This window comes from Streptomyces sp. NPDC006552 (assembly GCF_040611655.1).
GTDB lineage: Bacteria > Actinomycetota > Actinomycetes > Streptomycetales > Streptomycetaceae > Streptomyces.
Window position 1 is genome coordinate 1 of the sequence record NZ_JBEXOS010000027.1, and the last position, 55,415, is coordinate 55,415.

Annotated in this window: 53 protein-coding genes and 1 pseudogene (1 of these 54 running past the window's edge); 34 read left to right on the forward strand and 20 right to left on the reverse strand. The window is 74.4% G+C overall.

Translation table 11 applies throughout. From position 1 onward, the window contains the following. Nucleotides 1-115 precede the first annotated feature (115 nt). From ABZY33_RS17400 to pcaB, 3 genes are all read left to right on the forward strand, one after another. A complete protein-coding gene (locus ABZY33_RS17400) occupies nt 116-2,335 on the forward strand; it encodes an anthranilate synthase component I (protein WP_356492443.1) in 2,220 nt (739 codons plus the stop codon). A gap of 86 nt (nt 2,336-2,421) precedes the next feature. Then, nucleotides 2,422-4,401, forward strand: a complete 1,980-nt coding sequence (locus tag ABZY33_RS17405) for an FAD/NAD(P)-binding protein (protein ID WP_356492444.1) — start codon at nt 2,422-2,424, stop codon at nt 4,399-4,401. Then, nucleotides 4,398-5,798, forward strand: coding sequence for a 3-carboxy-cis,cis-muconate cycloisomerase (pcaB, locus tag ABZY33_RS17410; protein ID WP_356492445.1), 1,401 nt, complete (start codon nt 4,398-4,400; stop codon nt 5,796-5,798). Before ABZY33_RS17405 ends, pcaB begins: the two co-directional genes overlap by 4 nt. On the opposite strand, the gene ABZY33_RS17415 is transcribed toward pcaB, so the two are convergent. Genes ABZY33_RS17415 through ABZY33_RS17425 form a run of 3 tightly spaced genes read right to left on the reverse strand, consistent with a single transcriptional unit; the run spans nt 5,782 to nt 8,350 of the window. Beyond that, complete coding sequence (locus ABZY33_RS17415; RefSeq protein WP_356492446.1) at nt 5,782-6,570, reverse strand: hypothetical protein; 789 nt, start codon at nt 6,568-6,570, stop codon at nt 5,782-5,784. The genes pcaB and ABZY33_RS17415 overlap by 17 nt on opposite strands. Nucleotides 6,571-6,584: 14 nt before the next feature. Beyond that, nucleotides 6,585-6,809, reverse strand: a complete 225-nt coding sequence (locus ABZY33_RS17420; RefSeq protein ID WP_356492447.1) for an acyl-CoA carboxylase subunit epsilon — start codon at nt 6,807-6,809, stop codon at nt 6,585-6,587. Continuing rightward, the gene (locus tag ABZY33_RS17425) at nt 6,806-8,350 is read right to left on the reverse strand and encodes an acyl-CoA carboxylase subunit beta (protein WP_356492514.1); all 1,545 of its coding nucleotides are present in this window, start codon (nt 8,348-8,350) and stop codon (nt 6,806-6,808) included. Before ABZY33_RS17425 ends, ABZY33_RS17420 begins: the two co-directional genes overlap by 4 nt. Before the next feature lie 447 nt (nt 8,351-8,797). Between ABZY33_RS17425 and ABZY33_RS17430 the strand changes: the two genes are divergently transcribed. The 3 genes from ABZY33_RS17430 (at nt 8,798) to ABZY33_RS17440 (ending at nt 12,245) form a co-directional block, all read left to right on the forward strand. Next, complete coding sequence (locus ABZY33_RS17430; RefSeq protein WP_356492448.1) at nt 8,798-9,460, forward strand: response regulator transcription factor; 663 nt, start codon at nt 8,798-8,800, stop codon at nt 9,458-9,460. A 270-nt stretch (nt 9,461-9,730) separates the two neighbouring features. After that, nucleotides 9,731-10,507: an SDR family oxidoreductase gene (locus ABZY33_RS17435; protein WP_356492449.1), complete on the forward strand. Its 777-nt coding sequence runs from the start codon at nt 9,731-9,733 to the stop codon at nt 10,505-10,507. 46 nt (nt 10,508-10,553) lie between these two features. Next, nucleotides 10,554-12,245: an FAD-binding protein gene (locus ABZY33_RS17440; protein WP_356492450.1), complete on the forward strand. Its 1,692-nt coding sequence runs from the start codon at nt 10,554-10,556 to the stop codon at nt 12,243-12,245. A 69-nt stretch (nt 12,246-12,314) separates the two neighbouring features. On the opposite strand, the gene fabG is transcribed toward ABZY33_RS17440, so the two are convergent. The 3 genes from fabG to ABZY33_RS17455 are packed head-to-tail and all read right to left on the reverse strand — an operon-like array spanning nt 12,315 to nt 15,118. Beyond that, nucleotides 12,315-13,076 carry a 3-oxoacyl-ACP reductase FabG gene (fabG, locus tag ABZY33_RS17445; protein WP_356492451.1) on the reverse strand — a complete coding sequence of 254 codons (762 nt, stop codon included), beginning with the start codon at nt 13,074-13,076 and terminating at the stop codon, nt 12,315-12,317. 31 nt (nt 13,077-13,107) lie between these two features. Next, nucleotides 13,108-13,497: a PPOX class F420-dependent oxidoreductase gene (locus tag ABZY33_RS17450; protein WP_356492452.1), complete on the reverse strand. Its 390-nt coding sequence runs from the start codon at nt 13,495-13,497 to the stop codon at nt 13,108-13,110. Between the two features lie 37 nt (nt 13,498-13,534). Continuing rightward, nucleotides 13,535-15,118, reverse strand: coding sequence for an FAD-dependent monooxygenase (locus ABZY33_RS17455; protein ID WP_356492453.1), 1,584 nt, complete (start codon nt 15,116-15,118; stop codon nt 13,535-13,537). A 277-nt stretch (nt 15,119-15,395) separates the two neighbouring features. Here ABZY33_RS17455 and ABZY33_RS17460 point away from each other — a divergent pair, with 277 nt between their 5' ends. The 20 genes from ABZY33_RS17460 to ABZY33_RS17555 all read left to right on the forward strand — a co-directional run bounded on the left by ABZY33_RS17460 (nt 15,396) and on the right by ABZY33_RS17555 (nt 37,820). Then, nucleotides 15,396-15,578 (forward strand): 4-oxalocrotonate tautomerase family protein, encoded by a 183-nt coding sequence (locus ABZY33_RS17460; RefSeq protein WP_356492454.1) that lies wholly within the window; start codon nt 15,396-15,398, stop codon nt 15,576-15,578. 40 nt (nt 15,579-15,618) lie between these two features. Continuing rightward, nucleotides 15,619-16,656 (forward strand): phosphotransferase family protein, encoded by a 1,038-nt coding sequence (locus ABZY33_RS17465; protein ID WP_356492455.1) that lies wholly within the window; start codon nt 15,619-15,621, stop codon nt 16,654-16,656. Between the two features lie 56 nt (nt 16,657-16,712). Continuing rightward, nucleotides 16,713-17,927 (forward strand): acyl-CoA dehydrogenase family protein, encoded by a 1,215-nt coding sequence (locus ABZY33_RS17470; RefSeq protein ID WP_356492456.1) that lies wholly within the window; start codon nt 16,713-16,715, stop codon nt 17,925-17,927. A gap of 184 nt (nt 17,928-18,111) precedes the next feature. After that, the gene (locus ABZY33_RS17475; RefSeq protein ID WP_356492457.1) at nt 18,112-19,428 is read left to right on the forward strand and encodes a beta-ketoacyl-[acyl-carrier-protein] synthase family protein; all 1,317 of its coding nucleotides are present in this window, start codon (nt 18,112-18,114) and stop codon (nt 19,426-19,428) included. Continuing rightward, the gene (locus ABZY33_RS17480; RefSeq protein ID WP_356492458.1) at nt 19,425-21,257 is read left to right on the forward strand and encodes a CoA-transferase; all 1,833 of its coding nucleotides are present in this window, start codon (nt 19,425-19,427) and stop codon (nt 21,255-21,257) included. Before ABZY33_RS17475 ends, ABZY33_RS17480 begins: the two co-directional genes overlap by 4 nt. A 92-nt stretch (nt 21,258-21,349) precedes the next feature. Then, nucleotides 21,350-22,339 (forward strand): ketoacyl-ACP synthase III, encoded by a 990-nt coding sequence (locus tag ABZY33_RS17485; protein WP_356492459.1) that lies wholly within the window; start codon nt 21,350-21,352, stop codon nt 22,337-22,339. A gap of 62 nt (nt 22,340-22,401) precedes the next feature. Then, the gene (locus ABZY33_RS17490; RefSeq protein ID WP_356492460.1) at nt 22,402-23,070 is read left to right on the forward strand and encodes an HAD family phosphatase; all 669 of its coding nucleotides are present in this window, start codon (nt 22,402-22,404) and stop codon (nt 23,068-23,070) included. 47 nt (nt 23,071-23,117) lie between these two features. Next, entirely contained in the window at nt 23,118-24,143 is a 1,026-nt protein-coding gene (locus ABZY33_RS17495) for an AfsA-related hotdog domain-containing protein (RefSeq protein ID WP_356492461.1), read from the forward strand. Next, a complete protein-coding gene (locus ABZY33_RS17500; protein WP_356492462.1) occupies nt 24,133-25,158 on the forward strand; it encodes a ketoacyl-ACP synthase III family protein in 1,026 nt (341 codons plus the stop codon). Before ABZY33_RS17495 ends, ABZY33_RS17500 begins: the two co-directional genes overlap by 11 nt. A 1-nt stretch (nt 25,159) precedes the next feature. Beyond that, entirely contained in the window at nt 25,160-25,969 is an 810-nt protein-coding gene (locus ABZY33_RS17505) for a glucose 1-dehydrogenase (protein ID WP_356492463.1), read from the forward strand. Nucleotides 25,970-26,116: 147 nt separating this feature from the next. Beyond that, a complete protein-coding gene (locus tag ABZY33_RS17510; protein WP_356492464.1) occupies nt 26,117-27,112 on the forward strand; it encodes a winged helix-turn-helix transcriptional regulator in 996 nt (331 codons plus the stop codon). Next, entirely contained in the window at nt 27,105-27,845 is a 741-nt protein-coding gene (locus ABZY33_RS17515) for a 4'-phosphopantetheinyl transferase superfamily protein (RefSeq protein WP_356492465.1), read from the forward strand. The genes ABZY33_RS17510 and ABZY33_RS17515 overlap by 8 nt, the downstream gene beginning before the upstream one ends. Before the next feature lie 170 nt (nt 27,846-28,015). After that, a complete protein-coding gene (locus ABZY33_RS17520) occupies nt 28,016-29,287 on the forward strand; it encodes a cytochrome P450 (RefSeq protein WP_356492466.1) in 1,272 nt (423 codons plus the stop codon). Then, on the forward strand, nt 29,287-30,324 hold the full coding sequence (locus tag ABZY33_RS17525; RefSeq protein ID WP_356492467.1) for a UbiA family prenyltransferase: 1,038 nt from the start codon (nt 29,287-29,289) through the stop codon (nt 30,322-30,324). The genes ABZY33_RS17520 and ABZY33_RS17525 overlap by 1 nt, the downstream gene beginning before the upstream one ends. An 18-nt stretch (nt 30,325-30,342) precedes the next feature. Beyond that, on the forward strand, nt 30,343-30,594 hold the full coding sequence (locus ABZY33_RS17530; protein WP_356492468.1) for an acyl carrier protein: 252 nt from the start codon (nt 30,343-30,345) through the stop codon (nt 30,592-30,594). Between the two features lie 13 nt (nt 30,595-30,607). Beyond that, nucleotides 30,608-31,804, forward strand: coding sequence for a beta-ketoacyl-[acyl-carrier-protein] synthase family protein (locus ABZY33_RS17535; RefSeq protein ID WP_356492469.1), 1,197 nt, complete (start codon nt 30,608-30,610; stop codon nt 31,802-31,804). A gap of 73 nt (nt 31,805-31,877) precedes the next feature. Next, on the forward strand, nt 31,878-33,035 hold the full coding sequence (locus tag ABZY33_RS17540) for a beta-ketoacyl synthase N-terminal-like domain-containing protein (RefSeq protein ID WP_356492470.1): 1,158 nt from the start codon (nt 31,878-31,880) through the stop codon (nt 33,033-33,035). Beyond that, nucleotides 33,032-34,591, forward strand: a complete 1,560-nt coding sequence (locus ABZY33_RS17545; RefSeq protein ID WP_356492471.1) for a benzoate-CoA ligase family protein — start codon at nt 33,032-33,034, stop codon at nt 34,589-34,591. Before ABZY33_RS17540 ends, ABZY33_RS17545 begins: the two co-directional genes overlap by 4 nt. Next, nucleotides 34,588-35,376: a thioesterase domain-containing protein gene (locus ABZY33_RS17550; protein ID WP_356492472.1), complete on the forward strand. Its 789-nt coding sequence runs from the start codon at nt 34,588-34,590 to the stop codon at nt 35,374-35,376. The genes ABZY33_RS17545 and ABZY33_RS17550 overlap by 4 nt, the downstream gene beginning before the upstream one ends. After that, nucleotides 35,373-37,820, forward strand: coding sequence for a PEP/pyruvate-binding domain-containing protein (locus ABZY33_RS17555; RefSeq protein WP_356492473.1), 2,448 nt, complete (start codon nt 35,373-35,375; stop codon nt 37,818-37,820). The genes ABZY33_RS17550 and ABZY33_RS17555 overlap by 4 nt, the downstream gene beginning before the upstream one ends. Before the next feature lie 67 nt (nt 37,821-37,887). Here ABZY33_RS17555 and ABZY33_RS17560 read toward each other — a convergent pair whose 3' ends face one another. Next, a complete protein-coding gene (locus tag ABZY33_RS17560) occupies nt 37,888-38,766 on the reverse strand; it encodes a tyrosine-protein phosphatase (RefSeq protein ID WP_356492474.1) in 879 nt (292 codons plus the stop codon). A 172-nt stretch (nt 38,767-38,938) separates the two neighbouring features. Here ABZY33_RS17560 and idi point away from each other — a divergent pair, with 172 nt between their 5' ends. Beyond that, nucleotides 38,939-39,529: an isopentenyl-diphosphate Delta-isomerase gene (gene idi, locus ABZY33_RS17565; RefSeq protein ID WP_356492475.1), complete on the forward strand. Its 591-nt coding sequence runs from the start codon at nt 38,939-38,941 to the stop codon at nt 39,527-39,529. 21 nt (nt 39,530-39,550) lie between these two features. Here the strand turns inward: idi and ABZY33_RS17570 are convergent, their stop codons facing one another. The 6 genes from ABZY33_RS17570 to ABZY33_RS17595 all read right to left on the reverse strand — a co-directional run bounded on the left by ABZY33_RS17570 (nt 39,551) and on the right by ABZY33_RS17595 (nt 44,006). After that, nucleotides 39,551-40,222 (reverse strand): response regulator transcription factor, encoded by a 672-nt coding sequence (locus tag ABZY33_RS17570; RefSeq protein WP_356492476.1) that lies wholly within the window; start codon nt 40,220-40,222, stop codon nt 39,551-39,553. After that, on the reverse strand, nt 40,215-40,862 hold the full coding sequence (locus ABZY33_RS17575; RefSeq protein WP_356492477.1) for an ATP-binding protein: 648 nt from the start codon (nt 40,860-40,862) through the stop codon (nt 40,215-40,217). Before ABZY33_RS17575 ends, ABZY33_RS17570 begins: the two co-directional genes overlap by 8 nt. 151 nt (nt 40,863-41,013) lie before the next feature. Then, nucleotides 41,014-41,592 (reverse strand): helix-turn-helix domain-containing protein, encoded by a 579-nt coding sequence (locus ABZY33_RS17580; RefSeq protein WP_356492478.1) that lies wholly within the window; start codon nt 41,590-41,592, stop codon nt 41,014-41,016. A gap of 222 nt (nt 41,593-41,814) precedes the next feature. Beyond that, nucleotides 41,815-42,570, reverse strand: a complete 756-nt coding sequence (locus tag ABZY33_RS17585; RefSeq protein WP_356492479.1) for a glucose 1-dehydrogenase — start codon at nt 42,568-42,570, stop codon at nt 41,815-41,817. Between the two features lies 1 nt (nt 42,571). Continuing rightward, nucleotides 42,572-43,270, reverse strand: a complete 699-nt coding sequence (locus ABZY33_RS17590) for an HAD family phosphatase (RefSeq protein WP_356492480.1) — start codon at nt 43,268-43,270, stop codon at nt 42,572-42,574. Between the two features lie 100 nt (nt 43,271-43,370). Continuing rightward, nucleotides 43,371-44,006 carry a ScbR family autoregulator-binding transcription factor gene (locus ABZY33_RS17595; protein ID WP_356492481.1) on the reverse strand — a complete coding sequence of 212 codons (636 nt, stop codon included), beginning with the start codon at nt 44,004-44,006 and terminating at the stop codon, nt 43,371-43,373. A gap of 271 nt (nt 44,007-44,277) precedes the next feature. Between ABZY33_RS17595 and ABZY33_RS17600 the strand changes: the two genes are divergently transcribed. Together ABZY33_RS17600 and ABZY33_RS17605 are read left to right on the forward strand one after the other, a co-directional pair. Next, nucleotides 44,278-45,222 (forward strand): ScbA/BarX family gamma-butyrolactone biosynthesis protein, encoded by a 945-nt coding sequence (locus ABZY33_RS17600; RefSeq protein WP_356492482.1) that lies wholly within the window; start codon nt 44,278-44,280, stop codon nt 45,220-45,222. Between the two features lie 298 nt (nt 45,223-45,520). Continuing rightward, the gene (locus ABZY33_RS17605) at nt 45,521-46,639 is read left to right on the forward strand and encodes a hypothetical protein (RefSeq protein ID WP_356492483.1); all 1,119 of its coding nucleotides are present in this window, start codon (nt 45,521-45,523) and stop codon (nt 46,637-46,639) included. A gap of 16 nt (nt 46,640-46,655) precedes the next feature. On the opposite strand, the gene ABZY33_RS17610 is transcribed toward ABZY33_RS17605, so the two are convergent. The 4 genes from ABZY33_RS17610 to ABZY33_RS17625 form a co-directional block, all read right to left on the reverse strand. Further along, nucleotides 46,656-47,855 (reverse strand): hypothetical protein, encoded by a 1,200-nt coding sequence (locus ABZY33_RS17610; protein WP_356492484.1) that lies wholly within the window; start codon nt 47,853-47,855, stop codon nt 46,656-46,658. A gap of 256 nt (nt 47,856-48,111) precedes the next feature. Beyond that, nucleotides 48,112-48,801, reverse strand: coding sequence for a DUF4232 domain-containing protein (locus ABZY33_RS17615; RefSeq protein WP_356492485.1), 690 nt, complete (start codon nt 48,799-48,801; stop codon nt 48,112-48,114). A 457-nt stretch (nt 48,802-49,258) separates the two neighbouring features. Continuing rightward, complete coding sequence (locus ABZY33_RS17620) at nt 49,259-49,540, reverse strand: hypothetical protein (protein ID WP_356492486.1); 282 nt, start codon at nt 49,538-49,540, stop codon at nt 49,259-49,261. A 182-nt stretch (nt 49,541-49,722) separates the two neighbouring features. After that, on the reverse strand, nt 49,723-50,313 hold the full coding sequence (locus ABZY33_RS17625; protein WP_356492487.1) for a TetR family transcriptional regulator: 591 nt from the start codon (nt 50,311-50,313) through the stop codon (nt 49,723-49,725). 153 nt (nt 50,314-50,466) lie between these two features. On the opposite strand from ABZY33_RS17625, the gene ABZY33_RS17630 reads away from it, so the two are divergent. Continuing rightward, on the forward strand, nt 50,467-51,378 hold the full coding sequence (locus ABZY33_RS17630; protein ID WP_356492488.1) for an SDR family oxidoreductase: 912 nt from the start codon (nt 50,467-50,469) through the stop codon (nt 51,376-51,378). Between the two features lie 201 nt (nt 51,379-51,579). Here the strand turns inward: ABZY33_RS17630 and ABZY33_RS17635 are convergent, their stop codons facing one another. Then, nucleotides 51,580-51,891, reverse strand: a complete 312-nt coding sequence (locus ABZY33_RS17635) for a replication initiation protein, RepL2 (RefSeq protein WP_324776993.1) — start codon at nt 51,889-51,891, stop codon at nt 51,580-51,582. Next, on the reverse strand, nt 51,888-52,340 hold the full coding sequence (locus ABZY33_RS17640) for a MarR family transcriptional regulator (protein ID WP_356492489.1): 453 nt from the start codon (nt 52,338-52,340) through the stop codon (nt 51,888-51,890). The genes ABZY33_RS17635 and ABZY33_RS17640 overlap by 4 nt, the downstream gene beginning before the upstream one ends. Before the next feature lie 853 nt (nt 52,341-53,193). Here ABZY33_RS17640 and ABZY33_RS17645 point away from each other — a divergent pair. Next, complete coding sequence (locus tag ABZY33_RS17645) at nt 53,194-53,931, forward strand: dienelactone hydrolase family protein (protein ID WP_356492490.1); 738 nt, start codon at nt 53,194-53,196, stop codon at nt 53,929-53,931. 52 nt (nt 53,932-53,983) lie between these two features. Here ABZY33_RS17645 and ABZY33_RS17650 read toward each other — a convergent pair whose 3' ends face one another. Further along, nucleotides 53,984-54,334: a helix-turn-helix domain-containing protein gene (locus ABZY33_RS17650; protein WP_356492491.1), complete on the reverse strand. Its 351-nt coding sequence runs from the start codon at nt 54,332-54,334 to the stop codon at nt 53,984-53,986. A gap of 61 nt (nt 54,335-54,395) precedes the next feature. Between ABZY33_RS17650 and ABZY33_RS17655 the strand changes: the two are divergent. The 3 genes and pseudogenes from ABZY33_RS17655 to ABZY33_RS17665 all read left to right on the forward strand — a co-directional run. Next, nucleotides 54,396-54,707, forward strand: a pseudogene (locus ABZY33_RS17655) (carboxymuconolactone decarboxylase family protein); the annotation flags it as partial. Nucleotides 54,708-54,773: 66 nt separating this feature from the next. Then, a complete protein-coding gene (locus ABZY33_RS17660; RefSeq protein ID WP_356492492.1) occupies nt 54,774-55,067 on the forward strand; it encodes a DUF1330 domain-containing protein in 294 nt (97 codons plus the stop codon). A 196-nt stretch (nt 55,068-55,263) separates the two neighbouring features. Next, nucleotides 55,264-55,415: the start of a CAP domain-containing protein gene (locus tag ABZY33_RS17665; protein WP_356492493.1), read on the forward strand. The gene runs 328 nt beyond the window's last position; the window shows 152 of its 480 coding nt (coding positions 1-152); it begins with the start codon at nt 55,264-55,266; its stop codon lies beyond the right edge, outside the window.

The following is a 55,415-nucleotide window of genomic DNA, read 5'->3' on the forward strand; positions in this document are numbered from 1 at the left end:
GATCTACAAAGCGGTGGCCTCTGCGGAGCGCGCCACCGCCGTGTTCCGTTCCCTGGCAGCGGCCGACCCTCGGGCCGCCGCCCCCACCTCCCCAGCCGTCGGAAAGAGAGTTCGCATGTCCCTCCTGGAGGCCGCGTCGGCCGTCTCCGCCCTCGCACCGGGCGCTCACTGGATCACCCCGTCCGGGGTCGGGGTGCGGCGCGCCGTCGAGCCGGCCGGCTCCGCCGCGGGTGTCCGTGCCGCGCTGGAACGCGCCCTGGACGAGCGGCGCGGCCTGCTGCTGTTCCGCGGCCACGACCGGATCATCGGGTACGTCGATCCGCCGCTGGAGATCGACGTCCGCGGCCGGCGGGTGACGGTGCGCGCGCTCAACGACCGCGGCCGGGTGCTGCTGCCCGCGGTACGGGCCGCCGTGGCCGGCACGATGGAGCTACGGGCGGCGGGCGAGGACCGGGTCAGCGGTGTGGCACCGGCCGCCGAGGGGGAGTTCGCCGAGGAGGAGCGGACCCGGCGGGCCGGGGTGTTCGGTGTGCTGCGGGCCCTGGTCGGCGCGCTGGCCGGACCGGACGGTGACCTCCTCGGCCTGTACGGCGCGTTCGGCTACGACCTGATCTTCCAGCTCGACCCGGTGCGGCTGCGCAGCCGGCGCGACCCGGGCGACCGCGACCTCGTGCTGCATCTGCCGGACGAGATCCTCGACCTGGACCTGCGCCGGGATCTGGCCACGGCGCACCGCTACGAGTTCACCTTCGGCGGGGCCGCCACCGACGGGCTGGCGCGGGCGACGGACCGCACGCCCTACCGGCCGGGCCGGCCCGCCGAGGAACGTGACCACGCGCCCGGCGCGTACGCGGACGTCGTGCGGCGGGCGATGCCGCTGTTCGAGCAGGGCGAGCTGTTCGAGGTGGTGCCCGGGCAGGTCTTCCGCCGGCCCGCGACCCGGCGGCCGTCCGAGCTGTTCCGGCGGCTTCGCGCGCAGAACCCGGCCCCGCACAGCCTCCTCGCCCATCTCGGCGAAGGCGAGTACCTGGTCGGGGCGTCCCCGGAGATGTTCGTCGACGTGGACCGCGAGGAGGGGCCGGCGGGGCAGTGCCTGATGGTGCGCTCCTCACCGATCAGCGGCACCGCGCCGCGCGGCCGCGACGCCTTCGAGGACGCGGCCCGGGTCCGCGAACTGCTCGGCTCCGCCAAGGAGGAGTCCGAGCTGACCATGTGCACGGACGTCGACCGCAACGACAAGGCGAAGGTGTGCGTGCCGGGGTCGGTGCGGGTCACCGACCGGCGGCGTATCGAGCGCTACTCGGCGGTCATCCACACCGTGGACCGGGTGGAGGGGCGGCTGCGGACCGACCGGGACGCGCTCGACGCCCTTCTCGCGCACCTGTGGGCGGTCACCGTGACCGGCGCGCCCAAGCTCGCCGCCGTGCAGTTCGTCGAGGACGTGGAGCGTTCGCCGCGCCGCTGGTACGGCGGCGCGGTGGGCCGGATCGGTCTGGACGGGACGCTGGAGACGGTGCTGACGCTGCGCACGATCCAGGTGCGCGACGGGGTGGCGGTGGTGCGGGCCGGGGCGACGCTGCTGCACGACTCCGAGCCCGCTCTGGAGGAGCGTGAGACCGAGCTGAAGGCCCGCGCGCTGCTGCGGGCGCTGGAGCCGGAGCCGCAGGGCGCGGCGGCCGGGCCGGGCGGGGGCGGCGTCCCGGACGGCGCGGGCGAGGGGGTGGGGGACGGGCTGCGGGTGCTCCTCGTCGACCACCGTGACTCCTTCGCCCACTGCCTGGCCGACTATCTGCGCCAGACCGGCGCCCGCGTGAGCACGTACCGGGCCGGCCGGCATCTGCCGGTCATCGAGCGGGAGCGGCCGGATCTCGTGGTGCTCTCCCCGGGCCCGGGCCGCCCCGCCGACTTCGGTCTCTCGGCGACCCTCGACCTCACCGAGCGGCTCGGCATCCCGGTGTTCGGCGTCTGTCTGGGCCTGCAGGGCCTGGTGGAGCACTGCGGGGGCGCGCTCGGCACGCTGGCCGCCCCCGTGCACGGCAAGCCGTCGCGGATCAGCGCGGTCGGTGACGGCGGGCGGCTGCTCGCGGGGCTTCCCGAGCGGTTCGAGGTGGGCCGCTACCACTCGCTGTACGCGCGTCCCGAGCAGCTGCCGCCGCAGCTGCGGGTCACGGCGGTCACCGAGGACGGGGTGGTCATGGCGGTCGAGCACCGCACCCGGCCGCTGGCCGCCGTGCAGTTCCACCCCGAGTCGATCATGACGGCGGGCGGCTCGGCGGGCCGCCGGATCATCGCCAACGCCGTGGCGTCGCTGGCCCGTTCCGCCGTACGCGGCTGACGCCGTATGCCGCTGACGCCGCCGTACGCGGCGGGGCGGCCCCCCACTCCACCGGTTCACCCTGTCCCCGTTTTCCGGAGGTTGTCATGGCGCTCGACGCCAGCGAAGTACAGATCTGCGTCATCGGCGCCGGCCCGCGCGGCCTGTCCGTCCTCGAACGGCTCTGTGCCAACGAGCGGGCCGCGCCGCGCCACGCGGCCGTGACCGTGCACGTCGTCGACCCGCATCCGGCGGGCGCCGGCCGGGTGTGGCGTACCGGCCAGTCCCGGCACCTGCTGATGAACACGGTGGCCTCCCAGGTGAGCGTGTACACCGACGACAGCGCCGAGATCGCCGGCCCCGTCGAGCCGGGCCCCAGCCTGTACGAGTGGGCCCGGGACCTCGCCGGTCGGGCGCCGAGCCCCGGTGGCGGCCGGGAGGCGGAGCAGGTGCGGGACGAGGCGGCGCGGCTCGGTCCGGACAGCTATCCGACGCGGGCGTTGTACGGGCAGTACCTGAAGGAGGCGTTCGCCCGCGTGGTCGCGGCGGCGCCCGCGCACGTCACGGTGCGGGTGCACGGCTGCCGTGCCGTCGCCCTGGACGACGCCGGGCGGCCCGGCGGCCCGCAGCGCGTGCAGCTGGAGGACGGCACCGTCCTGGACGGCGTGGACGCGGTGGTCAGCGCGCAGGGCCATGTGCCGCTGCGGCCCTCGGAGTCCGAGGTCCGCACGGCCCGCGCGGCGGCCCGGCTCGGGCTGCGGCACGTGCGCCCCGCCAACCCCGCGGACGTGGACCTGTCCGGTGTCGCGCCCGGCTCCGCGGTGCTGCTGCGCGGCCTGGGCCTGAACTTCTTCGACCACATGGCGCTCCTCACCGCCGGTCGCGGCGGACGTTTCGTCCGCGCGGCGGGCGGCACGCTGGTGTACCGCGCGAGCGGCCGTGAGCCGCGCCTGTACGCGGGGTCGCGGCGTGGTGTGCCGTACGCGGCGCGCGGCGAGAACCAGAAGGGCGCGCACGGCCGGCACGTGCCGCGGGTGCTGACCGAGCAGTGTGCCGAGCGGCTGCGCAAGGAGAGCGGCGGCCGCGGCCTCGGCTTCCGGGACCGGCTGTGGCCGCTGATCGCCAAGGAGGTGGAGAGCGTCTACTACGGTGCGCTGCTCGCCGCGCGCGGCCGGGGCGCGGAACGCGACGCCCTGGTGGACGCCTATGTGGCCGCCCGGGGGCCCGCGCAGGAGAGCGCGGTGCTGGACCGGTTCGGCGTCGCCGGGCCCGACCGGTGGGACTGGGAGCGGGTCGCCCGTCCGTACGGCGGCCGTACCTTCGCCGACCGGGCGGCGTTCCGGTCCTGGCTCCTCGCCCACCTGGCCGGGGATCTGCGCGCGGCCCGGCAGGGCAACGTCGAGGGGCCGCTCAAGGCGGCTCTGGACGTCCTGCGCGACCTGCGCAACGAGATCCGGATCGCGGTCGAGCACCGCGGTCTCGACGGCGCGTCGCACCGCGACGAACTGGACGGCTGGTACACCCCGCTCAACGCGTTCTTGTCGATCGGCCCGCCGGCGGCGCGGATCGAGGAGATGGCCGCCCTGATCGAGGCGGGCGTCCTGGAGGTGCTGGGCCCGGAGCTGCGGGTGGAGCTGGACGACAAGGGACCCGAGCCCGCCTTCGTGGCCTGGTCGCAGGTGGTGCCGGGGCCGCGGGTGCGGGCGGCCGTCCTGGTCGAGGCCCGGCTGCCGGAGCCGGATCTGCGCCGGACCGGGGATCCGCTGCTGCACCGGCTGCTCGCGACCGGGCAGGCGCGGCTGCTGCGGGTGCCGTCGGTGGCGGGCGGGTACGAGACGGGCGGGCTCGCGGTGACCGGGCGGCCGTACCGCGTCGTGGACGCGCGCGGCACGGCGCATCCGCGGCGGTTCGCCTACGGCGTTCCGACCGAGGGCGTGCACTGGGTCACCGCCGCCGGGATCCGTCCCGGGGTCGGCTCGGTGACGCTGGGCGACTCCGACGCCATCGCCCGCGCGGCGCTCGCGGCGGGCCGGGCGGTGGATGCGGGTGACGTGTCCGGCGCGACGCCGGTGCGGGTGGCGGCGTGAGCGGCGCGGGCGCGGCGGCCGACCTGGGGTTGTTGTCGCCGGTGCGGGCGGGCAGCCCGGTCGAGGCCGCGGTCGGGGACGTGGCCTGGTTGCAGGCGATGCTGGACGCGGAGGCCGCGCTGGCCCGGGCGCAGGCGTCCTTGGGCACGGTGCCCGAGGCGGCGGCGCGCACCATCACGCGGCTGGCGCGGGCGGAGCTGCTGGATGTGCGGGCGGTCGCGCTCGCCGCGCGGGAGACCGGCAATCCGGTGGTGGCGCTGGTGTCGGCGTTCACCGCGGTGGTGGCCCGGCAGGACGGGGCCGCGGCCGAGTACGTGCACCGCGGCTCGACCAGCCAGGACGTGTTCGACACCGGCGCGATGCTGGTGGCGCGGCGCGCGCTGACGCTCGTCCGCGGTGATCTGGACGCGTGCGTGCGGCGGTTGGCGCGGCTGGCCGCGGGGCACCGGGCCACGCCGATGGCGGGGCGGACGCTCGCGGTGCAGGCGGTGCCGACGACGTTCGGCCTGAAGGCGGCCGGGTGGCGGCGGCTGGTGCTCGACGCCCGCGACCGTCTTGACCGGGTGGCGCGGGGGCTGCCGGTCGCGCTCGGCGGCGCGGCGGGCACCCTGGCCGGATATCTGGAGTACGCGGCCGTGGACGCCGGCGTCACCCGGCCCGGCGTGTACGGCGAGGAGCTGGTGCGGGCGTTCGCGGCGCAGACGGGGCTCGCGGCGCCCGGGTTGCCGTGGCACGCGCTGCGCACCCCGCTCGCCGACCTCGGGGCGGCGCTGGCGTTCACGGCGGGCGCGCTCGGCAAGTTCGCGCTGGACGTGCAACTGCTCAGCCGTACCGAGACCGGTGAGGCGGCGGAGCCGGCGCCGGCCGGGCGCGGGGTCTCCTCGGCGATGCCGCACAAGGCCAACCCGGTGCTGTCCACGCTGATCCGCAGCGCTGCCCTGCAGGTGCCGCATCTGGCCGCGGGGCTCGCGCAGGCGCTGCTGTCGGAGGACGAGCGTTCCGCGGGTGCCTGGCACGCCGAGTGGCAGCCGCTGCGCGAGGCGCTGCGGCTCACCGGCGGCGCCGCGCGGTGCGCCGCCGAACTGGCCGGCGGGGTGCGCCCGGACCCGGCGCGGATGCGCGCCAATCTGGAGCTGACCGGCGGGCAGCTGGTGACCGAGCGGCTCACCGCCCATCTGGCCGGGGCGCTGGGCCGGGCCGCGGCGCGGGCCGTGCTCACCGAGGCGGTGGCGTGCTCCGGCGCGAGCGGGCGGCCGCTGGTGTCGGTGCTCGGGGCCGACGAGCGGGTCCGCGCCGCGGGTCTGGCCACCGAGCGGCTCGCCGAACTGCTCGACCCCGCCGCCTACACCGGCGCGGCGGCCGCGCTGACCGACCGGGCTCTCACGGCGGATCGATGAGGCCGGCCTGGGCGGCGCGTACGCCCGCCTGGAACCGGGAGCCGGCGCTCAGCCGGGACATCAGGTCGGCGACGTGGCGCCGGTAGGTGCGGACGGACAGGCCCAGTTCGCGGGCGGCGCGGGCGTCGGTGTGGCCGCGGCCGAGGGCGAGCAGGACCCGGGCGGCGGTGCCGTCCTCGGCCCAGGTGAGCCGGTGCGGCTCGTAGGCGGAGAGGTCGGCGGCCTGGTTCCACACGGCGGTGTGCAGGGTGCTGAGGGCGTGGGTGAGGCCGGGGTCGCGGACCACCGCGAGCCGGGCGGCGCGGTCCACGGGGACCAGGGCGGTCGTGCGGTCGTAGACCGCCGAGGTGGGCAGGTCGGAGGGGGCGAGGCGGATCTGGGCGCCCTGGTCCGCGAGGGCGCGCAGCCGGTCCATGGCGTCCTCGTCGCCGAGCAGCCGCGAGGGCAGCAGCAGCCGTACGTCGCTGTGGCGCAGCAGCAGTTCGGAGTGGAGGCGGCCCAGCAGTGCGGGCTGGTCGCCGTCGGTGGCGGCGGAGAGGGTGACCTGGGCGAGCACGGTGTGGTGCAGGGCGCGGTGGACGATCTGGGCGGCGACCGGTTCGGCGCCGCCCAGGTGCACGGCCGGGTCGGGGAGGTCGAGTGCGCGGAGCACGCCCGCCAGTTCGGCGAGCTGGTCCGCGTGGCGGCGCAGGAGTTCACGGTTGACTCCGGACGGTGTGGTGTCCGGTCCTCTGCCCCGGTTGCGCGGGGGCTCCAGTCGCGGTGCGCTCATCCCTGTCTCCTCGGTCAGGCACGTGCGCCCGGCGGTGCTGCACGCCAGGTGCGCGCGGGGGGACGTCTGCTGTGGTGGCTCCAGCCGGCTCGGGGCCGCGGGGCCGGGGGGCTGTCCGGTGCGCTGTCGCCGCGGGCGGCCAGTGCGTGCAGGACCGCGACGACGGCGGCGAGTTCGTCGGCGTCGGCGCTGCCGCGGACCACCCGCACGATCTGCGGTGTCGCGTCGGCGGTGCTCATACGGGCTGGTTCCCGTGCTTGCGGTCGGGCAGCCGGGCGTGCTTGGTGCGCAGCATCCGCAGGCCCCGCACGAGTGCCTGCCGGGTGGTGCGGGGGTCGATGACGTCGTCGACCAGTCCGCGTTCGGCGGCGTAGTAGGGGTGCATCAGCTGGTCCTTGTACGCGGCGACCAGCCGGGCCCGGGTGGCGTCGGGGTCGTCGGAGGCGGCGATCTCCTTGCGGAAGACGACGCCCGCGGCGCCTTCGGCGCCCATGACGGCGATCTCGTTGGTGGGCCAGGCGAAGGAGAGGTCGCAGCCGATGGAGCGGGAGTCCATGACGATGTACGCGCCGCCGTAGGCCTTGCGCAGGATGACCTGGATGCGGGGGACGCCGGCGTCGCAGTAGGCGTAGAGCAGTTTGGCGCCGCGCCGGATGATGCCGTCGTGCTCCTGGTCGGTGCCGGGCAGGAAGCCGGGGACGTCGACGAGGGTGAGCAGGGGGATGTTGAAGGAGTCGCAGAACTGGACGAACCGCGCCCCCTTCTCGGAGGCCGCTATGTCGAGTGCGCCGGCGCCGGCCATCGGCTGGTTGGCGACGATGCCGACGGTGTGGCCGTCGAGCCGGGCGAGGCCGACCAGGAGGTTGGGGGCCCAGTGTTCGTGGACCTCGAACCAGTCGCCGTCGTCGACGATCTCCTCGATGACGCGGCGCATGTCGTAGGCCTGGTGCGGGTCGGCGGGCACCAGGTTGACCAGGACGTCGCCGGGCCGGTCCTCGGGGTCGTCGCAGAGCACCTGCGGGGGCAGTTCGCGGTTGTTGGCGGGCAGCAGCGACAGCAGGTGGCGTACGTCGGCCAGGCAGGACTCCTCGTCGTCGTGGACGAAGGCCGAGACGCCCGAGCGCGCGGAGTGGACGTCGGCGCCGCCGAGTTCGTCGTGGCTGACCTCCTCGCCGGTGACGGCCCGCACCACGTCGGGGCCGGTGATGTACATCTGGGCGGTGCCGCGGACCATGAAGACGAAGTCGGTCAGGGCCGGTGAGTAGGCGGCGCCGCCGGCGCACGGGCCCAGGATGACGCTGATCTGCGGGATCACACCGGAGCAGCGGACGTTGCGGGTGAAGATGCCGCCGTAGCCGGCGAGGGCCGTCACGCCCTCCTGGATGCGGGCCCCGGCCCCGTCGCTGAGCGCGACGAGCGGGGCGCCGGCCGCCTCGGCCATGTCCATGATCTTGTGGATCTTCTGGGCGTGGGCCTCGCCGAGCGCGCCGCCGAAGACGCGGAAGTCGTGTCCGTAGACGAATATCTGGCGGCCGTCGACGGTGCCCCAGCCGGTCACGACGCCGTCGCCGTACGGCTTCTTCGCCTCCAGGCCGAACCCGGTGGCACGGTGCCTGCGCAACCCTTCCACCTCGGTGAACGACCCTTTGTCCAGGAGCAGTTCGATGCGCTCACGGACGGTGCGCTTGCCGCGGGCGTGCTGGCGTTCGGTGGCCGCGGGGTCGTCGCCGGCGACGAGCCGGCCCTGGACGGCGGCGAGTTCCTCCAGCCGTTCGTGCATGGAGGCGCTGGTGCGGGCGACGAGGGTCTCCAGTTCCCGTCCCTCGGGGTCTGCCGGGGTGGGTCCGTCGGTCGGCGCGGGCACCGGTGGGCCGGCGTGCGGAACGGTGGTCATCAAGAACTCCTTCGCGTCGTGGACGCAACTCGGTCCGGCCACGCTAAGCGGATCGGCCGGGGGCCCGGCTGTCACGTCGCCGCAGGGAGAACGGCCGCGGCCGTTGGTGACATCCGCGTGTTTCCTGCGGCGCTCCCCCGACGAGGCATCGGGATATCTCCGCCGGTGGCGCCCGGGTCCGAAAGGGGGGTCGAGGCGAACGACCGAGGTGTTTTCCGCCCCGGACGCGCCGGGCGGCCGTTAGTTTCTGGCCACCCCCGCAGGAAGGAGTCGGTGACCCCTTTCCCCTTTCTCGTACGGAGGTGTGAGTGAGCAATGAGAAGAAACAGGGAAATGGCGGATCCTGACCCGAGCCAGGGTCTGGCCCGCTACCGCACCGCCGTGGTGGCCGACCCCTTCCCGGTCTCCCGCCGGGCGGTGGCCTCGCTGATCCGGCACTCCGGCGCCGTGGACGAGGCCGAGCAGGCGAGCGGCCGGCAGGAGGCGTTCGAGCTGGTGCGCCGGCTGCGCGCGGACGTGGTCATCAGCGACGTGGACCTGGAACGCCGCGGCGACGGGCTCGTCCTGTGCCGCCAGGCCAAACGGCTGGCCACGCCGCCCGCCGTGCTGATCTTCACCGGTGCCGACGACCCCGCCGTGGTGGCCGCGTGCCTGGCGAGCGGCGCGGACGGCTTCGTCCACCGCACGGCGAGCCCGGAGCGGCTGCGGCAGGCGGTGGACACCCTCGCCGCGGGCCGGCCCGTGTGGTACCTGCGCGAGCACGCGCACCCCGGCCCGCGGGACGAGGAGCCCGCCCGGATCCCGGGGCTCACGGCCAGGGAGCAACAGGTGCTCGGGCTGCTTCTGGGCCGGTATTCGAACGACGAGATCGCGGGTGAACTGCATCTCGCCCGGCAGACCGTCAAAAACCATGTCAGCAACGTGCTGCAGAAGATCGGGGTGGCCAGCAGAAGGGACCTTCTGGTCTCGCACGTGCCGCTGGCGCGGGCCGGTTGAACGCCGGACTGCGCCCGTTCTCGGCTGCGGGATGTTCCGCGTGGTGTTCCCGAAGAGGCATGGCGCACCACCGAAGAGGAATATCCGGCCGGCGGCGCGCTGCCTAGCATTTTCGAGGAAGGCCGGGCGCGCTCTGCCAGTGGTCGGCTCCGGTCTTCCGGCCCGCAGGGGCCGTCCGTCAGCTCCCCCGCACGGACGGCCCCTGCTCCGTCACGTCCACCGGCGGTCGCGCCGGCCCCACCTGTTCCGATCCATGGAGGTACCAGCACCGTGAGCGCACCAGTTCCCGCCCCGCGCTTCCAGGGCCGCGTCGCCCTCGTCACCGGGGCCAGCCGGGGCATCGGTCTCGCCGTGGCCGAGCGGCTCGTCGCCGAAGGCGCGCGGGTGTGCCTGACGGCACGGTCCGCCGGACCGCTGGCCGAGGCGGTGGCCCTGCTGGGCGGCGCCCGGCACGCCGTGGCCGTCGCCGGCAAAACCGACGACCCCGCGCACCAGGCGGCCGCCGTCGACCACACGGTGGCGACGTTCGGCCGGCTGGACGTCCTCGTCAACAACACCGGGATCAACCCGGTCTTCGGTGAGGTGCTCGACCAGCCGGACAGCGCGCTGCGCAAGCTCTTCGACGTCAACGTGATCGCGGGGCTCGGCTGGCTCCGGCAGGCGCGGCGCGCCTGGATGGGCGAGCACGGCGGCTCCGTGGTGAACATGACGGCGGTGGCCGGGCAGCGGCCGGCGACCGGCATCGGCGCGTACGGCGCGAGCAAGGCCGCCGCGATCCACCTCACTCAGCAGCTCGCCCAGGAGCTGGGCCCGCGGCGGATCAGGGTGAACGCGGTGGCGCCCGCGGTCGTGCGCACCCGCTTCGCCGCCAAGCTGTACGAGGAGCGGGAGGCGGAGATAGCCGCCGACTACGCGCTGGGCCGGCTCGGCGCGCCCGAGGACATCGCGGCGGCCGTCGCCTACCTCGCCTCCGACGACGCGTCGTGGGTGACGGGGCAGACGGTCACCGTGGACGGCGGTCTGGTCGCCACCGGCGGGGGCATCTGATGCCGCGGCGCACCACACGGCACCGACTGCGCCGTCTCGTGTGGCGATGGGTGGCCCGCCCGGTGCCTTCGCCCGCCGCCCCGCCCGGCCTGGTGCGTGCGGTCATGGCCGCCGCCCTTCCCGTCGCCCTGGAGTTCTCATGAGCACCGTCGTCGTCGTGGGCGCCGGGGTCGCCGGTCTGGCGGCCGCGCTGTCGGCGTCCGCCGCGGGCGCCGATGTCACCCTGGTCACCAAGGACCTGCTGCCGCTGCCGGCGCCGCCCGCCGCCGTGCGGGCGCAGGCGCCGCATCTGGCGGCCGCTCTGCGGGAGTTCGCGGGCCGGGGCGAGGAGTTGCTGCGGTCGGGGGAGCACGCCGGGGACCCGGTGGTGGTGGCGCAGGTGTGCCGCAGCGCCGGCCGGCTCGCGGCGCAGTTCGCGTCCGCCGGGCCCGCGCGGCCGCCGGCGGCCGGCGCGCTCGGCCCGGACGCCGCCGAGGAGTGGCTGAACGGCCGGTTGCGGTCCGTGCTGGCCGCGCGGCTGGCCGCCGCGGCGGGCGGCGGGACGGTCCGCGCGCACCAGGGGCTGCGCGCCGTCGAGGTGCTGCTGGACGCGGCGGGGCGGGTGCGCGGCCTCGCCGCGCTGAACACGCGGACGCTGGAGAGTGTCGAGTTCGACGCGGACGCGGTCGTCCTGGCCGACGGGGGCGGCAGCGCGATGTACGCGCCCTCCGCGTCGGCGGACAGCGCCTGCGACGGTCTCGCCCTCGGTCTGGCGGCCGGCGCCGAGGCGATCGACATGGAGTTCGTCGACTTCGACCCGGCCGGTCTGGTGACCGAGGTGATCGCCCGGGACGGCAGCCCGGTCACGGAGCTGCTCGCGTCGGCGCGGTGCCGGCTGGTGGACCGGCTCGGCGAGTGCTTCGCCGAGGGGCCCACGCCGCTCTCGCGCCCGCACCTCGCCCGCGCCGTGCATCAGCGCGTCCTGGCGGGGCGCGGCTTCGACGACGGCTCGGTCCACCTCGAACTCGGCGCCGGCGCCCGCACCTTCGTCGAGCGGCGGCCCGCGCTGCACGCCCGGCTCGTCCAGGCGGGCTTCGACGTCACCCGCGACACGGTGCTGCCGGTGCGGCCGCGGGCCCGGGCGCTCCTCGGCGGTCTGCGGATCGACGGCCGCGGCCGCACCGGCGTGCCCGGCCTGTACGCGGCGGGCGACACCGTCGGCGGGATCCACGGCGCCGCCTGCGGCGGTGCGCAGGGTCCCGCCGCGGCGGCCGCGACGGGCCGGCTGGCCGGCCGCCATGCCGCGGCCGAGCGTGCCACGGCGTCCGCGGTCGGCGGTCCGCGCCCCACCGGGGGCTTCCGGTTCGCGGGCCGTGGACCGGACTCGGCCGAGGCGATCCTGCGCGAGCTGCGGACCGGGATGTACCTGAAGGCGGGGCCGGTGCGCGACGCAGCGGGGCTGACGCAGATGCTCGGCCACCTCGGCGTGCTCGAACAGCGCCTGCGCCACGTCGGCCTGACGGCGGGTCCGGGCGCGGCCGCGCAGGTCTGCGCGTATCTCGACGTACGGCATCTGCTGCCGGCCTCGCGGGCCGTGGTCGAGGCGGCGCTGCGCCGTGAGGAGTCCCGCGGTGTGCACGTGCGGTCCGACTTCCCGTCCTCGCGGGAGCAGTACGTCGGCTACGGGGTGCGGCTCGACCGGGGTGAGCTGGCCTGGCGGGTGCACGCGCGGCGGGCCGTGACCGAACCGGTCCGGTAGCGGCGTGCCGAAGGGCCGGGCGCACAGTGCGCCCGGCCCTTCGGCGTGGGTCCGGTCCGGACAGGGCTCTCAGTTCAGTGGTCCGCCGGCGACGTAGAGGACCTGGCCGGAGACGAACCCCGCGTCCGCACCCGCCAGATAGGAGACCGCGCCGGCGACGTCCTGGGGCGTACCGACGCGGCGTACGGGTATCCGCGCGGCGCCGTCCTGCTGGAACTGTTCGAAGGTGATGCCCATGCGCGCGGCGGTCGCGGCGGTCATGTCGGTGGCGATGAAGCCGGGCGCCACCGCGTTCACGGTCACGCCGAAGCGGCCCAGTTCGATCGCGAGGGTCTTGGTCAGGCCCTGTACCCCGGCTTTGGCGGCGGAGTAGTTGGCCTGGCCGCGGTTGCCGAGCGCGGAGGAGCTGGAGAGGTTGACGATGCGGCCGAAGCCGGCGTCCACCATGTGCTTCTGGACGGCGCGGGACATCAGGAACGCGCCGCGCAGGTGCACGCCGATGACGGTGTCCCAGTCGGCCGCGGCCATCTTGAACAGCAGGTTGTCGCGGAGCACGCCCGCGTTGTTGACCAGCACGGTCGGGGCGCCGAGCCGCTCGGTGACCTCCTCGACGGCCGCGGCGACCCGCGCCTCGTCGGCGACGTCGGCCCCGACGGCGACGGCCCGGCCGCCGGCCCGCGTGATCGCTTCGACGGTGTCGGCGCCGGCCGCCGCGTCCAGGTCGAGCACGGCGACCGCGTATCCGTCGGCGGCCAGCCGCTCGGCGGTCGCCGCGCCGATGCCGCGGGCGGCGCCCGTCACGACGGCGGTGCGCTGCGGGGAGTCGGTCATCTCGGTTCTGCCTTTCGGGGCGTCGGTCGGGTCACTGGAAGGAGACGCGCTCGGGGCGCAGGCCGAGCAGGACGCGGTAGGGGGCGTCGGGGATGGGGCGTTCGAACGTCATGCCGTAGCGGTCGGCGAGTTCGAAGAAGCCGTCGGTGGAGGGGTCGTCGACGATCCGGTCGACGGTGCCGCGCACCTCTAGGTAGCGGTAGGGCTGGTCGGGGTCGTTGACGGACAGGGCCGCGCGGGCGTCCTTGGCGACGTTGCGGTACTTGTAGCGGCGGGTCTCGGTGGTGAACCAGATCCGCTCGCCGTCCCACCGGAACCACACCGGGTTGACCTGCGGGGATCCGTCCGGGCGCAGGGTGGCGAAGTGGCCGAAGAGGGCGCGTTCGAGCAGGTCGCGGTGGGACTCGGGGATCACGGACACGGCAGAGGGCCTTTCGTCGGGGCGGGTGCGGGTTCGTTCAGCGGGTGGGGGCGAGTGCGGTGCGCAGCCAGTCGCGGACCAGCCGGGCGCCGTCCTCGGCGCCGCACACGGCCACATAGCCGTCGGGGCGGGCCAGGGCGAGGGTGCAGCGCTTGTCGGGGCGGGCCAGGTAGGGCGCCTGGTCGGCCGTGTCGCTCAGCACGCCCGAGGTGGTGTCGAGGTAGCGCACGTCGACCGACTCGCCGAGCTGCTCGCGCAGTTCGGCGGCGAGGGTCTCGGCCTCGTCGGGCACGGCGACGCCGTGCGGGGTCGCCACGAGCAGGGTCAGTTTCAAGTCGTCCAGGGCGAGCCGCAGCGGGGTGCGGCGGTGGGTGCGCGGGTCCCACACCGGGTGGTCGGGCACGAGGGCGCCGGTGGTGAAGCCGCCGGCGCGGCCGCGCGGGCCGACCGCGGCGCTGTCGCGGTAGACGGTGGTGAGTCCGGCCAGCATGGGCACGTAGCCGATGTTCGGCAGGCGCAGGGCGGAGGCGGTGCGCAGCGCCGCGTCCCGCAGGGCGACCTGCCACCGCTTGCCGGGGGTCCAGGCGCGGGTCTGCAGGTCGGCCTGGCGGATGACGGTGCGCGCGACCTGCCCGCGTTCGCGTGCGTAGCTGTCGAGGAGGGTGTCGCCGGCCTGTCCGGTGTGGGCGAGGGCGAGTTTCCAGGCGAGGTTGTGGGCGTCCTGGACGCCGGTGTTCAGGCCCTGACCGCCGGCCGGGCTGTGGATGTGGGCCGCGTCGCCGGCGAGGAAGATCCGGCCCTCGCGGGTCCGCTCGGCGTGCCGGGCGTGGACGGCGAAGCCGGTGGTCCAGGTCGGTTCGGTCAGCCGCAGGCCGCCCGGGCCGCGTTCGTCGACGAGCCGTTGCAGCAGGGGCAGGTCGATGTCGCCCCGGCCGGTGCCGGGCGGGGCGGCGGTGAAGACCCGGAAGCGGCCACCGGGCAGGCCGACGAGGACGACGATGCCCTTGGGGCCGCAGAAGTAGTAGTTGGCGTCGTGGACCAGGTCGCCCTCTATCCGTACGTCGGCGAGGGCGAAGAAGCTCTCGTACGTGGTGCCTTCGAAGGGGATGCCGAGCAGCCGGCGCACCGTGCTGTTGGCTCCGTCGCAGCCCACGACGTAGGAGAACTCCTCCTCGACGACGGTGCCGTCGGGGCCGCGCAGGCCGGCGCGCACGCCCTCGGGCCGCTGGTCGAGGGAGACGAGTTCCACGTCCCATTCGACCTTGCCGCCCGCGGTGTGCAGGGCCTCGGCGAGAAGTGCCTCGGCGTCGGGCTGCGGCAGGGTGGCCGGGCGGGTGCGCCGGTCGAAGCGGATCCGGGCGACCTCGCGGCCCTGCGAGTGGTAGCGCAGGGACTCGATGGGCAGTCCGTACCGCTCGATGCGGGCGCCGCCGCCGAGCCGGCGGAAGAGTTCCAGGGTGCGCGGCCACACGGCCAGCGCCTTGGAGAGCGGCGAGGGGCCCTGCGCGCTGTCCACGCAGCGCACCGGTACGCCCCGGCGCTGGAGTTCGGTGGCGGCGGTGAGACCGACCGGCCCCGCTCCCACCACGAGGACGGGACGCTCGCCGGATTTCCGGGTCAAGGCTTCCGTCTGTGTCACGGTCACACCCCACAGGAGGAATCGCGCGCCCGGGAGCCTTTGACTGCCGTGCGCAGATCGAACAACGACCCTGCGAATGTAGGCACGGGAAAGGCCCTGGGCGGCTTTGGTGTTCCGTAAGGAACACACGGGCCGTGTCCCTTCGATGCCTCTTCAGGTACACGCGGGGATACGTCGGTGACATTTCCCTTTCCGCGCCGCCCGGCCGGGTCCTAACGTTCTGGTCGTACCGAAAAGCAATTCCTACTTGGAGGCTGACATGCCGGTCGTCACCGTTCTGCAGGGCCCGAAGGACGTCGAGCTGAAGCGTGACCTCATCGCCCGCATCACGGATTCGTTCGTCGAGTCGTACAAGTGCCCGCCGGAGGCCGTCCAGGTGTGGTTCTCCGACGTCCCGACCGACAGCTGGGGCGTCGCCGGGAAGCTCGTCGGCGACAGCTGATCCGGCCCTGCCGCCGGCCGACCGTGGGAGAGCTGACGAGATGACCACCACCCTGCCCGAGGCTCCCGCCGGTGTGGACACCGGCCGGCTGGCCGACTGGCTGGTCCGGTACCTGCCCGGTACCGGACCGCTCACCGAGGTGCGGCCGCTCGACGGCGGCCGCTCCAACCTGACGTACCGCATCACCTGGGGCGAGCGCGGGTACGTGCTGCGCCGGCCGCCGCTCGGCCATGTGCTGGCCACCGCCCACGACATGGGCCGCGAGTACCGGGTGCTGTCCGCGCTCGCGGACAGCGACGTGCCGGTGCCGCCCACGTACGGGCTCTGCCGCGACCCGGAGGTTCTCGGTGCCCCCTTCTACGTCATGGGGTTCACCGCCGGCATCACCTACCGCAGCGACGCGGAACTCGCGCCGCTCGGTCCCACGTCGGCCCGGCGCGCCACCGAAGCGCTCGTCGACACCCTGGCCCGCCTGCACGCCGTCGATCCGGTCCGGGCGGGCCTCGGGGACTTCGGCCGGCCGGCCGGGTTCATGGCCCGGCAGGTGCGCCGCTGGCGCCGCCAGTGGGAGGCGTCGCGGACCCGCGAGATCGCCGGCGCCGACGCCCTCAACGACCGGCTCGCCGCGGCCTGCCCGGACTCCGGCCGGGCCGCGCTGGTGCACGGCGACTTCAAACTCGACAACGTCCTGCTCGACCGCGCCGACCCGGGCCGGGTCACCGCGGTGCTCGACTGGGAGATGGCCACGCTCGGCGACCCGCTGGCCGACCTCGGCATGCTCTGCATGTACTGGGACGGCTTCGCCGGGGTGGACCGCGCGCCGGTCGCCTCACCCGGTGCGCTGGAGGGCTGGCCGGACCGCGCGGCGCTCGTGGAGCGTTATGCGCGGACCCACCCCCACGGTCTGGAACGCCTGGGCTGGTACACGGCGTTCGGCTTCTACAAACTCGCCGCGATCCTCGAAGGCATCCACTGCCGCACGGTGCAGGGGCTGACCGTCGGCGAGGAGAGCGCCGACCTGGCCGCGGCGGTGCCGCTGCTCGTGGCCCGCGGCCACGCCGCCCTGGACGCGGCCTAGGCCCCTGTCTTCTCGCCCCCCTTATCTCCGCCTCGCCCGGAACGGACAGACACCCCATGGATTTCGCGTACGACGCACGCACCGACGAGCTGCGCACGAAGCTGCGCGCCTTCCTCGACGAGCACGTGCTGCCGGCCGAGCCGGTCTTCCACGCCCAGCACGCCGAGGGCCACCCGTGGGGGCGGCCGCCGGTGCTCCAGGAGCTCAAGGACGAGGCACGGCGCCAGGGACTGTGGAATCTGTTCCTGCCCGACGACGCGTTCGGCGCTGGGCTGACGAACCTGCAGTACGCGCCGCTCGCGGAGCTGACCGGGTACAGCCCGTTCCTCGCGCCGGAGGCGGTCAACTGCGCCGCGCCCGACACCGGGAACATGGAGGTCCTCGCCCTGTTCGGGACCGCGGAACAGCAGGACCGCTGGCTCAAGCCGCTGCTCGACGGGGCGATCCGGTCGGCGTTCTGCATGACGGAGCCGGACGTGGCCTCCTCCGACGCGGCCAACATCGCCACCCGGATCGAGCGCGACGGCGACACGTACGTGATCAACGGACGCAAGTGGTGGTCCTCGGGCGCGCTCGCCCCGGAGTGCGAACTGCTGATCGTGATGGGCAAGACCGATCCGGACGGGCCGCGCCACCGCCAGCAGTCCATGATCCTGGTGCCGCGTGACACGCCGGGGGTGACGGTGGAGCGCGGGGTGCACGTGTTCGGCTACACCGACGGTCCGCACGGCGGCCACGGGGTCGTCGCGTTCGACGACGTCCGGGTGCCGGCCTCGCACATCATCAAGGGTGAGGGCGAGGGTTTCGCGATCGCTCAGGCCCGGCTCGGTCCCGGCCGCATCCACCACTGCATGCGGCTGATCGGCATGGCCGAGCGCGCCTTCGACCTGATGTGCGCGCGGGTCAGCCGGCGCGTGGCGTTCGGGCGGCCGCTGGCCGAGCAGGGGGTGGTGCGCGAGTGGATCGCCGAGGCCCGGGTGCGCATCGAACAGGCCCGGCTGCTCGTGCTGAAGACCGCGTACCTGATGGACACCGTGGGCAACAGGGGCGCGCACACCGAGATCCAGTCGATCAAGATCGCGGTCCCGGCGATGGCCGAGTGGGTCATCGACAAGGCCATCCAGGCCCATGGCGGCGGAGGCGTCTCGCAGGACTTCCCGCTGGCCGAACTGTGGGCCCACGCCCGGACGCTGCGGCTCGCCGACGGCCCCGACGAGGTGCACCGCGCCTCCCTGGCCCGCCGCGAACTGCGCCGCTACGCCACCGTCTGACGCGGCGCCGGCCACGGACCGAGAACCCGCTCGTCGCACCCTTTTCCAGCCGCCCCGCTCGCCTTTTCGCGAGCGGGGCGGTTTTTCTTTTACTCACCACCCGGTACCGGAAGTACCGGGTACGCACGTACTCGGTACCCGACGGCCCATGGAATGCGATCCGGCCACGCCTACTGTTTTCTCCATGACGAACAGTGAATTCAAGCGGACCGGTTCCGCGGATTCGGATTCGCCATTCCCGGCCTCGGAGCGCGTCGTGGTCACCGGAATTGGCGTGGTCCTTCCCAACACCCTGACGGTCGACCAGTTCTGGTCCAACATCTCCGGCGGACACTCCCAGGTGGGCCGGCTGACCCGGTTCGACGGCGAGCGGGCCGGGCTCCCGGTGTACGCCGCGGCCGAGATATCCGGCTTTGACCACCATCCGTTCCTGCCGGAGCTGACCGACGCGCACGCCGCCAAGTACTCCCGCGAGATCCTCATCACGATGTCGGCCGTGGCACAGGCCCGGCGGGACGCGGGGCTCGGCCTCGGCGACCTCGACCCGCGCCGGCTCGGCATCGTCATGTCCTCCTCGCGCGGCCCGTTCTCCTGGTGGCGCTCCGTGCTGAGCGGCGAGGACCCGGCGGCCTTCGACGACAAGGGCGCCATGTTCCGCGGCCTGCCCGGCTGCCCGGCGACCTTGTCCGCGATCTACAACGGCGCCCAGGGCCTGGTCACCACCGTCTCCAACGCCTGTGTCGGCGGCCACCAGGCCATCCAGCTGGCGCTGCGCGAACTGCGCTCCGGCGCGGCCGACGCGATGCTGGTCGGCGGCCACGAGTTCCCGATCGTGCCCGAGGTCGCCTCCTGCTACCGGGCGATGGGCCACGGGGTCATCTCCTCCGAGCGCGCGGACCCGAGCCGCGCCGTGCGGCCCTACAGCAACGACCGCGAGGGCTTCGCGCTCGGCGAGGGCTCGCTCGTCCTGTGCCTGGAGCGCGAGTCGGTCGCCAAGGCCCGCGGCGCCCGTATCTACTCCGAGATCCTCTCGGCCGCCTCCCTCAACGAGGCGGCGCACCCCACCACCATGGACCTCACCGGCAAGGTGACCGCCTCGGTCATCGAGGACGCGCTCGCCGGGGCCGGCCGCTCCGCTGCGGACGTGGACTACTTCTGCGCCCACGGCACCGCCACCCGCTACAACGACATCGCCGAGAGCCGGGCGCTGCGCGCCCTGTACCCGGAGCGTTCGGCGGCGCAGCTGCCGCCGCTCAGCTCCAACAAGCCGATCTACGGGCACACCTTCGGCATGGCCGGTGTCATCAACGTGGCGGCGACCAGCCTGATGGTGCACCACCAGACGCTCGCGCCGACCATCAACTTCACCGAGCCGGACCCCGAGTGCGACCACGACCACGTCTTCGAGGGGGCCCGGCCCGCCCCGGTCGACCTGGCCGTCTCGATGTCGTTCGCCTTCGGCAGCCAGACCGCCGTCGTCGCGGTGGGGGCGCCGTCATGAGCCGCCCCCTGATCGCCGCCGACGTCGACGAGCTGGTCCGGGCGCTGGTCGAGCCCGGCGACCACGTCCACCTGGCCGGGACGCCCTCGCGGCCCAACGCCCTGACCTACGCGCTGTGCCGGGTCTTCGGGGCCGGCGGCCATCTGACCGTCTCCACCACCGCGGTGCACTCCTCGGCGCACGCCCTCGCGCTGTCCGGCGTCGCCGACAAGGTCATCGCCGGGTTCGCCGGCGACACCTACCCCTCGCCGCGGCCCAACCCGCTCTACGCCGAGCTGCACGAGGGCAGGCCGTTCACCTTCGAGGCCTGGTCGCTCCTGTCCTACGTGCAGCGTCTGATCGCCGGCGCGCAGGGTGCCCCGTACGCCGTCACCGGCTCGCTGGCCGGCACCGATCTCGCCGAGGGCAAGCCCGGTGTCCTGCACCGGGTGCCCGATCCGGGCCGCCCGGGCGAGGAGGTCACCCTGCTGGCTCCGCTGCGCCCGGACGTGACGCTCGTGCACGGGGTGGCCGCCGACGAGGACGGCAACATCGCGCTGGTACCGCCGCTGGGCGAGGGGGCCTGGGCCGCGTACGCCGCGCGGCGCGGGGTCGTCGCCTCCGTCGAGAAGATCGTCGGTCGCGAGGAACTGCGCCGTATGAACGACCGCGTGGTCATCCCCGGCCAGCGCGTCCTGGGGCTGACCGAGGCACCGCTGGGCGCGCATCCGCAGGCCCTGCGCACGGGCCGGCTCGCCGGTGTGGACGGCTACCTGGACGACTACGCGTTCCTCGACGAGATCGTCGCCTCCTGCCACGGCGAGGAACGCGGCCAGGACTGGTACCGCACCTGGGTCACCGGGCCCGGATCGCACGCGGAGTACGTGCGGCGCCTGGGTGCCGGGCGGCGGGCCGCGCTGCGCGTACCGGAGCCGGCACCCGCGGCGGCCGGGGACGACTACGCCGCCGAGACCGCGGCCTGGGCGGAGGTCCACCGCTGCGAGCGGGCGGCCGTCGCGCAGGCGGCTCCCGCGGCCGCCGCGCCGCCCGTCGCCCCCGCGGCGGAGCCGGCCGGGCCCGCCGGCTGCGCGCCCGCCACCCGGCAGGAGCGGCTGATCGTGCTCGGCGCGCGCGCCGTCGCCGAGCAGGTCCGTGCGCACGGCTACGACACGCTGCTCGCCGGGATCGGCACCTCGCACATGGCGGCGTGGCTCGCGGCCGATCTGCTGCGTTCCGGCGGCCACGAGGTCAAGGTCGTGGCGGAGCTCGGCATGTACGGGTTCCGGCCCGAGGGCGGCGACACCTTCCTGTTCAGTCTGGCGCACGCGCAGGGCAGCGAGATGCTCGCCGGCATCCCGGAGATCCTGGGCGGCATGGTCGCGGCCAACCCCCGGGCGCTGGGGGTGCTGGCGGCCGCCGAGATCGACGAGAGCGGCACGATCAACACCAGCCGGGGCGCGGACGGCCGCTGGCTGACCGGGTCGGGCGGCGCCAACGACATCGCCTCCTCCACCGACTGTGTGGTCATCGCCCCCTCGTCCCGGCGCCGCTACGTCACCGAGGTCGGCTACCGCACCAGCCCGGGCCACCGGATCCGAGCGGTGGTCAGTGACTTCGGGCGCTTCGAGCGGCCGGAGAGCGGCCCCGGTTTCCGGCTCGCCACCTGGCTCCCGGACCCCGCCACACCTCTGGCCGACGGCCCCGGCGAACTGGCCCGGCAGGCCGCGCACACGGTCGCGACCCGCACCTCGTGGAGCGCCGCCGTCGACGGGGTCACCGCCGAGAAGCCGGTCACCGAAGAGGAGTTGACGGCGCTGCGCGCTCTCGACCCCGACGGCCGCTTCCGCTGACCCGTCCGCAGACCTCGTACCCCAGCTCCTCCCCCTCCCTCTCCTCCCTCCCTCTCCTCCCTCCCTTCTTCGCCGCGCTAGGAGTCCCACCCATGTCCACCCGCACCGAAGGCCGCTCCGAAGGCCGCACCTGGAAGGGGTCCGGCCTGAAGTTCGCCGGTCTCGGCCACTACTTCCCGCGGCACCAGCGCCGCCACGACACCGAGGTCACCATCAGCGGGCGCACGTATCCGCCGGAGGCCGCCGCCGAGCTGGGCGTGCGCAGTCTGCACGTCGCCGACGAGGACGAGACGCTGGAGTTCATGGCGGTGCAGGCGGCGCAGGCCGCGCTCGCCGACGCCGGGCGCGAGGCCGGCGAGGCGGATCTGGTCATCCTGGCCAACTGGACCGACCGGCAGTGGATCCCCGAGATCGCGCCGGGTGTCGCCCACCGGCTCGGCGCGGACAAGGCCCTCGCGTTCGACGTGTGCGGCGCCTGCACCGGCTTCGTGCACGGCGTGCAGACCGCCGCCTCGATGCTCACCGCGCACCCCGGCTGGCAGCGTGCCGTGGTGGTGGCCGCCGACCGCTTCACGCGGCGGGCCCGGCCCGGCACCCGGGGCCAGCTGGTCTTCGGCGACGCGGCCGGCGCCGTCGTCCTGGAGAAGGGCGACCCGGACGACCCGAGCGGGCTGCTCGACTCGGTCCTGGACTGCGACGCCACCGAGGCCGACACGGTCGCGGCGCGCGCCCCGGAGGGCTGGCTGCGGCCCAGGCCCGAGCTGATCGACCTCGCGGTCGGCTCCAGCCTGCGGGTCGCGGACAACGTCCTGTCCCGCAACGAGCTGAAGACCTCCGACATCGACTGGCTGGTGCCGCACCCGGGCAACAACGCCATCCACGCCGGTGTCCGCGACGGACTCGACCTGGACCCCGCGAAGTTCCTCACCAACTTCGCGACCCGCGGCAACACCGGCTGCGCGTCCATCCCGATCGCCCTGTCGGAGTTCACCGGGAGCGGTCTGCTCAAGGGCGGCGACCTGGTGCTGTCCACCGCGGTCGGCTCCGGCTGGTACTACGGCGGGCTCCTGTACCGCCTGTGAGCACCGACTCCCTTCAGACGTATGCCCGTTCGCCCTTCCGCCACGACCGTGAGGAAACCGTCATGACTGCCAAGCCGTCCGCCCCGCTGGCCATCTGGACCGATTTCGGCGGTGTGCTCACCCCGCCCGTCAGTGTCACCTTCAACGAGTTCGCCGACCGGGTCGGCGTCCCGCTCTGGTCGCTCAAGGAGTCCATGCGGCTGGTCGGTGAGAAGTACGGCACCGACTCGATGGGCGCCATCGACATACCGCTGATCGACGAGGCGGCCTGGTCGGACGAGCTGGAGGACGTCCTCGGCAGCACCTTCGGCATCGTCGCCGACCTGGAGAACTTCGGTGACCGCTGGTTCGCGGGCCGCCCCGCCAACGCCCGCTGGACGGCCGCCCTCGACGCCTTCCGGGCCCGCGGCGCGTTCGTCGGGATGCTGTCCAACCTGCCGCCGTCCTGGGTCAGGCACCGCCGCGTCATGATCGACGACAGCCACTTCGACGACATCGTCTGCTCCTACGAGGTCGGCAGCCGCAAGCCCGACCCGGAGATCTTCCACCTGGCCGCGGAGCGCGCCGGACTCGCGCCCCACCAGTGCGTCCTCGTCGACGACCTGGAGAAGAACGTCGTGGGCGCCATGGAGGCGGGCTGGCAGGCCGTGCACTTCCACGACGCCGAGCAGGCCGCCCGCCAGGTCGCCCACCTCCTCGACGCGGCCGCGCCCACTCCCGCCCTGGTCTGATCCGCCCCGTTCCGCGCCCTGCCGCCCTCACCCCCGGAGTCCCCGTCATGACCGTCCTGCCGCTGCGCCCCGCCGTCGCCGAGCCCGGCCTCGCCGAGACCGGCCTGAGCACCCACCGCACCCTCTCCCGGCGGCTGGTGCACCGCGCCGCTCTCGCCGAGGTGTTCCTCACGGACTTCCGGTCGGTCGACGAGACCGCTTTCCATGCCGCGGCCCAGCTGCCGCCGCGGCACTTCTACTACAGCGACCACACCGTCCGGGTCGCGATGCACGACCCGCTGGCCGTGTTCGAGAGCGTGCGCCAGATGCTGCTCTGTGCGATGCACCTGCACCACGACGCCAGCCCCGAGACCAAGTCGATCACCGCCACCGCGTCGCTGGAGATCACCGACCCCGAGCCGCTGCGCCGCGCCGGCGCGCTCGATCTCACCCTGCTCGGCAGCGTGCTGCTGGAGAAGAAGTACGAGGGCGCCACCTCCCGGGTGGTGCACCGTGTACGGGTCCTCGCCGACGGCCGGGAGGCCGGGGTGATCACCGTCGACACCGCGCAGCGCCCGAACGACGTCTACGAGCGGCTGCGCACGAGCCACCGCACCACCCCGCCGCCGATGTCCGACACCCTCCCCGCGACCGGCACCGGTGCGATCCCGCCGGTGTGGCTGGTGGGCCGTGAGCGGGCGGAGAACGTGGTCGTGCAGGACGCCCGGACCCAGGGCGACGCCCTGCTCGCCGAGGTGCGCGTGCCGGCCGCCCACCCGAGCATGTTCGACCACGCCCAGGACCACGTGCCGGGCCCGGTGATGATGGAGGCGGCCCGGCAGACCTCGCTGCTGCTGGCCGCCGATCACGAGGGGCTCTCCCCGTCCTCGTTCCACCTGGGCTACGTCAGCGCCGAGTACCTGCGCTTCGCCGAGCTGGACGCGCCGATCACCGTGGTCACCCGCCGGATGCCCGAGCCGGTCGACGGCGGCCGCTGGAGCGAGGTCTCCTTCGAGCAGGACGGCGCGACCGTGGCCCGGATGCGGGTCCGCCTCGCCCGCGCCCTGCCGTCCGGAGGCGACGATGCGCTGTGACCTCCCCGTCTACCTGAGCGCCCCCGCGCACCGCCTGGGCGAGCGGCCGCACCCGGTCGAGGACGCGGTCCGGGCGGAGCGGATCAGCGAGAAGGACGCCGCGCGGTACGGCTACACCGCGCTGGCCACGAGCGCGCTGTCCCCGGTCGAACTCGCGGAGCGGGCCGGCGCGGACACCCTGCGCCGGGCGGGGCTCGACGCGCGGCAGCTGACCGGTGTGCTGCACGCGTGGACGTACCACCAGGGGCACGAGTTCTGGTCGCCGGCGCACTACGTCGCCGACCGGCTCGGGGCGGTCGCGGCCGAGCCCGTCGGCATCCAGCAGATGTGCAACGGGTCGATGGCCGCGGTGAGTCTGGCGGCCCGGGAGCTGATGGCCGACGCGGCGGCGGGGCCGGTGCTCGTCACCACGGCGGACTGCTTCGCGGCGCCCGGCTTCGACCGGTGGGGCGGTGACTACGGCGTCGCGTACGGCGACGGCGCCACCTCCGTGCTCGTCTCGCGGACCCCGCTGGGGCGTTCGGCCCGGCTGCTCGCGTGGGCGACCGTCGCCGCTCCGCAGTTGGAGGGCATGCACCGGGGGGAGGCGCCCTTCAGCTCCGCGCCGCAGAGCGGGGTGCGCACGCTGCTGCCGAAGGTGGCCAAGAAGCAGTTCCTCACCGCCCATCCCTCGCTGCCGTTCGGTCCCCTCGCGCGGGACGCGGTGGTCGGGGCGGTGTCGCGGGCGCTGGACAGCGCCGGTGTCGCCGGCGACGACCCGCGGCTGCGGGCCGCGGCCCTGCCCCGGCTCGCCCGCCATGTGATGGCGGACGCCTACGAGCCGGCCTTCGCGTCGGTGTGCGCCGCCCCGGTGCGGGTCCTGGGCACGGACACCGGGCACCTCGGTGCCGGCGACGCCGTGGCCAACCTCGCCGATCTGCTCGGCCGGGACGACGTCCGTTCCGGCGACCTGCTCGTCCTGCTCAGCGCCGGCGCCGGGTTCACCTGGTCCGCCGCGATCCTGGAGGTGTCCTGACATGACCGTCCCGTCGATACCCGCTCCGCTCGTCCGGGCCGCCGCGGGGTCCGACCCGCTGGAGCTGTTCCGGATGGACGGCAAGGTGGCCGTGGTCACCGGTGCCTCCAGCGGCATCGGCAAGCACGTGGCGCAGTTGCTGACGGCGGCCGGTGCGCGGGTCGCCCTCGCCGCCCGGCGCGAGGCGCCGTTGAAGGAGCTGGCGGACGAACTGCCCGGCTCGCTGGCCGTGCCGTGCGACGTGACGCTCGCGGCGGACCGCGAGCGGCTGGTGCGCACGGTGACCGAGGAGCTCGGACCCATCGACGTCCTGGTCAACAACGCGGGCCTGTCGGAGACCGTCCCCGCCGAACGGCAGACGGTGGAGAGCTTCCAGTCGATCCTGTCGGTCAACCTGACCGCGGTGTTCGCCCTGAGCACCGCCGTGGGCAGCGGCATGCTGGAGCGCGGCGGCGGCTCGATCGTGAACGTCGCCTCCATCTACGGGGTCGTGGCCAGCGGCAGCCTCCCGCAGGCCGCGTACGCGGCGAGCAAGGGCGGCGTGGTCAACCTGACCCGGGAGCTGGCCGCGGAGTGGGGGGCGCGCGGCGTGCGGGTGAACGCGGTGTGCCCGGGCTGGTTCTGGTCGGAGATGACCGAGTCGATGCTGGGCACCGACAAGGGCCGGGCCTGGGTGGAGCGCCGCACCCCGATGCGGCGGGCCGGGCGGCTCGACGAACTCAGCGGCGCGCTGCTGCTGCTGGCCTCGGACGCGGGCTCCTACGTCACCGGGACGGCGATCCCGGTGGACGGCGGTTACCTCGCGCTGTGAGCGCCGCCGCGCCGAACCGCGGGAGACATCGCGGTGGACCACAGGTGACATCGGGTGGTCCTCCGACGGGGCTCATGGCGGGGCCGCCGTCTCCGTAGAGTCCGGTGGCGGACGCGATCGGCGCACCGGCGGGAGGAGAGACCACTGATGACGGGGGTTGTCCACGAGGTCGAGCCGGGCGCACCGGCGGCACTGTCCGAGGTGCACCGGGTTCCCGTGGCCGCGCTGCTGCCCGCGGACTCACCGCGCCGGCGGCCCCACAGCCCCGAGCACACCGAGTTGCTCGCCACCCCGGACACGTCGATGCCGCCGATCGTCGTGCACCGGCCGAGCATGCGGGTGGTCGACGGCATGTACCGGCTGCGGGCCGCGCTGCTGCGCGGCCGGTCGGCCATCGACGTCCGCTTCTTCGAGGGCCCGGCCGAGGACGCGTTCGTCTTCGCCGTCGAGGCCAACATCGCGCACGGTCTGCCGTTGTCGCTGGCCGAGCGCACGGCCGCCGCGGTCCGCATCCTCGGCTCGCACCCGCAGTGGTCCGACCGCGCCATCGCCTCCGTGACGGGGCTTGCCGCCAAGACGGTGGCCGCGCAGCGTGCCCGGCTCGGCGGGGTGACCGCCGCGGCCACCACGCGGCTGGGCCGGGACGGCCGGATCCGGCCGCTGAGCAGCGCCGAGGGGCGGATCACCGCGAGCCGGCTGCTGCGCGAGCACCCCGACGCGTCGCTGCGCGACATCGCCCGGCGCGCCGGGATCTCCCCGGGGACGGTGCGGGACGTACGGGCCAGGCTCGGCCGGGGCGAGGACATCGTCCCGGACCGGCTCCGGGTGGGGCCGAAGCCGCCCGCGCCCCCCGCTGTGGCCGCCCCGCCGCGCCTTCCCGGCCCGGCGGCGGCCCCGCCCGACGCCGTCGGCGCCTTCCGCAGTCTGTGCCGCGATCCGTCGCTGCGCCTGACGGACCAGGGGCGTCAGCTGCTGCGCATGGTGGAGGCCCACGTCCTGGATCCCGGCCGGCTGGAGCGGGCCGCGCGTGCGGTGCCCGCGCACCAGGCGGCGCAGGTGGCGGCGCTGGCCCTGGAGTGCGCCCAGCAGTGGCAGCGGTTGGCCTCCCGGGTCGACCGGCCGGCGCTCGTACCCGATGCCTGAGGTACCCGACGTCCGGCGCCGGCCGCTGAGGTCCGAGGGCCCGGTGCCGGGGGACGTGGTCCTGCGCTGGGGGCCGCGGACCGTGGGGGTCCTGACGCGGGGGTCGCGTGCCCTCCGCGGGCGGGAGCTGCACCCGGCCGAGCGCGCGCTGCGCGACGCGCTGCCGCTCGCGCGGCGCCCGGACTTCACCGTCGGCCGGCAGGCCGCGCGCGCCGCCCTGGCCGCCGTCGGCCGCGCCGGTCCGGTGCTGCGGTCCGGTCCGCTGCCTCTCTTCCCCGCGGGTGTGCGGGGCTCGCTCAGCCACTGCGCGGGGCGGGTCGGCGCCGCCCTGGTCAGCCGGGACCCGGCCGTGGCCGCGGTCGGCATCGATGTGGAGCGGGTGGGCCGGCTCAGCGAGCTGGGCATCCGACGAGCCCTGAACGAGGGCGAGTTGGCACGTCTGCCGCCGGGCGGTGCGGAGCGCGCACGACAGGCGACGATCGTCTTCGGCGCCAAGGAGTCCTTGTACAAGGCGGCGACCACGTTGCTGCCCGGCGGACGGTGGCGGCCGGAGCCGGCGGACATGGACATCGGCGTGGCCGGCGACGGCACCCTGCGCGTCAGCCTCGGCGGCGCCGGTCTCGGCCCGGGCCTCGCGTTCACCGGCCGGGTGCGCCGCGTCGGCCCGTACGTCGTCACGTACGTCCTCGTGACATGGCACCCCGGTGTGCAACCGGGGAATTTCTCCACTTGAGCAAGTCGGGGAATGCGCGGGGGAATTCGAGGATTTCCGGTGTGCACGGGTCGCGGTTGCTCACCGTTGACCGGGCTGAATTGCCGCTGCTTTTCTGGAATCCCGGACCCGGCTCCCCGGTCGCGGCACTCCCCCTTCCTTTGCCCTACTTCTGCGGAAAGGTTTTCCGAATGAGCGACAGCACGAAGGTGACGGCGCCACCGGCCGGGGCGGGCAGCGCGGCGCCGCTCGATCTGACCGACCCGGCCCTCCTGGCGGACCCCTACCCCGCGTACCGCTACCTGCGCACCGCCCATCCCGTGCTGCGCGGGCCGCTCGGTGCCTTCCTCGTGAGCCGCTACGAGGACTGTGCCGCGCTGCTGCGCGACCGCCGCATGGGCAAGGACTTCGCCCGCTCGAACTTCTTCGAGCAGGTGATGGGCGACGCGGGCGACGAGCCGCCGCCGTTCCTCGGCCTCGGTCTCGACGACTTCGAGGCGAAGCTGTTCATGCTGACCGACCCGCCGGAGCACACCCGGCTGCGCGGCCTGGTGGCGCAGGCTTTCACCCCGGCCACCATCGAGCGGCTGCGGACCGCGGTCGCCGGGATCGTGGCCGGACTCCTCGACGACCTGCCCGAGCGCTTCGACCTGATGGAACGGCTCGGCACGCCGCTGCCGATCCGGGTCCTCGGCCACATGCTGGGCATCCCCGCCGCGGACCAGGCCCGATTCACCGTGTGGTCGGCCGAGATCGCCGGTCTCCTCGACCTCGACGTCGCGCTGGAGCCGGAGGTGGCCCGCGCCCGCCGCGAGGCCGTCGCCCAGTGCACCGCCTACTTCATGGAGCTGGCCGGCCGGCGCGGCGACGGTGACGACCTCGTCTCGCAGCTGGTGCGGGCCCGGGACGAGGGCAGCGCCCTGAGCACCCAGGAGATCGCCGCGACCTGTGTGCTGCTGGTGGTCGCCGCCCAGGAGACGTTCTCGAACCTGATCGGCAACGCGGGCATCGTCTTCGCCCGCCATCCGCACGCCTTCACGCGGCTCGCCGCGGACCCGGGCGTCGCGGACGCCACGCTCACCGAGATCCTGCGGCTCGAGCCCTCGGCCCACCAGGTGGGCCGCATCGCCCTGGAACCGTTCGACCTGCACGGGGAGCGCATCGAGCAAGGGGACGCGGTGATCCTCCTGGTCGCCTCGGCCAACCGCGACGAGCGGGTGTTCACCGATCCGGACACCTTCGACAGCGACCGCGAGGGCCCGGGGCACCTGTCCTTCGGCCGCGGGATCCACTACTGCCTGGGCGCTCCGCTGGCCACGATGATGGCCCGGGAGGCCCTGCGCGGGCTCACCGACCGGATCACCGGCCTGTCGCTCGCCGACGCGGCCGTGACGTACAAGCCCGGCATGGGGCTGCGCGGTCCGGCCCGCCTCGACGTCGTGGTCCAGAAGCGGGCCGCGTGATGGGGGCGCGCACGGGGCCGTCCGCCGGCCGCAGCGTCCTGCTCGTGGCGCGCAGTTGCAGCATCCGTTTCACCGCGTACTACTGGCTGGGCTGGGCCGTGGGCCTGGCCGTCAACGACCGGCTCGACGTGGCGTGGGCGCTGCTCGGTGTGCCGCTGTGGCTCGCGTACTGCGTGGGCACCGAGGCGGTCAACCGCCTGGCCGACCGGGCGGAGGACACCGTCAACCGGCCCGAACGCACCGCGCTGTGCGCGGAGTTGGGCTGGGGCCGGCTGACCGCGGTGGCGGTCGCGTCGTGGACGGTGTTCGTGGCGATCGGCGCCGCGCTGACGTGGAGCCACCCAGGCTTCGCGCTGCCCGCGGTCCTCCTCGTCGACATCGGGGTGGCGCTGGGCTACTCGATCGGCCCGGCCTTCAAACGCCACCGCGTTCTGGCGCTGTTCGCTCTCACCGCGCCCGTGACGACACCGCTGGTCACCGGCTGGGCCGTGCACGGCACGGCGGACACCCTGCTGTCGCCGGTCCTGCCCGCGGTCGCCGTCCAGGCGGCCTTCAGCCTCGGTCTCGCGGGCATGAAGGACATCACCGATGTGGCCGGTGACAAGGCGATCGGCTACAGCAGCCTCTGGCTCTCCCTGCTGCGGCTGTGGCGGCCGGCCGCCGTGTACGGCCTGATCGGCGCGCCGTTCCTGCTCCTCGCGGGCGGTGTGGCGGCCGGTGCGCTGCCCGTCGTCGCCCTCGCCGCGCTGCCGCTCGCCGTCGTCTCGGTGCTCGTGGTCAAGGCGGCGTCCCGGGCCGCGACGCCGGCCGACCGCGAGGCGGCCCGCGAGGTCATGCACCAGTACACGTTCGGCTTTCTCGCGCTCGCCCTCGTGGCGTGCGTCCCCGCGCCGCCCGCGCTGGCCGCGGCCGTCGCCGCGGCGGCGTACTGGACGCTCGCGTCGAAGGCACTGCACTGGTCGGGCGGCCTGTCCCGGCTCCAGTTCAGCCGCTGGACGGCCCTGTTGACCACTCCCCCGCTCGCCGACGAACACTGAAAGAAGGCCCGGTACCCGATGAACACCGCACAGAGCACCGATGTCCGCACCACGGTCACGCAGATCTTCGCCACCGTCCTGTCGCTGCCCGGCGAGCAGGTGACGGGCGCCGCCCACTTCTACGACGACCTCGGCGGCGACTCGCTGCAGAAGCTGGAGATCGTCGCCCATCTGGAGGCCGCCTTCAACTGCCGCCTGAGCAACGAGGAAGCCGCGGAGAACGACAGTGTCGACGCCTTTGTGCGGCTGGTGGGCGAGCGTGCTGCGTGAGGATTCCGGCGGCGTGCCGGACAGCCGCCGGGTGGTGGTGACGGGCCTGGGGCTCGCCTCCCCCCTTGGCTGCGACGTCGAGGAGTTCTGGACCCGCGTCACCACCGGGGCGCTCGCCACCGGGCCCGTCACCCGCTTCGCCACCGACGGCTACCCCACGCACCTGGCGGCCGAGGTGGACGAGCCGGGGCTGAGCGATCCGGACCCGGACACCCCCCGCAGCGTGCGCTACCTGCGCCACGGCATCGGGGCGGCGCTGCGCACGGCCGGCCTGGAGCGCGGCGACGCGGCGCGCGAGCGGGCCGGGATCGTCGTCGGCACCGTCATGGGCGCCCGCCCGCACCTGGAGGAACTGCGCCGCCAGGGGGTCGAGCCGGCCCGGGGCGGTCCGTGGGACTCCCCCGGGCTGCTGGCCCACGACCCGGCCCGCGTCTTCGGTCTGCGCGGGCCGCGCCAGGTCGTCGCGGCGGGTTGCGCGGCCGGCAACACGGCCCTGGCCATGGCCGCCGACGAGATCCGCACGGGCCGCGCCGAGGTCATGGTCGCGGGCGGCGTGGACGAACTCTCCGAGGCCGTCTTCCAGTTGTTCACGACGCTGCGCGCCCTCGCCCCCGACCGGGTCAGGCCCTTCGACCGGGACCGGCGCGGCATGCTGCCGTCCGAGGGCGCCGGCGTCCTGGTCCTGGAGTCCCTCGGCCACGCCCTCGGCCGGGGCGCCCGCGTCCTCGCGGAGCTTCCCGGCTGGGCGGTCGCCGCCGACGCCCACCACATGACGGCGCCGCACCCCAAGAGCGCGGGTCTGCTGCACTGCATGGAGCAGAGCCTGCGCCGGGCCGGTCTGCGCCCGGACGAGATCGACCACGTGAGCGCGCACGGCACCGGCACTCCCGCCAACGACGCGCTGGAGGCGGCCGCGCTCGCGGCGTTCTTCGTGCCGCACGGGGGCCGCCCCGCGCTCTCCTCGCTCAAGGGGATGCTCGGCCACTCCCAGGGTGCGGCGAGCGCGCTGGAGGCGATCGCCTGCGTCCTCGCGGTCGGCCGCGACCGGGTGCCGGGCAACCCCACCCTCGACCACCCCGACGACGCCTGCGCCCCGCTCGACCTCGTCCGGGGCCCGGCCCGCGACCTGCGCGTACGGGCCGCCCTCAGCAACGCCTTCGGCTTCGGCGGCAACACGTCGAGCGTCGTCCTCACCCGCTACGACGGCTGAGGGCCCGCCCGCCCGCCGCCGCGCCGTCCGCCCGCCACCCGCACGATCGCCCGCCCAGGGGATGGAAGAACCCATGCTGAACCCGTCACCACCTTCGACCGACGTGGTCGTCACCGCCGTCGGCGCGGTCACCGCCTGCGGCCCCTCGCCCGGCGACCTGCTCGACGCGGTCGTGGGCGGCGCGGACCCCTTCCGTACGGCGGAGGTCCCGTTCGTCTCCGCTCCGCTGCCCGCGGCGCCCGGTGCGCCGCCCGCCGCGCGCCGGGTCTTCGCCGGGCACGTCACGGACGGCCTCGACCTCACCGACCTGGTCGGCGCCCGCACCGCGCGCGCCCTGAGCCGGGAGAGCCGGCTGCTGCTGCGTGCCATGGGCTCGGCCGGCGCCGGGCCGGGACCGGTGGCCGAGCGCACCGGCATCGTCCTCGGCACGCTGTACGCGGGGCGCAACGAGTACCTCGCCATCCACGGCGCGGCGGGCACCACCGGCGGGGTCAACCCGGTGTGGGGGCCGCAGACCGGCTACAACGCGCCGGCCGCGCAGCTCTCCATCCACCTGGGCGCGCGCGGCCCCAACCTCACGCTCTCCTCGGGCGCCACCGCGGGGCTCGACGCCGTCGTCGTCGGCGCCCGGCAGGTGGCCGACGCGAGCTGCGACGTCGTCGTGGCGGCGGGTGTCGACACGCTGTGTCCCGCCGTCGCCGCAGCGGCCGTGCCCGCGGACGTCCCCGAGGGGGAGGCCGCCGCGGTCGTCGTCCTGGAGGACGCGCGCAGCGCCTCCGGCCCCCCGTGGGCGCATGTGCTGGGCACCGCCCGGACCACGGCGGCCGCCGGTCCGGGCGGGCCGGCGGCCGCCGCGCTCACCGACGCCGCGGACCGGGCGATCCGCGCCGCGCTGGCCGGGGCCGACCGCTTCCCCGCCGAGGTGTGCTTCGTGGTCACCGCCTCCGGTGGCCGCACCGACCTCCAGCGGATCCAGCTCGCGGCCGTCACGGACCTGTTGGGCGACGCGCGGCCGGTGTACGACGCCTCGGCCGTGACCGGCGCGACCGGCGGCGCCGACGGCACGCTCGCCGTCGCCGTGGCCGTGGCGGCGCTGCGCCGGGGCTGCGTGGCGCCGCACTCGCCGGAGCCGCCGGGCGCGCCGCTCGCGCTGTGTCTGGCCGTGGACGCCGGGGGCACCGCGAGCGCCGTGCTGCTCGGCGCCGCCGAGGCCGCCGGAGTGCGGGCATGACGGGCGACGCGCGGCGGACCGTCGAGGCCAACGCCGGCTGGTGGTACCTGGACCGGCATCTGGGCGGGGAGACCGCCGACGCCGTGTGTCTGATCGCCGGGGACGAACGGCTGACGTACCGGCAGCTGCACGAGCGGGTCTGCCGCGCCGCGCGGGTGTTCACCGGTGCGGGGCTGCGGCCCGGGGAGCGGATCGCGCTCGCGCTGGACGACGGCCCCGACTTCGTCACGTACATCCTGGCGGCGCTGCGGGCCGGCGCGGTGCCGGTGCCCGTGGCGCCGCTGCTGACCGTCGCCGAGCAGCGCTACGTCGTCGCCGACAGCGGGGCCCGTGCGGTCGTCGTCGAGGACGGTGCGGGCCCGCTCGCCACCGCTGTGCGCGCCGGCCCGGACCCCGTGCTCCTGTGGAGCCGGCGGCCGGGCGCCGACGGGGTGCGGTCGCTGCCCGAGGACGTACGGCGGGCGGCGCCGCTGGCCGGCGTGGTGGCGCGCGGCGGGCGGGACGTGGCGCTGCTGCAGTACACCTCCGGCAGTACGGGCCGGCCCAAGGGGGTGGTCCATCTGCACCGCGGGCTGCTGGCGTTCGCGCGGGGGATCGTCCGGCACCTGGGCGTCACCCGGCACGACCGCGTCCTGTCGACGGCCAAGCTGCCCTTCGGGTACGGCTTCGGCAACTCGCTGCTGCTGCCGTTCAGCGTCGGGGCGAGCGCGGTGCTCTTCCCCGGCCGGGCCGAGCCGCACGCGGTGGCCGCGCTCCTCGCGCGCACCCGGCCCACGCTGCTGTTCGCCGTGCCGACCCTGTACGCGGCGCTGCTGGCGCTGCCGCACGCCGAGCGGAACCTGGATTTCTCCGGGGTGCGTCTCGCGGTCGCCGCCGGGGAGCCGCTGGGGGCCGGGCTCGGCGCCCGGCTGGCCGACCGCTTCGGTCTCGGCGTCGTCAACGGCCTGGGCGCCACCGAGTGTCTGCACATCTTCACGGCGACACCGCCGGGGCGCCCGCGGCCCGGCAGCACCGGAGAGAGCGTGGCCGGTTACGAGGTGCAGGTCTGCGACGACGCGGACCGCCCGCTCCCCGACGGCTCCCCCGGCCGGCTGCGGGTGCGGGGGCCGGGCGTCGCCGACCGGTACTGGGGGCGGCCCGGGCTGACGGCCCGTACGTTCCGCGACGGCTGGGTGTACACCGGTGACACGATGGTCCGGGACGCCGACGCGGGCTGGGTCCATCTGGGCCGCAGCGACGACATCCTGAACGTGGGGGGCATGAAGATCGCGCCGACCGAGGTGGAGGACGCGATCACGGCCGTGCCGGGCGTGGCGGCGTGCGCCGTCGTCGGTGTCGAGGACGCGTACGGGCTGACGCGCATCGTCGCCCATGTGGTCCCCGGCGCCGGGTGCGCCCCGGAGCTGCCCGCGCGGATCCGCGCCGCGCTGCTGCACTCCCTGCCGGCTTTCAAACGCCCCCGCACACTGCGCCTGGTGGACACGCTGCCCACGACGTCGACCGGGAAGACGGCCCGGCACGAGGTCAGGCGCGGTGAGCGGGAGTCCGTCTCATGAGGGGCGGTCCCGAGCGGGTCGTGCTCCGGGAGGGCGCCGCGGCGCGGCTGATCTGTCTGCCTTTCGCGGGCGGTTCGGCCCGTTCCTTCGTCCGGCTCGCCCGTCATCTGCCGGACGGCTGGCAGGTGACGGCGGCCCAGCCGCCGTCCGGCGCGCCGGACGGCCTCGGTCTGGACGATCTGGCCGGGCACTACCTGGCCGTGCTCGCCGGCGACCTCGCCGCCGCCCGCCGCTTCGAGGGGCCCACGCTGCTGCTCGGCCACAGTCTGGGCGCGGCGGTGGCCCACCGGATGGCCGCGCTGTGGCCGGCGGACGTGGCGGACGCGGTGGGCGTCGTGCTGTCCGCCCCGCCGCCGCCGGGCACGGTGACGGCGGGCCTGCTGGCGCTGGACGATCCGGCGCTGCTCACCGAGGCGGGCCGCCGCGGCATGCTCCCCGAGCTGGGCGGGGGGCCGGACTTCGCGATCCGGTTCCTCCTGCCCGAGTTGCGCCGCGATCTCGTGGCGCTGGGCGGCGCGGGCTGGCGCGCCGAACCGGTCGCCGCCGAGGTCCACGTGCTGGCCGGTACCCAGGACGCCCTGCTGCCGCCGGCCGCGGCGGCCCGGCTCGCCGACGCGCTCGGCGCGCGCTCGTGCCGGCTGGTCGAGGGCGGTCATCTCTACGTCGTCGAGCAGCCGGCCGCCGCCGCGCGCGCGGTCGACGCCCTCGCGCACGGGCGCCGGGCCGCCTTTCCTTCCCCCGATTCGACGACGTCCGTACCTGTACGTGATGAGGAGTACGCATGAGCAAGGAGAACGCGGCGCCCCTGGTGGTGTCGCTCGACGATCCCGCCGCCCTGGATCCGGCGGAGGTCGGTGCCAAGGCGGCCGTCCTGGCGCGGATGCGGCGCGCGGGTTTCCCCGTGCCCGACGGCTGGGTCTTCACGGCCCGCGCCATGGCGGCGCACACGGCCGCGCTCGACACCCCCTCGGCCGGGGCGGTGCGCGAGCGCGCGCTCGACGCGCGGGCGGCGGCGGCCGTCGCCGATGTCGCGCGCCGGCTGCCCGGGGCGCTGGCCGTGCGCTCCTCCGGCATCGACGAGGACGGCGCGAGCGCCTCGCACGCCGGGCAGTACGCGACCGTGCTCGACGTGCGCGGCGCCGACGCGCTCGGTGAGGCCCTCAAGTCCTGCTGGGCCTCCGGCTTCACCGAGGTCGTCCGCGGGTACCGCGCGGCGAGCGGTGCCGAGGGCGATGCCCCGCTGGCGGTGCTGGTGCAGTCGCTGGTGCCCGCCGACAGCGCGGGCGTCGCGTTCACCGTCAACCCGGTCACGGGCGCCCGGGACGAGGTCCTGGTCAGTGCCGTGCCAGGGCTCGGCGAGAAGCTGGTCTCGGGCGAGGTGTCGCCGGACGAGTGGTCGGTGCCCGCGGGCGGCGCGGGCGATCCGGCGCACACCTCCGGCCGGCACGGTGTGCTCGACGCCGGGCAGGCCCGTGAGGTGGCCGCGCTGGCCGAGCGGGCTGCGCAGGTGCTGGGCGGGCCCACCGACATCGAGTGGGCCCGGGCGGGCGGGCGGCTGCACCTGTTGCAGGCGCGGCCCGTCACCGCCATCGCCGACCCCGTTCCGCAGCCGGTGCCGGTCGCGGCCGAGGCGCCGCCCGGGTTCTGGACGAAGGACACCACGCACGCGCCGGTGCCGCTGCTGCCCATGACGCGCGCGCTGCTGGAGTACAACAACGCCGTGCTGGAGGCGGTGTGCGCCGAGTTCGGCCTGCTCCTGAAGGGCATGGCCTTCCACACCATCGGCGGTTGGCGGTACATGGGCACCGTGCCGCTGGCCCCGGCCGACGTCCCCGCCAGGATCGCGGCCTGCGTCGAGGCGGCGCACGACGGCCGGGTGGGCCGGGCTCTGACCGAGTGGTCGACGACGCAGCGGCCCCGCTTCGGCAAGCGGATCGAGCGGTTGCGCGCGGCGGAGCTGGTGGAGCTGGACGACGCCGGACTCGCCGCCCATCTGGACGAGGCGGTGGCGCTGCACCGCGAGGGCACCGAGGTCCACTTCCGGCTGCTCGCGGCCGTCTCGCTCGCGCTCGGCCGGTTCGGTCTGTTCACCACGACGGTGCTCGGCTGGGACCAGGCGCGCCCCTTCGCGCTGCTGTCCGGTCTGTCGACGGAGAGCACCGGGCCCGCCCGGGCGATGGCGGGCCTGGCCGCTCTGGCGGCCGACCGGTTGCCGGGCGCGGCCGGTCCCGCGGAGCTGCGCGCGCTGCTGAAGACCGATCCCGAGGTCGCCGAGGCGTTCGAGACGTACCGCGTCGAGTACGGCTGCCGCGCCCTGCAGTACGAGCTGGCCGCCCCGACCCTGGCCGAGCGCCCCGAGCTGATCCTGGCCCTGCTGCGCGACCGGCTCGCCCCCGCGCGGGACGGCGGTGATTCCGGCGCCGCGGTGGAGCAGGAGCGCGGGCGGGCGGTCGCCGCGGCGCTCGAGGAGGTCGGTTCCGGGCAGGCCGAGCACCTGCGCGTGCTCCTCGCCGACGCCGAACGCGCCTACCCCGTACGGGAGGACAACGAGTACTGGACCGTCAGCGCGCCGAACGCGCTGCTGCGCTGGGCCGTCCTGGAGGCGGGCGGGCGGCTCGCGGAGCGCGGGCTGCTCGCGGAGGCGGAGCACGTGTTCTTCCTGGAGGTCGACGAGGTCCGCGCGGCGCTGCTGGACGGCGTCGATGAGCGGGACGTCGTGCTGCGCCGCCGCGGCGAGCACCGCTGGGCGCTGGCGAACCCGGGCCCGGCGAGCTACGGCGAGCGGCCGGGGCCGCCGCCCTCGATGGACCGGTTGCCCGCCGAGGTCCGCGAGACGATGGGCGGCTTCCAGTGGACGCTGCAGCACATGAACGGGGCGGCTCCGGCCGCGCCGCGCACCGACTCCGCGACGGTCACCGGGGTGCCCGGCTCCGCGGGGCGGCGTACGGGCCCGGTGCGGGTCGTGCGGGACGAGAGCGAGTTCGACAAGATCCGCGCCGGTGACGTGCTGGTCTGCCCGATCACGTCGCCGGTCTGGTCCGTGGTCTTCCCCAGCGTCACCGCGCTGGTCACCGATGCCGGGGGCGCGCTGTCCCACGCGGCGATCATCGCGCGGGAGTACGGCATCCCCGCGGTCCTCGCGACCGGTGACGGCACGTCCGTTCTCGAGGACGGCACGCTGGTGACCGTGGACGGCGGCGCGGGCACCGTGGAGATCCTCGGCGGCTGACCCGGCCGCTCGCGAGGCGCCCCGGCTCCGTGCGGAGCCGGGGCGCCGCGCGCTGCCCGCCCTGCTGTCACCCGAGCCTGGTCCGCAGCCGGGCCAGTTCCGCGCCGCTCACGCCGAGCCCGTCGCGGACGAAGGCGCGGAACGATCCGTAGCTCTGCTCGGCCTGGTCGAAGGAGGCCCGCAGATACGCGCCGTCGACGTCGAGCAGCGGATCGACGAGGTGCGGGTCGCTCATCCCGGCGGCGGCCAGCCGGCTCAGGGTCGCGGCTTTCCAGCCGGCGAGTTCGGTGTTGGAGCGCAGATAGTCGGCGAGGACCTCGTCGTGGTCCACGCCGAGCAGGGTCTGGACGACGGCGACGAGCCAGCCGGTGCGGTCGCGGCCTCCGCTGCAGTGCACGACGACCGCGCCGTCGCCGCTGTCCGCGACCGTGCGCAGCGCGGCGCCGAACGCGGCCCGCTTCTGCGGGTCCGTGACGAACTGCCGGGCGGCGTCGACCATCATCCGCCGGGCCCGCCCGGCACCGAGCAGTGCCTCCTGCTCGTCCGCTGTCATCGCCGTCAGCTGCGCGAACGAGGAGAGCCCGTCGAGCGCCACGATCGGATACGCCTGCTCGACGGCGCCCGCGGGCAGCCGGTCGGGGCGTCCCGCGCGCTCGCCCTCGCTGCGCAGGTCGACCACGGTCCGCACGTGCAGGGCGGCCAGGGTGGCCACACCCGCGTCCGTGGCCGTGTCCAGGGCGCCGGCGCGGAAGAGCACGTCCTCGCGGGTCCGGCCCCCCGGGGCGGCGGGGTGTCCGCCGGTGTCCCGGAAGTTGAGCACGCCGTCGACGACGACGCCCCCGGCGGCCTGCGCGGCGGACCCGCACATCAGGAGCGTCAGACAGACGGCCGAGGCGATCACCGCCATCCATCGCGGCAGGCGTCGGAACACAGAACGATGCTTCATGCGCAGCTCCCCCAGAGATCCACGAAAGGGCGGTGGCGCCGGAGGAACGGTCCGGCGGTCCGCGTGAGAATTCACTGGATTGTTCTGGTACTTCCGCGCTCTCTCCCCGCCTGTCGGCAACTTGCTGCCAGCCGCAGTTGCACAGTGTTCGGTCCGCCTATTCTTCAGCGCCATGAACCCTGCGCACACCGACACCGCCGTGGCCGGCGAAGCGCCACCGAACGACGCGGTGTTCCTGGAACTGGTCACCCCGGACGGGCGGACCGTCGGCACCGCCGAGAAGCTCTCCGCCCACCGGGCCCCGGGCAGCCTCCACCGGGCCTTCTCGGTCTTCCTGTTCGACCGCTCGGGGCGGATGCTGCTCCAGCGCCGGGCGCTGACCAAGTACCACTCGCCCGGGGTGTGGTCCAACACGTGCTGCGGCCATCCGCTGCCCGGGGAGCGTCCCGATCTCGCGGCCCAGCGGCGGGTGCGGGAGGAGCTCGGTCTCGTGCCCGCGCTGCTGCACCGGGCAGGCACCGTCGTCTACCGCCACCCCGACCCGCTGACGGGCCTGGTGGAGCACGAGTACAACCATCTGTTCGTCGGCCACGTCGATGAGCGGCCGGCCCCCGACCCCGCGGAGGTGCACGCCACCCGGCTCGTCACCCGGGAGGAACTGGCCGCGCTCACCGACGCGGGCCTCGGCTCGGCCTGGCTGCCCACGGTCCTGACGGCCGCACTGCCCGCGGTGCGCCGCGTGACACCGGCGGGGGCTTGGTGAGCTTGCCGGGGCGCGGTGCTCTCAACCGGCCCGCAGCAACGGCCGCTTGTCGGCCTGTGGCCGGATGTACTGGAGCGCCACCGCCTTGTTGACGGCGTCGAGCCGGGAGACCGCGTCGAGCTTGTCGAAGATCTTGCGCAGGTGGCGCTTGACGGTGCCCTCGGTGATGCCGAGCCGGGCGCCGATCTGCCGGTTGCTCAGGGCCGTCGCGACCAGGGTGAGCACCTCGCACTCCCGCTCGGAGAGTCCGGGGTCGGCGGGCCGGCCGGCCGGGGCCTGCTGCTGCGGCATCGAGATGGTGACGACGCGGCGGGAGAGGTCGGCGCGCTCGCGGATGGCGGCGGCCAGTGTCTGCCGGCTGACGCTCTTGTGGAGGTAGCCGCGCACGCCGAGCGCGAGCAACTGGCGGACGAGCACCGGGTGGTCGTCCATGCTCAGGATGATGACGCGCAGGTCGGGCTGGCGGTGCAGCAGATGGCGCACGGTGCGCACCGGGTCCTCGTTGTGCGGCATCTGGACGTCGAGCAGGGCCACGTCGGGCCGCAGCCGGGCGGCTTCGGTGACGGCGGCGCGCGCGTCCCCGACCTCGGCGACGACGTCGAAGTCGTCCTCGACGCGCAGCAGGTCGCACAGGGCTCCGCGCAGCAGGGTGTGGTCGTCGGCGACCAGGATGCGGATGGGTGCTTCAGCCATGGCGGACGGTTCCTTCCTTGGTCGGGATCCACAGGGTGATCCGGGTGCCGCGGGCCGGGGCGGAGGTGATGGTGGTGACTCCGCCCAGCGCCCGTGCGCGTTCCGCCATGCCGGTCAGTCCGTTGCTGCTGCCGCTGCCGGCCCGCGGGTCGAAGCCCGAGCCGTTGTCGGTGACGGAGGCGTGGACGTCGTGCGGGCCGACGGCGATGTGCACGGTGACGGTGGAGGCGCCGGAGTGCGTCAGGACGTTGCGCAGTGCCTCGCGCACGATGACGAGGATCTCGTCGCTCACGTGGGGGGCCAGCCGGGTGTCGTCGCCGTCCAGGTAGAACCGGACCTCGGGGGTCAGCGGCTCCATGGAGTGCAGGAAGTCGCGCACGGCCCGGCCGAGCGGCGGTGCGCACGGGGTGGCGCGCAGCCGGGTGGTGAGGGTGCGGGCGGCGAAGACCGTGTCCGCGAGCGCCTCGCGCACCTCGTCGAGGCGGCGGCGGCTCTCGGGCTCCAGTCCGGACGCGGTGACCTCGAGGAGTTCCAGGCGGCGGAGGGCCACCGCGAGCGAGGTGCCGATGCGGTCGTGCACCTCGCGGGCCAGCAGGGCGGCGGCGCCGGAGGCGGTGGCTTCGGGGTGGGTGTACGTCATGGCTTCCCGCCTTCCTCGACAAGTCCGGGCACGGCAGGAGGAGTTGAGGCCCCCCGACCCGGGCACGGGCCGGGCCCGCAAGAAGAACTATATAGAACGCTCGCTTTGTTTTCCACCCCGGTCGGCCCCGAACTTCCCTCGACCGGCGGGGTCAGCGGTCGTCGGCGAGCAGCCCGCGCTCGACCAGCGGCCACACGCGGTCCAGGCGGCGGCCGGCCTCCGGGCCCCCGGCGCGCGCGGGCCAGGCGTCGACGCCCGCCAGCAGGTACTCCACGAGCGCGGCCGCGCCCTCCGGGTCCACGCGGGGCCGCAGTTCACCGGAGGCGGCGGCCTGGGCGAGCAGTGTGCGCACCGCGGGCCCCCAGGCCGAGCTCCACTGCCCGACCGAGTCGGGGCGCTCCCGGGCGAGGCGGGCCGCCGCCCGCACCACCTGGTCTTTCTCCAGCAGTTCCGCCAGCCCTCGCACCAGTTGGCCCATCACCTCCAGGGCGGGCCCGGGGGCGCCGGACAGGCCGGCGGCGAGCCGGCGGGCCCGGTCGGAGCCGGTGTCGAGAACAGCCCTGGCGAGCTCGGCCTTGCTGCGGAAGTGGAAGGTCAGCGCCCCCATCGAGGCGCCGGCCCGCTCGGTGATCCGCGCCAGTCCCGCGCCGGTGTAACCGTGCTGGTCCACCTCCGCGGCCGCGGCGAGGACGAGCGCCTCGCGCGTGCGCACCGCCCGAACCTGTGTCATCCAGCTCTCCCTGCATCTTCGAGATGAACCCTCAGTAAGGAAGGTAATGGCCGGACCTGGAAAAAGCAAAGCGATCGTTCTACTTATTATGGGGCTTTCAAGCCGTTCTCTAGTCGTCCACCGGCCGGGGGTCCGTCACGCGCGTTCTGCTCCGGGCAGCGCGGAGGGGGCGGTTCCCCTGCGGGAACCGCCCCCTCCTGCCGGCCGCGCGGCCGGGGTCGCTCACGACGTGGCGGTGGCGCCCCCGTCCACGGGCACGGCCGCGCCGGTGACGAACGAGGCCAGGTCGCTGCAGAGCCAGAGCGCGGCCTTGGCCACCTCGTCGGGTTCGGCCATGCGGTGCTGGACGGACTCCGCCATGAACGCCTGCTCAAGGGCGGGGACGGCGGTGATGATCTCGCCCATCATCTCGGTGCGCGTGGCCCCCACGACCAGGGCGTTGACCCGTATCCCGTGCCGTCCGTAGTCTGCGGCGGCGGCCCGGGACAGGCCGATGACCGCGTGTTTGGCGGCGACGTAGGCCGCCGAGGCGCCGGTGGCGACGGTGCCGGCCACGCTGGACGTGTTGACCACGGCCCCGCCACCGCACTCGATCATCACGGGGATCTGCTGGGCGAGGCAGTTCCACACGCCACGGACGTTCACGTCCATGGTGCGGTCGTAGTCCTGCGGGCTCACCTCGTGGAGCAAGGCCCCGGCCGTCGCGAATCCGGCGTTGTTGAAAGCCGCGTGCAGCGCGCCGAAGGTGTCGACGGCGGCGGAGACCGCGGCGCGCACGTCGTCGGCGCGGGTCACGTCGCCGGGGACGGCGAGCGCGCGCCCGCCGTCCTCGCGAACGCGCGCGACCAGCTTCTCCAGCCGGTCCGCGCGCCGCGCCATGAGCACCACGGCGGCGCCCTGCGCGGCGAACAGCCGGGCCGCGGCCGCGCCGATCCCGCTGGACGCCCCCGTGATCATCGCCACCTTGCCCGTCAGCACGTCACTCCCCCCACAGGGTGCCGGCCGTGGCCTCCCTGTCGAGGGCGCGCAGCAGCGGTTCGTCGAGGGCGTCGAGCCCCTCGACGAGCCGGCGCACCCCCGCCTCGCGCATCAGCGCGCGCTGGTGGCCGTGCTCGAAGAAGGAGGGCAGGCCGACGAAGGGCATGCCGAGCAGCCGGGCCTCCTCGGCGACCCGGGCGACGTCGTCGACGACGAGCACCTGGTCGTGCGCGAGCCCGAAGAACTCGGTGGCGATCTCGTGCAGACCGGGCCGGAAGGCATCGGTGCAGATGTATCCGGGCGTGTCGAAGAGGTCGGCGTGCTCGCCCAGGAACGCGGTGAAGTGCTCCCTGCCGAGGCCGCCGTAGCACACGGTGCGCAGTCCGAGACCGCGCAGCCTGTGCAGCAGTTCGACGGTGCCCTGCCGGACCTCGACCGGGTGCTCCAGGAGGTACTGGTCGCGTTCCTCGAAGTACGCGGCCAGCGCCTCCTCCCCGCTCAGCGAACCGCCCACCGCAGCGGCCAGGCCGACGCCGGCGAGCCGGCGCTGCTGCGAGAAGACCGCGCGTTCCGTGTCCACGGTGTACGCGGCGCCGCGGCCGGTGACGAACCGGTGGATGACCGGGCTGAAGCTGTCGTTCAACAGCACACCGTCGATGTTCAGGGCGACCAGCCGAAGCCGGACGAACTTGTCCCCCATATGCACTTTCCCCCCATAGGACAGTCGTCCGGCCCCCTGCCGGACGCTCCGTGCGCCACCGACGGCGATCAACCGGTGGCGCAGTGCATCGCGCAGCGTCTCACACCGAGGCCAGCCGGAACTTGTCAGGGCTGGCGTCGATGCGGACGGCGACGGTGGGCACGGCGATGCCGGGCAGCAGCAACTGCCACATGCGGACGACGCGCTGCGGCAGGTCGTCGCGGTCGGCGTCCCTGGCGGCCGAGTACAGCTGCATCCCCGTGCAGTGCTCGACGACGAACGCGGCCAGCGACTCCGGTTCGACGCCGGGCTGGAGTTCACCGCGCTCGGCGGCCTCGCCGAGCACCTGCGTCATGATCGCGACCCATTCGTCGTACGGCGCCGCCGCGTCGGCCATGCCGAAGGTCGTCTGCTCCGTGGTGAGGCGCACCCCGGCCCGCAGGGTGAGGTCCAGGCGGAGCTGGTGGCACCAGACCAGGGTGATGTCGACCAGTCTCTGCAGCCCCTCGGACTCCAGGTGCGGCACGATCGTCTCCGGCTGTGCGCTCATCACCGCACGGGCCAGATCCTCCTTGGACTTGAAGTGGAAGTACAAGGAACCTGCTGTCGCGCCGGCCCGCTGCAGGATGCGGCTGATGCTCGCCCCCGCGTATCCGGACTCCTCGAACACCGCCGCGGCCGCACGAACGATCGCTTCGCGGGTCTCGACGGCACGCTGCTGTTTCGACCGTGTCATCACGCCTCCCAAGTAGAACGTTCTTTAGGTTATAGACCGCTGCCACTCTCCGTCCAGTCGCCTCGCTCGGAAGTGGACAACCGTCCTGCTGGGCAGGGCATTTGTGGAGTAACGGGTCAGAACAAGCCAGATTCCCTCACGTGTTGAGCACCTACTGTCTCATTCTTTACCTCGCATTGACCGTAGAAAACGGAACACTCTTTATGTTTAGGAGGCGCTCGTCGGCCACTGCCGTGCCGGTGCCGCGCGCATCTTCAAGGGGGAGCTCGATATGAACAGCACAGTCCTGCCCACGTCCCAGACGCTTGCGGCCCCGGCCCGGATCCCGGGCCGCCTCGTGCACAAGAGGAACGCGGACGAGGTCCTGTTGACCTCGTTCCTGCGACTCGAGAACGAGGAGTTCCTGATCAACGCGGAGTGGCCGAAGCGGCACGCGTTCTACGGAGCGCGCCACGGCCACCTGGACCCGCTGCTCGCTGTCGAGTCGGTCCGCCAGTCCGTCCCGCTGATCAGCCACGCCGGCTACGGAGCGGCGATGAACAACCGTCAGTCCTGGCTGTTCCTGCGCTACTCCCTGGACGCCCGGGCGCTGCGCATACCCGAGCGGGGCGCGCGCAGCCCCTTGCAGATGCACGTCGCCTGCTCGAAGGGGAGCCGGCGCACCGCGCAGCTGGGCGGCCTGGCGATGTCCGTGACGCTGCGGCGCGGCGAGGTGCGGGTGGGTTCGGTGCACACCTCCTTCCGCAACTACTCGACCGCTCTCTACCAGCGCGTACGCGGCCCCTACGCCGACCTCGACGCGTCGGTGGCCCGGGCTCTGCCGCTGGCCCCGCCGACCGCTCCCGCCGCGGTGGGCCGCGGGGACTTCGGTGACGTCGTGCTCTCGCCCACCGACACGCCGCTGCACAGCCAGCTCCGGGTCGACCTCGGCCACCCGGTGCTCTTCGACCACCCCGTCGACCACGTCCCCGGCATGCTGCTGCTGGAGGCCGCGCGCCAGGCGGCCCACGCGGCCACGGCGCCGCACCCGATGATCCCGGTGGCGATGGACGCCGCCTTCGCCCGGTACACCGAGCTCGACGCTCCCTGCTGGATCCACATCGACGCGCTGCCCGATGACGCCGAGGGCCGGGTCCGGCTGCTGGTCTCCGCCCTGCAGAACGAGGCCGTGACCTTCTCCAGCGTCGTCACGATGGAGCCCGTACCGAACGCCTGACCTCTTTTCGGTCCGCCGGCCGCCCCCCGCCACCGGGGGCGGCCGGCGGGCACGGCTGCCCGCGTGCCGGTGCCGCAGGGAACCCCCCTGTCCCGTCGGCGCGCCCCCACCCGTTCCGTGGTGCCACCCACCAAGCCGGGGGCTTCCGCATGCCCTGCCGGCCGATAGGAGCCAGTCCGTCGTGCGGCACAGTGCTGCCTCTCACCCCCCGCTCCGGACCCGTACAGGAGGTGCCCCCCGAACGCCCGCACCCGCGCGGGGCCCCGGCACCGCGCGGGTGCTCGGCGCCGCCCAGGAGGTGGCGCACACCCTCTCCCGCCGCAGCGGCCCGCGCAGGTGGCTGCGTGCCGTGGAGTGGCTGGTCGCCGCCGGGCACCACCCGCGGGCCAACGCGACGACGCTCGCCGTGGCCCGTGACCTGGCGGCCCGCATGGATTACGACTCGGGTCAGGTGCGCTATCAACTCGGCCCTATGCAGGGCCGGTTGGGCCGTTCGCGGGCCACGGTCGCGCGGCACGTCGCCACGCTGCGCGAGCTGGGCGCCCTGGCCTGGGTGGCGCACGGCTCGCGGTCGAACGCACGCCGGGCGCGGGGGCTCGACGGCTACGCGGGCACCGCCACGGTGTACGCGGCGGTGATTCCCCCCGCGTACGACCTCGCGCGGGGCCACCGGGTCGTGGGCCGCGGATACGAGGCCCGGATCGTGGTCGATCTGCGCGAACGGCGTGAGACCCCTTCCCTCACCTCTGGTCAGGAAGAGGGAGAGAAGAAGGTGAGGGGGGGTGTAACAACTACCGCGGGGCGGCCGCGCACCGACTCCCCCGCCCCTGCCACCGAAGCCGCCGGGAAGCGCCGGCGCCGGCGCACCACCGTGCTGGGCGCCACGGTCACCGCGGCAGGCATGGCACTCGGCGACCGGCTGGCCCGCGCCGTCCGCCGTCGGGTGCCCTGGACGCGTCCGGCCCGCCACGACGAACTGCGGTGGGTGTGCGCGGACATGGGCGAGCAGCGCTGGAGCGAGGAGCAGGCCGTGCGGTTCGCCGGTGAGGCGGGGGCGCTGCGCGGTGCCGGGGTCCTCTGGCAGCCCGAGCGGCCGCACCGGCTGCTCGCCGCCGAACTGCGCAGATGGCAGGAGCAACGGGATGAGGAGCGGCGGGCACAAGAGGCCGTCGCCGCGTCCGTGGCCTGGAAGGACAGCACCGCAGCGCGCGATCTCGCCTCGCTGGTCAAGCTGTTCGGCGCCGCGCCTCCCGTGCCCGTGCGACGGGCGCGCACGGCCGAGGACCGGCTGCGCGCCCGGATGGACTGGGACGTGTGGCCCGAGGTCCTGGACCACTTGGCCGCGGACCCGGACGACGCGGGTGACCTGTACGGCGAGGCACTGTGCACGTACGCCCTCGGCCGCGGCGCCCGCTGATGGGCCCGCGGCGGCGTCACGCGGGCGGCGGCTGCCAGGAGCGGGCGGCGCTCGGGTCGAGCGGCTCGGCGGTGACGGCCCGGCGCAGCTGCTCCAGGCGTCCCGGCATGGGTTCCCACCCGTGCTGCCCGGCCATCACCAGATTCAGCGCGGCCATGCCGCGCGCGTACGCCTGCGTCAGTCCCTGCGGGCGCAGGGTGATGCCGGGCGGCCCGGTCCTGGTCGGCACGAGCGTCACCCACAGTCCCGGTTGTCCGCCCCGCAACGGGCTCTGCGCCAGCAGCAGTTCGCGCACCCGGAGCCAGCTGCGGACGGCGACCCGCGCCCCCTCCCCGAGCCGGTACCACTCGATGTCCGGCGCGGGCGGCAGCACCGTCCGGGCGGCGGCGACCCGCTCCCGCGCGTGGCCGGACAGCCGGTCGGGGCGCCCCCACAGCACGGCCCGCACCGCCGAGGGGTGGACCTGCGCCAGCCCGGCGATCTCCGCCGCCCTGTTCGGCGGGGCCTTCTGCTGTCTGCGGCGCACCGCCACCGCCCGCTCCTCGGGGGCCAGGTCGGACAGGCGCAGCGCCGCGAGTTCGCCGGAGCGCGGGGCGGCGGCCAGCACGATCGCCACCATGGCGAGCAGCCGGGTCCGGTCCTCGTACGACAAGGTGGTGCCGCCGCCCTCCAGCGGCCCCTGCCCGGCCAGGTCCGCGAGGCCCCGGTACACCGCCGCCAGCGACCGCGCCCGCACCGGCGCCTTGAGTTCGGGCTGCGCAACGGACGGCAGCCGCACGGCCCGGTCGCCGGGACGCACCAGAGCGGCCAGGATCCGCAGGCAGTCCCGGACGATGCGCAGCGTGGCCGGCGGCGGCTGCGGGGCGCGGCCCCTCTCGGGTGCCAGAGCGCGCAGCTCCCCGGCGCGCGCGAGCTCCCAGAAGCGGGCGAGCACGGGCTCGGTGAACAGTCCCGCGGCCGAGCGTCGCGCCGCCGCCGGGAACCCGTCGCGCTGGAGCGCCCGGTCCCACATGCCCACGACCATCCACAGTTGACGGGCGCGGCCGCGCGAGACTCTGGCGGGGACGCCGAGCGCTCCCGGCGCGGGTTCCCGGGCCTCCCAGCGTCCTGAGTCCCGTGGCGCCACGTGCTCCACGGCTGCGGCCAAGTCCCGTACGGACAGGGCGGCGTAGCGACCCCGGCCTCTGCTTTCGTTCCCGTTCCCGTTCTCGTTCACTCCCCGCTCCCCCCTTCTCCGCCGTTCCCTCCCCGTCCGGGCTGTGGCACCCGGTTCCTCGGGCGGAACGCGGAGCGTTCCGGGGCGGCGGAGCCGCCGGGTGGGGCGCGCGGAGCGCGGTAGGGCTGTCCGCCGCGTAGCGGCGGCGCGTCGAGTCTGCGGAGCAGACCGCGCGCATCAGTAAAACACCCGGCGCGGGAGGGGGTCCCGTACCCCCCGCAGGGTCATGTTATTTACTGACCCGGAACGTGCGCCGCTACTTCGTCGTGTGCGTGGGGTAGACCTGCACGTCGGTGTAGTCGCCCTTGATCGCTCCGGCGCCCGCCGGCCACTTGAGGGTGACCGTGTGGGTCTCGTTCGGGGGCGTCACCAGGATGTGGGTCGGGGAGGCGAGGCTGTTGCCGGAGGGGTCGATGGTGTAGGCGAGGTTGAAGATCGCGGCCTCGCCGGGCTTCAGGGTGGTGACGCGGGGCTGGGCCGGGCCGCGTTCGATCGGGCTGGAGGTGTGGTCGGCGTCCTTGATGTCGACGCCCGCGAAGCCGGTCGCCGAGCAGGTCGTCGAACCGCGGTTGACCATGGTGATGTTGATCCGGCCCTCGGTCGCGTCGGGCGCGGCGTCCACGGCGTCGATGGCCAGGTTCGCCGTCTTGCAGAACGTGCTCTTGCTGCCGGTCTGCGTCGCGCCGTTCGCCGCGCCGCTGCCCGCCTTGGTGTCCTTGCCGGCCTGGGTGTCGCCGGAGCCCGTTCCCCCTTGCGCCTTCGCGCCGCTGTCCGAGGACGAGGACGAGGACGAGTTGGATGAGGTGGAAGGGGAGGAAGGGGAGGTGGCCGAGGAGGAGCCCTTCGCGGACGTGTCCTTCCCCGAGCCGTCGCCGCCGCAGGCCGTGAGCGACAGGGTGGCGGCGACGCCGAGGGCGGCGAGAGCGGCGGTGCGGGTGTACTTCACGGTGTTCCCCCAGAAAGAGCGTGGTGCTTGCGGTCGGAAATATTTGTACCCCGCACCGAGTCACAGGCGGTCCCCCGCCACGTCTTCGTTCTGTCACAGGAGTGGGGCCGCTGGCGGCACGCGCATACATCGCCGATGCGGTCGACCGACGCGGGACCGCAGGAGATCGCCACCGCGGTCAGCGAGGGGATCAGGCGCCGACGGGTGGTGGCGGACGCGCTCGGCCGGGTCCGCGGCGCCGTGCTGGGCCGGGGCCACGGCGGCGTCTCTGGCTACGTCGGCAACTGGCCGGGCATGTCGGCGCGGAGCGGCAGTGTGCCGACCGGGGGCCCGGCGGCGTGGGGGCGGAGCCGTCAGGCAGTGTGTGCGGGTGTGACGGTCTGTAGGACCCGACGGGCGTCGCGGCCGGAATCCGATGCGTCGGCCGGGCGTACCGCGGGAGTGGCCAGGGGCGTGGTCAGGAGCCGCCGCCGAGGAGGAAGCCGCCGCCGGTGACGATGATCTCGGCGATGACGAGGAAGTTCTCGTGCGTGCCGTAGCGGATCTGCAGGTCCTGGGAGACGAAGGCGCGGCGCGCTCCCTGGCCCTCGTCCACCGTGCCCCGGGCTTCCGGGTTGCGCGCGAGCATCCCGATGGCGCGGTCGACGATGCTGGCCTGCTCGTCGTTGAGGGCGCGGTACTCGTCCCGGGCCTGGATCGACAGGATGGGTTCCAGGGCGGCGGTGGATGCGGCGTTCATGCCCCCGATTGTCGCAGACCGGCCCGGGCACCTCCCTTTCCGCCCTCACGTGCGCCCCGGGGCCCGGTCGGGGTGTGATCGCCTCGCACGCGGCGCGCCGGCCGCTGGTGTCCACGCGGGAACGCCCGATGGGGGTGCTACTCCCCCAACCGCGCCCCCCGAAGCCGCACGCACCGGGGGCGTCAGCGCGCGGGTCGTCCCCGTACCGGTGGGGCGGTCGCGGCGAGTGCGCGCAGGTCCTCGAAGGCGGAGCGGAGATGGGCGTCCAGGCTCTGCGCCGGGTCGTCGATCCAGGCCCGGGCAGCGTGGTGGAAGGCGGCCCAGCCGGTCTGGGCGGCCAGGGCGGCGAGTCGGTCGGCGACGCCGCGCCCGCGCAGCGCCTGCGCCACCGCGTCCGTGAGCGACGCGGCCTTGGCCAGGTCGCGTTCGCGCAGTGCGGGTGTCCTGGCGATGACGTCGAGCCGGGGTTCGGAGAACGGCCGGTTGTCCTCGAGGATGCGTCCGGCCTTCTGGAAGGCGTGCAGCAGTACCTCGAACGGCTGGAGCCCGGGGGGCGCTTCGGCGACCTCCCGCATCAGCGCGGCACGCAGGTCGCCCTCGCCGTCGAAGAGCACCTCGCGCTTGTCCGGGAAGTGCCGGAAGAAGGTGCGTTCGTTGACGCCGGCCCGGGCGGCGATCTCGGCCGTGGTGGTCCGGTCGAACCCTCGTTCCCGATACAGCTCCAGGGCCGCCTGCTGAAGGCGGCGCCGCGCTTCCGCTCCGCTCCGTGGCACCCCGCGACGATACCGCACATGTCAGTGACCGGCGCTACTTGACGTCAGTCACTGGCACTACCGTAAGGTCAGTGACTGGCGCTAAGTTGCGTCAGTCACTGGCACACGGGCGGCTCCGACGACGATCCGTCGGCCGCGGTGGGGAGAACTTTCATGCGCGTATTCGTCACCGGTGGCTCCGGCCTGACCGGTCCCGCCGTCGTCGCGGAGCTCATCGCGGCCGGCCACACCGTCACCGCTCTGGCGCGCTCGGACGCCGCGGCCGCCCGGCTGGAGGCGCTGGGCGCCGTACCGCACCGCGGTTCCCTGGACGACCTGGACAGCCTGCGCCGTGGCGCCGAGGCCGCGGAGGGCGTCCTGCACATGGCCTACGGCGGCGACTTCTCCGACCTCGACGACATGATGCGGCGCGACCGGACGGCCATCGAGACGCTCGGCGCACCGCTGGCCGGCTCGGGTCGGCCGCTGGTCGTCACCTCGGGCACGCTGGTCATGCCCGCCGGCCGGGAGACGACCGAGGAGGACGAGCCCGACCTGTCGGGGTTCGCCGCCTTCCGCGTCGCGGGCGAGCGGGCCTGTCTGGACCTCACCGCCCGGGGAGTGCGCGCGAGCGTGGTCCGGCTCGCCCCCACCGTCCACGGCCCCGGCGACCACGGCTTCATCGGCATGCTCGTCGCCACCGCACGGAGGACCGGCGTCTCGGCCTATGTCGGCGACGGCGGCAACCGGTGGCCCGCGGTGCACCGGCTCGACGCGGCGGTGCTGTTCCGTCTGGCGCTGGAGGAGGCTCCGGCCGGCAGCGTGCTGCACGGAGTGGCCGAGAGCGGCGTCCCCCTGCGGAGCATCGCGCGGACCATCGCCCGGGGCCTGGGCCTGCCCGCGCTCTCCCTCACCCCCGAGCAGGCGTCCACGCACTTCCCGAGCCCGTTCATGGCCACCGTCTACGGCTTCGACGGGCCCGTCTCCAGCTCCCGTACCCAAGAACTGCTCGGCTGGTCACCGGTCCACCCGACCCTGCTCGAAGACCTGGAGCACGGCGACTACCTGGCTCCGCCGGTCTCCTGACCACCCGCACCGACGGCGGCCGTGGTCCGGTGGGTGACGACACCGACGACGATCACGGTTCCTCCTGGTGGGAGGGGCGGGCCCGGACAGAACAGTGCTGCTCATGTACGTGAGGTCGATGAGAGCGGCTCCGCGGAGCTGTACTCATCGACCTCACGTACATGAGCAGCGCCCGGCGGAACCGTCCCGCTGCGCCCGCCCTCAGGTGGCCCGGCGCAGCGGTACGACCACGTGCGCACCGGTGCTCTTCTGGCTGAGCCGGTAGTAGCTGATGTGGGCGAGGCGCTCGGACTCCTCCAGCCAGCCGGCCTCGACGACCTGGCGGCGGGTGCGCGAGAAGACCGTCGGGGACATGCCGACGAGCTTGGCGAGGTTGGCGCCCGTCTCGATCACCGCCCCGGCGCGGTCGGTGGGGTGCATCGCGTAGAGCATGACGACCAGGCGCTGGTTCGCCGTCATGCCCGAGGTGCGATGGAGGACGTCAAGGAGCTTCTGCTTCTCGTCGTTGTTCACTGGGCCTCCCACCGCGCAGGGGTCATGTTCTGGAATCCGGGGATCTCCGGCGGGTTGCACGACTTGATCGCCTCCCGCTGCTCGATCCCGGTCCCGTGAAAGGCAATGTACGGGCTGATCCGGTACAGCCTGTAGTTGCCGATCCGTCCGCGCTCGATCAGGATCCGCCGCTTGAGCAGCTTCCGGTTGATCTTGCCGACCGCGTCCGCGGTCATCCCTACCCGCTTGGCGATGTCCGCGCCCGTCGCCCGGAGCGGGGCCATGCCTTCGGGCGAGACACCGATCCACCACAGCACCAGGAACTTCTGGCTCGGCGTGAAGTCCTTGCTCTCGGTGATCGCCTCCACCCGGGCCTTGTCGACCTGGGTGTGACCGCCGGTGAAAGCGTAGGGCGCATAAGGCACGGCCTCGCCGGTGTCGGCGTCGACCAGTCTGCGTGCTGCTCCCAACAGGCCCTCCATGGCTGGGCGTTGCCTCGGCGTGCATGAGTACCGGCCCTGAGGCCGACCAGATGTACTTAACGTACATGAGCACTGAGTCCATCAAGTGCGCCTGGGGGCGTGTCGCTCGACTCCGCGTCGATGAGCACGCGGGCCCCCGCCCCGCCCTTCCTGCCGCCTGTTCTGCCGCCTCGGGCCCCCCTCGGACGGCCTCGTCCTCATGAACGTGACGTCAATCTACTCAGTTCCTGTGGCAGTGCTCCCAGTTCCTGGGACATGGGTACCGCGATCCTGAGAACCGAGTGCCCAGTTCCTGTGGACGTGGTGGGAGTTGCTGAGAACTGGGTGCCAGATCGGGCGATCGTGGTGGTCACCACCGTCTGCGCAGGTCAGGCCGGACATGGCGGCGGCGCCCTCTTTAGCAGTAGGACACGCTGTGCCCTCCCGCCCCGGCCCGCCGCTCCCCGGCTCCCGGCGGCCCGTCGCGCGTCTGCTGCCCGACTGCCTTTCAGGGGGCGGTTGCGACCGCCCCTGTCCCCTACGCATCGACACAGTCCCTGCTCCGCCTGCCCCGGCCCCAGCCAGGGAAAGCACGCCAGGACGCGGCCGCGGCCGACCGATCACCCGCCATGTATGCCCCGGCCCGCCCCCAGCGGCCCCCGCCACGCCATCCCTTTCCACCCCGACGGGCCCGCGGACGCCCCCGGACGCGTACACCCCGTCGGCGCACCGCAGGCCCCCCGGGGCCGAGGATGTGCCGACCCCTGGGCGCGGAGAGCGCCCCGGCCGCCCGCACCGCGCTGCTCTGCCCCCGGCAGAACAACCGCCGGGCCAGGCCCGGCGCTCACTACAGTCCGGTCCCATGACGATGATCACGACGCGTACGGTCGAGTACCCCGCCGACGGTTTGACGATGGTCGGGCACCTCGCGCTCCCGGCCGGGGCCGGGCGCCGGCCCGCGGTGCTGCTCGGGCCGGAGGGCACCGGGCTCAGCGACGTCGAGCGCGGCCGGGCCGACGCCCTTGCCGAGCTGGGATATGTGGCGCTGGCCTTCGATCTGCACGGCGGGCGCTATCTGGACGACCCCGAGGAGATGCTGGCCCGCTGTCTGCCCCTGCTCGCCGATCCCGACCGGATGCGGGCCATCGGCCACGCGGCGCTCGACGTGGTGCGCGCCGAACCGCGGAGCGACCCCGACCGGATCGCCGCCGTCGGCTACGGCACCGGCGGCGCCGTCGGGCTGGAACTCGGGCGCGACGGGGTCGGCCTGCGCGCGATCGGGACGGTCAACGCACTGATCACCGGCCGACCGGGCGAGGCGGCGCGGATCCGCTGCCCCGTGTGGGCCGGGGTCGGGTCACAGGACCCGATCATGGCGGCCGCGCAACGGGACGCGTTCACCGCCGAGATGCAGGCCGCGGGCGTCGACTGGCGCCTCACGGTCTACGGCGGCGCCCTGCACGCCTTCCACCACCCGACGGTCGGCCACACCGTGCGCCCCGGCGTCGGCTACCACCCGCGGCACGCGCGGCGGGCCTGGCGCGATGTCCTCGGCCTGCTCGCCGAATGCCTGCCCGTGACGGAGGAGCCGGGGGCGTGACCCGGGCCGGGCCGCCCGCGGTAGCAACAAGGATCGACTCCGGCGTGCGGTGTCAGCCGCCTGGCGTCGCGGACCCCGTTTCCTCTGCCCACCGCCGGCTCCAGGCGGTCAGCGGGCTCAGCGCCTCGACGAGCTCCTGGCCGAGCCCGGTGAGACGGTAGGCGTCGCCGTCCAGGGCGAGCAGGCGGGCGCCGGACAGTTCCTCGATCCGGGTGCTGAGCACGCTGGAGGACATGCGCTCGCACCGGCGTTGCAACTCACGGAAGCCGGCCGGGGCTTGGCTCAGTTCCCACAGGATCCGCATCGTCCAGCGCCGTCCGAGCAGATCGAACGCGGCCATCACCGGGCGTCCCGAGGCGGATCCCCGCACCGGCACACCCGGACGGGGCGCTCTGGCTTCCATGGGCCCTCCTTGCGCTTCGGTTCTCGAAGCATCATAGTGATTCGGAAATCGAAGCAGGAGTGGCGTCCATGCCGCGACCCTGGCGCCACAGGCCGGACTCGGCCCGGAACAACTCCGGGCGACCACCCGGCCCGACGCGGCGGTCAGTGCTCCGTGGTCGCCGCGCCACATCGCACTGCTCCACGCCGTCGACGAACTGAATGACACGGCCCACCTCACCCAGTCCGCCTGGGACGCCCTGCGCACGTACTACGAAGAGGCCCAACTGCTCGAACTGCTCGTCCTGGTCGGCTGGTACCGGACCATCAGCTGTCTGGCCAACGGGCTCCTGCTCGAAGAGGAACCGTGGGGTCGCCAGTTGCCCGCACCGTGACGTGCGTTCCGCACCCGGCCGACCAACCCATAAGTCAAATGCAGTTATCCGCACACCGGAGGTTTTATGTCCAAGGGTTACTGGGTCAGCGTCTACCGCGCCATTTCCGACCCCGAGAAGCTGGCCGCCTACAACAAGCTTGCCCCTTCGGCCGTCCGGGCCGGGGGCGGCCGGCTCCTCGCCCGTGGCGGTCGGATCGTGGTGCACGAGGCCGGCGTCGCCGAGCGCACCGTCCTGGTCGAGTTCGACAACTTCGAGCAGGCCGTGGCCGCTTACGAGAGTGCGGCCTACCAGGAAGCGCTGGCCGCGCTCTCCGACGGCGTCGAGCGCGACTTCCGTATCGTCGAGGGCCTGGACTGACCGAGGTGCGCACGCCCGGAGGTCCGCTCGGTTCTCCGCGGGTCCGCCGTGAGTTGCGCCGGCAGGAAAATCCACCAGGCTGAAGTAACTGAAAGGAAAGGGACGAGGGTAGTGCTCACCCCATTCGCCACCGCGCTTGAGTGGGGGCGGGAGCTGTCACCCTGTCGCGTGGAGTAACAGAGAAAGTGGGACGACCGTGCTCTCATCGCTCCGGACCAAGTCCTTCGCGGCGTTCTTCGCGGCGTGCGCGATATCCGCGACCGCTCTGCCGGGGGCGCAGGCGGCCCCGGCCCGTGGTACCGCGGCCGACGTGGTCGCCGCGGTCAACGCCCGGCGTGTTGCAGCGGG

Excerpts from the sequence above, each read along its gene's own strand:
- ABZY33_RS17400 (WP_356492443.1), top strand. The coding sequence starts at position 116 with ATGTCCCTCCTGGAGGCCGCGTCGGCCGTCTCCGCCCTCGCACCGGGC.
- ABZY33_RS17405 (WP_356492444.1), top strand. The coding sequence starts at position 2,422 with ATGGCGCTCGACGCCAGCGAAGTACAGATCTGCGTCATCGGCGCCGGC.
- ABZY33_RS17415 (WP_356492446.1), bottom strand. The coding sequence starts at position 6,570 with ATGAGCGCACCGCGACTGGAGCCCCCGCGCAACCGGGGCAGAGGACCG.
- ABZY33_RS17420 (WP_356492447.1), bottom strand. The coding sequence starts at position 6,809 with ATGAGCACCGCCGACGCGACACCGCAGATCGTGCGGGTGGTCCGCGGC.
- ABZY33_RS17425 (WP_356492514.1), bottom strand. The coding sequence starts at position 8,350 with ATGCACGAACGGCTGGAGGAACTCGCCGCCGTCCAGGGCCGGCTCGTC.
- ABZY33_RS17430 (WP_356492448.1), top strand. The coding sequence starts at position 8,798 with ATGGCGGATCCTGACCCGAGCCAGGGTCTGGCCCGCTACCGCACCGCC.
- ABZY33_RS17440 (WP_356492450.1), top strand. The coding sequence starts at position 10,554 with ATGGGTGGCCCGCCCGGTGCCTTCGCCCGCCGCCCCGCCCGGCCTGGT.
- fabG (WP_356492451.1), bottom strand. The coding sequence starts at position 13,076 with ATGACCGACTCCCCGCAGCGCACCGCCGTCGTGACGGGCGCCGCCCGC.
- ABZY33_RS17460 (WP_356492454.1), top strand. The coding sequence starts at position 15,396 with ATGCCGGTCGTCACCGTTCTGCAGGGCCCGAAGGACGTCGAGCTGAAG.
- ABZY33_RS17465 (WP_356492455.1), top strand. The coding sequence starts at position 15,619 with ATGACCACCACCCTGCCCGAGGCTCCCGCCGGTGTGGACACCGGCCGG.
- ABZY33_RS17470 (WP_356492456.1), top strand. The coding sequence starts at position 16,713 with ATGGATTTCGCGTACGACGCACGCACCGACGAGCTGCGCACGAAGCTG.
- ABZY33_RS17475 (WP_356492457.1), top strand. The coding sequence starts at position 18,112 with ATGACGAACAGTGAATTCAAGCGGACCGGTTCCGCGGATTCGGATTCG.
- ABZY33_RS17480 (WP_356492458.1), top strand. The coding sequence starts at position 19,425 with ATGAGCCGCCCCCTGATCGCCGCCGACGTCGACGAGCTGGTCCGGGCG.
- ABZY33_RS17485 (WP_356492459.1), top strand. The coding sequence starts at position 21,350 with ATGTCCACCCGCACCGAAGGCCGCTCCGAAGGCCGCACCTGGAAGGGG.
- ABZY33_RS17490 (WP_356492460.1), top strand. The coding sequence starts at position 22,402 with ATGACTGCCAAGCCGTCCGCCCCGCTGGCCATCTGGACCGATTTCGGC.
- ABZY33_RS17495 (WP_356492461.1), top strand. The coding sequence starts at position 23,118 with ATGACCGTCCTGCCGCTGCGCCCCGCCGTCGCCGAGCCCGGCCTCGCC.
- ABZY33_RS17500 (WP_356492462.1), top strand. The coding sequence starts at position 24,133 with ATGCGCTGTGACCTCCCCGTCTACCTGAGCGCCCCCGCGCACCGCCTG.
- ABZY33_RS17505 (WP_356492463.1), top strand. The coding sequence starts at position 25,160 with ATGACCGTCCCGTCGATACCCGCTCCGCTCGTCCGGGCCGCCGCGGGG.
- ABZY33_RS17510 (WP_356492464.1), top strand. The coding sequence starts at position 26,117 with ATGACGGGGGTTGTCCACGAGGTCGAGCCGGGCGCACCGGCGGCACTG.
- ABZY33_RS17515 (WP_356492465.1), top strand. The coding sequence starts at position 27,105 with ATGCCTGAGGTACCCGACGTCCGGCGCCGGCCGCTGAGGTCCGAGGGC.
- ABZY33_RS17520 (WP_356492466.1), top strand. The coding sequence starts at position 28,016 with ATGAGCGACAGCACGAAGGTGACGGCGCCACCGGCCGGGGCGGGCAGC.
- ABZY33_RS17525 (WP_356492467.1), top strand. The coding sequence starts at position 29,287 with ATGGGGGCGCGCACGGGGCCGTCCGCCGGCCGCAGCGTCCTGCTCGTG.
- ABZY33_RS17530 (WP_356492468.1), top strand. The coding sequence starts at position 30,343 with ATGAACACCGCACAGAGCACCGATGTCCGCACCACGGTCACGCAGATC.
- ABZY33_RS17540 (WP_356492470.1), top strand. The coding sequence starts at position 31,878 with ATGCTGAACCCGTCACCACCTTCGACCGACGTGGTCGTCACCGCCGTC.
- ABZY33_RS17545 (WP_356492471.1), top strand. The coding sequence starts at position 33,032 with ATGACGGGCGACGCGCGGCGGACCGTCGAGGCCAACGCCGGCTGGTGG.
- ABZY33_RS17550 (WP_356492472.1), top strand. The coding sequence starts at position 34,588 with ATGAGGGGCGGTCCCGAGCGGGTCGTGCTCCGGGAGGGCGCCGCGGCG.
- ABZY33_RS17555 (WP_356492473.1), top strand. The coding sequence starts at position 35,373 with ATGAGCAAGGAGAACGCGGCGCCCCTGGTGGTGTCGCTCGACGATCCC.
- ABZY33_RS17560 (WP_356492474.1), bottom strand. The coding sequence starts at position 38,766 with ATGAAGCATCGTTCTGTGTTCCGACGCCTGCCGCGATGGATGGCGGTG.
- idi (WP_356492475.1), top strand. The coding sequence starts at position 38,939 with ATGAACCCTGCGCACACCGACACCGCCGTGGCCGGCGAAGCGCCACCG.
- ABZY33_RS17570 (WP_356492476.1), bottom strand. The coding sequence starts at position 40,222 with ATGGCTGAAGCACCCATCCGCATCCTGGTCGCCGACGACCACACCCTG.
- ABZY33_RS17575 (WP_356492477.1), bottom strand. The coding sequence starts at position 40,862 with ATGACGTACACCCACCCCGAAGCCACCGCCTCCGGCGCCGCCGCCCTG.
- ABZY33_RS17580 (WP_356492478.1), bottom strand. The coding sequence starts at position 41,592 with ATGACACAGGTTCGGGCGGTGCGCACGCGCGAGGCGCTCGTCCTCGCC.
- ABZY33_RS17590 (WP_356492480.1), bottom strand. The coding sequence starts at position 43,270 with ATGGGGGACAAGTTCGTCCGGCTTCGGCTGGTCGCCCTGAACATCGAC.
- ABZY33_RS17595 (WP_356492481.1), bottom strand. The coding sequence starts at position 44,006 with ATGACACGGTCGAAACAGCAGCGTGCCGTCGAGACCCGCGAAGCGATC.
- ABZY33_RS17600 (WP_356492482.1), top strand. The coding sequence starts at position 44,278 with ATGAACAGCACAGTCCTGCCCACGTCCCAGACGCTTGCGGCCCCGGCC.
- ABZY33_RS17620 (WP_356492486.1), bottom strand. The coding sequence starts at position 49,540 with ATGAACGCCGCATCCACCGCCGCCCTGGAACCCATCCTGTCGATCCAG.
- ABZY33_RS17630 (WP_356492488.1), top strand. The coding sequence starts at position 50,467 with ATGCGCGTATTCGTCACCGGTGGCTCCGGCCTGACCGGTCCCGCCGTC.
- ABZY33_RS17645 (WP_356492490.1), top strand. The coding sequence starts at position 53,194 with ATGACGATGATCACGACGCGTACGGTCGAGTACCCCGCCGACGGTTTG.
- ABZY33_RS17650 (WP_356492491.1), bottom strand. The coding sequence starts at position 54,334 with ATGGAAGCCAGAGCGCCCCGTCCGGGTGTGCCGGTGCGGGGATCCGCC.
- ABZY33_RS17660 (WP_356492492.1), top strand. The coding sequence starts at position 54,774 with ATGTCCAAGGGTTACTGGGTCAGCGTCTACCGCGCCATTTCCGACCCC.